We start from the raw sequence: 49,708 nt of genomic DNA on the forward strand, positions 1-49,708 counted from the left end.
ATGGGGAAGTATCTTTCTATCTTCCGCTGGTTTACTACCTCATGAACTCGTCATTCTATAAAAAAGACCTTTAAATAAGGACATCCATAATATAATCTTCAACATAATAAAAATCATCATTACTCATCAGTGCTCCCAAAATTAGATAGACTAAAAGAGATACTGGTAATAATCTGAATTCGATTTATATAACCTATTATTATTCATTTTTTCTTCCTCTCTTGTTTATTTGTCGATCATTTTAGTATTCCACTTATTTATACACTTCTTCACATTCTCTTTAAGCAAAATCACATTTACCTCTGTCATTATACATTTAAGTATTTTTTACAATATTTTACGGTTAATTTCTCCATAATTAACAGAAAATAGTAGTGCTTAGTAATTAATGAAAAAGGGAGATTTACCAATGAAGCTTTGGATAACGTCTATATTCTCTATTATAGTAGTTCTATTTACTTCTTGTTCTTCAGTATTTGCTGAACCTAATCATAGGCTTGCGATCGTGATTGATGATTTTGGTAATAACATGAAAGGAACGGACCAAATGCTTTCATTACCAATCCCATTAACAGTTGCGGTGATGCCTTTTTTACCTTCTACTAAAAAGGATGCAACTGTTGCTCACTCTAAAGGCTATGAAGTAATTGTTCACCTGCCAATGGAACCAAGGAACGGGAAGGCAAGTTGGTTAGGACCTAATGCAATTAAAACGAGCTTAAGTGATGAAGAAATACGAAGAAGGGTCCTAGCTGCTATAGATGATGTCCCATACGCTATAGGGATAAATAATCATATGGGATCAAAAGCAACTTCAGATGAGAGAGTAATGCGTATTGTTTTAACTGTTTGTAAAGAAAGAGGTCTATTTTTTTTCGATAGTAAGACGAATTACCGGAGCATAGTGACTAAAGTTGCAGATGAGATCGGCGTACCGGTCATCGAAAACAAGATGTTCTTCGATGATTTTTATACGTATAAACATATAGAAAAGCAAACACGATTACTTTTAGAAAAAGTAAAAGTTGAACCAACTATGATCGCAATCGGTCATGTTGGTGAACCAGGCGAAATTACTTCAAATGTAATAAAGGAATACATACCTAAAATAAAAGAAGAAGCTAAATTTGTATTTTTATCTGAATTAGTAGAAAATCTGCCAATTCCTTTACATTAAACTACCTGCTGTAAAAATATTAGGAACCGCTATTTTGCGATTCCTATATTTTTTGAAATGTGTTCGTTAAGGTACTCTTCAACCTCATGTATACTTTGAACGATCAATATTTTATCATTGTAATCTTTATACTGTTTAAAAAATGATGGTTTCCCCACTTCTTCAAAATACTTGTTCCATTTAAACATTTTGAAAAATATTTTAAGTGTTGGTTTATAATTTGACTTCTCTAATTTAAGTTTTTGTAAGAAATATCTTTTAGTAATTCGATACGTTCTAACAGAATAGTTAGTATCTAAAAAAATAATCAACTCTGCATTATGAAAACTATTTCTTACCCATTCCTCATTATGTACACCTTCAATAATCCATGTATCCAAACGAATAAGAGTATCTAAATAATATTTTCTTTCTTGTTCGGTGCGCCTGACATCTTTATATCCCTTTTGCCTTTTCCATACAAAATTGTCTAACTCAAAATACGGTATATTTAGCTTTGTAGACATTTGTCTAGCTAATGTCGTCTTACCACTTCCAACTGAACCAATGATTCGTATTTTCTTTGGTAGTTTATTCATCACTTAAATCACCACTTATCTTAAAACATTGATACTAATATCATTCGATTTGGTACTTAAAATGACCTTGTTTTATGAATAGAAAAAATAGGAGCTGATCTAGTCAGTTCCTACTAAGTCGCTATTTATAAAATTTAAAGGTTACCAACAAGTTTATAATAGGTAACATTATTTACGCCAAAAAGTGGTATATTCCGCTTTATCTTGAATATTAAACTCTATCATTTTTTCAAGCAATTCATAATTTACTGGAACTTTCCAAGGAATCCGAAATAAACCTTTAGTGGCACTATAGCCAGCCTTTTCAATTTCATCAGAAAAGTGCACAATACCTTTTTCTTCAGGTGATATACTCATATGTTGTTTAGCAGTCGAAATGCCGATGATGAAAGTACCATGATCTGAAAACATAGGTGTATTCCACTTAATTTGTGGCTCTAAACCAGGAAATTTGTTCGAAATCCAATCCAAAACTTCAGCAGTCCGTTCACGGTGGTCTAGGTGGTCAATTCCTGCTAAATAGTCTGCAAAAACTTCCATATAGTTCCCTCCTCAAGTAATTTTATGTAGTTTTACCGGTCTCTCAAAATGTTTGCTTTATGTATTTATCTTAAACTATATATTTTACAACTTAAATAGTCAAAATTGCTTTAAAAAGTCATATCATTACTCGTTGAAAAAAAAGTTATAATGCCTAAAACTAAAATGATAATTAGAAACACCTGGATACATATTCCAACAATACTGCAAACCCTTCCAGAAATTGCTAAACCTTTCCCTTTTTCATTCGAATGATTTATTTCAGCAATACTTTTTCTTGAAATAAATAAACCGACTATCCCCAGAATGAAACCAAGATATGGAATGATGATCGATAATACGCCTAATGTTAATGAAGAAATAGATTTACTATTAATTGTTCCCATTACAATTTCCCCCATGAGTTTAAAAATATAAATTGTAAAATAGATTACTACCATCCTATTATTTATAATCTTATTTTATATTACACTAACAACTCCTATTTGTAATTTGGGGTAATTTTAGCATTTCTTATAAAAATTAAGCACCATGAAATCATTCTTGTTTCCAAATTCTATCTTTTAATTATGCAAGTTCCAAAGGCAAATAAGCATATTCCCCGTCCCTAATAATTTCACACTTTTTAATGGAAATCGGATAGTTAAAAATCGGTCCATCTATCACGGTAGTATGGAACTCACCACTTTCTCCGCATGGATCAATGCCCCGATCTTCAAGCTCCTTCACATATTCATGAGTTAACGTTCGTCCTAAATCTTCTTCTCGCATTCCTAACGTTAAGTTGACCGTTACTACAATCGTTTGAAACCCACTATTTATAAACTGGTCGACAGCTTCACGGTGATTCATTCCCCATAATGGCATTCCAAGCTTTAATCCAACATTTTTTGTAACCTTGTCATGCCAACAATCTTGGACGGGCATATCGATGTCACCCGTTACTAATACATCTGCACCTTGATATTTTGCATTTTCTAATAGCTGGGAAAATACTTTTTCATATTCCTGCCAACTCGCCACCCCAGTATATACAGGTAACCCTATTGATTCAGCTTGAGCTTGAATTATTTCAGGGGGCATTCCATGGGACCTAGAGCGCTTTCCTTCTTCCTCTAGCATAACGATTAATCCAAGTGCTTCCCCTATTTTCATAGCTTTATATAAAGCTAGAACACTATCTTTTCCTCCACTAAAAGAAGCTATAAATCTACTTCCATTCGCATTATTTTTCCAGTTTACTGTTTCAACCATTCACAAGTTTCCCCTTTATGCTAATGACTTTTTGCTATCTATACGAACAAAATAAATATACTAAAACTTATCTAATGTTCTAGCAATACTACTTACATCCTCAATAGGAGGAAGTTCTCCATTCTCATCTTTAATGATCATATAAGAACCAGTATCATTTTTATGTCGAACAATTAACTCGATCCCTTCACCTTGATCATTAAGAATTTTTTGATAATAGTTAAAGATATCATGTTCAACTTCTTTTGCTTTTTCTTTTTTAAACGTTTCGTTTAAATCAATATAAAGTGTTAGCCATAACTTATTTTTTACATTTTCTATTCTATCTGTCAATTGTTCAATCTCTTTTAGTTGTTCATTACGAAAACCTATATTTAAATCTATTTTTTCAACATTGGTAGGAAATTCATTGGCATAGCCCCATTTTTCTATACCTTTCTTTCTCAAAACTTCTTCTTGATAAAAGTCAACAATTCGATGCGGTTGATTCCATGCATCAAATGTTATCCCATTTTTTGTAGTTAATGTGGCACCATAACCTACATGATTTCGATTGTAAAAACCTTTACTCTCAATAATCTTAATTCCGTATTTTTCTTCCATTTTTTCTTTAAGTATTTGTGCCGTTTTCATAATTTTTGCCTTGTCACCTTTAAATTCTTTTGGAATTAAAACAATCAAACACGCTACAATACCGATAATTACTCCAACTGTTAGTAGTAAGTATAAATTCTTAAATTTACTTCTCAATTACTCATCTCCTATTATCGATTTATTAATCTATTTTAATATTCGACAAAATATTTTAACCTCCCTTGTTCTTTTTTCAACCAATTGAGACAAAAATAAGAAGACCGACAATAGTCGATCTTTTCGTTGAAATGGCATGAATTAAAATAAAATTAAAAAAGCCTGATTATTTGTCCATCATTTCTTCAAATTATTTCTTTACATAATGAAGCATCGCAAGTTGACCTAATTTTTCTACTTTCGTTAAAGTGTATTTTTGAGTAATGTCATCTCCAGTGTAAAGAGAGATTCCTTTTCCTAAAACAATTGGAGCAATCGCTAGTTGAAATTCATCTATTAAATTTTCTTTAAAAAATTCTCGTGCTAGATTTCCCCCACCTATTAACCATATATCTTTACCAGTTTGACTTTTTAATTCTTGTATAAAAGTTTTAATATCTCGATTTATAAAAGTAGCATATTCATCTGATCCGGACAAAGATTTTGAAAACACATAGTTTTTATATGTACGATAAGGATACTCCATATCAAATCCGCGAACGACGTCATATGTCGTTTTTCCCATTACAACAGTGTCAATTCTTTCTAATAGTGTATGATAGCCAGAGTCTCCTTCTACTTCTGTAGTTTCTAGCCATTCTAGGCTACCATCATTGTTTGCTATATATCCATCAATAGAAGTACCAATATATAATATAATTTTACGTTGGTTTACCATAAAAAATCTCCTATCTTTATTTTTGAAGTTTTTTGTTCTTTACATATTCATTCATCTAATATAATTGAAAGTAACAATAATATGCTATTTGAAATAGGGGGAATCTAAATGCCTTTATCATCTATAAATCTATATGATTGGAAACCATTTTCAACATCACCGCCACCACCGTTTACTCCTGGTGTTCAAACAGTACTATATGAGCTTATATTAAAAACAGATTAAGAATCTGCGAAATATAAGCTGTTTCGTAGATTCGAAGGAGTAGACGATGAAATCTAAAATTCAATTCCTACTTTCAATGGTAATCTTTGGTACGATTGGCGTATTCATAAGATACATTGATTTAGCTTCGAGTGAAATAGCTTTATTGCGTGGTTTAATTGGTAGTTTATTTTTAATAACATACATGTTGATCGGTAAGAAGAAATTATCGTGGGCATCAGTCAAAAATAATGTTTATATTTTGTTACTTTCTAGCATTACATTGGGTGGAAATTGGATATTCCTTTTTCAAGCTTATAAATATACAACTGTCTCAAACGCAGCACTAAGTTATTATTTTGCACCAGTCTTTGTCCTGATCTTATCACCATTGGTTCTGAAAGAAAGATTATCAACTAAGAAGTTAATATGTATTCTAATAGCTATCATCGGGATGATATTAGTTGTTTCAAGTGGTGGATTAAGCACAACTAGATTAGAAGATTTTATTGGAATTGGTTATGGATTATTAGCTGCTGTGTTTTATGCATCTCTAATGTTACTTAATAAGTTTATTAAAAATATGGGTGGTTTAGAAATTACACTGATCCAGCTTGGAACAGCATCATTTCTTCTTATACCTTATGTATTCATTACAGAAGGTTTCGGGATATTGGAATTGTCAGTTTCTTCAATGCCATTACTATTCATCTTAGGAATGGTTCACACAGGCATTGGATTCTTGTTATTCTTTTCAAGTATGCAGAAATTAAGCGGACAAAGCATAGCAGCATTAAGTTATGTTGATCCAATCACCTCTTTATTCATTTCAACTGTTTTCTTACATGAGAAAATGACAATTGTTCAACTGATTGGTGGGGCCTTGCTATTAGGTTCCACATTTATCAGTGAGAATCATTCAATGAAATTGTCTAAACCATTTTTGAAAAAAACAGCTAAATAATGAAATAAACAGTGGGAAGATACGGTTTCCCACTGTTTTTCATTTAGATTATGAATTTCTATACTTTGCAAACATTATTTCATCATGGTATTTTTCTAGATCCGGTAATTTTAACTTTTCGGCAATCATCAGTTCTGCTTCCCTATCATATTCTACCCTTACAAATTGGATCGAATTAGTTGAATAAGATCCATCAAGAATCGCATATGATGCTGACGTCAAATCAAGGGAATTTCCAACACTTCCTACATTGCATAAAATTCCGTTTTTGAAAGTTTCCATAAAAGTAGTATGTATGTCCCCATAAAAGATAATATCAGGAGTCTTTTCATTCTCGTTTGAATTTGTAATTTCACTATTTTCAAACATACTTAACCGTTTTTCAATTGGATGAAAAGGTAAAATCCTCTCAAATTCACTTCTAGGTGAAGCGTGAAAGAACCTAATTAATTGTCCATTTAATTCTAGGTCAATATGAAAAGGTAATGAAGATAGAAATTGATAGTCCTTTTCAGTTAATCGGTCTCTAAACCATCGAATAAAATCATTTTCTGCAGGTGACTGAATAAATACATCCCAATTGCCACGAACTACTTTTTCGCAATTTTTTTGAACAAGTTCTATACACTCTGAGCCTTGAGGCCCTTTTCCAATTAGATCACCTAAGCAAAAAATCCTCTCAATTTGCCTAGCGCGAATGTCTTTTAAAACTGCCTCTAATGCAGTCTTATTTCCGTGGATATCTGAAATAATTGCTATTTTTGTCATGATGCTCCCTCCTGTTCTATCCTATTTACATTTTACATCAAAGACTCAATCAAATTATGCCTAATAAACTAGTAAACATTAATACTTGATAAAGTAATTATAAACCAATTCAATTTAAAAGTTTATTAATACTTCCTTATTATGTATAAAGGAAAAAGGAGCTATTTTGTAGCCCCTCGTTTATTCTTATTAAACTGTAGAGCTAATTAAAAAAACGGCTGTCCTTAATCATTTCAAATAGGTCAGCCATTTTTTGAATTTAAATACCTTTTACACTAATATTTGAGTCATTTTCTTTATTTTTTAATTCATGATAAAAATGTGCCTCACTTGCATTCATATACGGAAACAACCACAAAAACCCAATCCCAACCGTTAATATGCATAAAATAATCCAACCTATAAAAGAGATGTCTAAACAAAACAATTTCCACTTATATCCATCCATCATTCTCCTACTTTTCGTAATGGCATCATTAGGAGTCAGATGAGGTTCTTCAATAAATATGTATGGGGCCATTCTATATGAATATGATTTTATAATGCCAGGAACAATCAAAAGTAATGTCCAAAGCGTAGAATATAAATAAGTTAAGAAATTTAGTAAAAATGCATTTAAATATAAGTTCAAATTTCTAAAATAATAAAATATTGTTTGTAATGAATAAGGTTGCACATCTTCCTTTGTCGCAAAGGTATATAACCTTGTACTCCCAATTGTAATAATTGCCGTAATAAATAAACTATAAATAAGTGTTAGGTAATCATTCCAATCAATTACATAGGATATGTATTTCGTCAAATTATTTTCAATGGGATTCGGAAAGTATGTAGAAAGTCGATTTTCAACGAATGTAGTTAGCAGTAGTACGATGATCGTATATCCAACAAATTTTTTCCAATTCCCGCTCAAGGTATCTCTTGCTCTTGAGCGTAATTCTTCAAGGTACATGAAAGCACCTCCTTCCTAGTTATACATATAAAATTCAATATGATTCTACAAATCCCTTTTTTAAAACTATGTCAATATTTTTTTACTCTAGCAAGGTAACATTTTGTTCACATATGATATTAATTTTCTTTTATTTTCCTCCGATTTAATTATTGAGGGTCTTTACCATTCCTAAATTTAAGGAGGATAAAATAAAGTGGATAGGTTAAAAAAAGAAATAATCTTGGGGATACTAACATGAACGGATTTTCAGTAACATTAGATCCTATTGAATTTTCATTTGTATTTTTGATAGGAATAATAGCTTATTTTATAAAAATAAAATGGATTACTAAGACATTTACAAAGCAAAGATTTTATCATTTTACGATATGGTTTTTTTACTATTTATCTTTAGTAAAAGTTGTCTTCTTTCCAATTACGTATTTCTATAAAAAAAATCCTGAAATAACTAGTAAGCTATATTATCAACTTTCACCCTTTCAGACTATTCTTAAGTCGATTGAATATGATTTATGGATACAAGTAATTGGTAACATTCTATTGTTGCTTCCAATTCCAGTTCTCTATGTAGTACTAAAAAGAAAAATTCTTAGGTTTTATAAAATTTTTTCATTTGGTATTTTGTTGTCTCTATCAATTGAAATCATTCAGCTTTGTATCAATTATGTAACAGGATATCCTAATAAAGTGATGGATATCGATGATGTGATCTTAAACGTAAGTGGTATATTATTTGGTTGGATTATTTCGAGAGTTTTGTATTTAAAAGAAAATACCGCTGTTTAGAATGGTCTTCTCCCCCCTGCAGAGTTATTTAGGATCTTCTTATAAATTTTTAGGAAGTAAATTATATTTTTGTGCTTTGAAATACAGATCAATCATATATTTATTATTGTGTAAATTTCTTTTATTTTAACAATACGTTTATCAAACCAAGCAATTTATAACAGTGCGACTACAGAGATTCCTCTTAGTCGTTTTTTATTAACTCTAAGTAATCAATTACATCGATCCAGTGCTTTTTTTTGATTTATCGACTTTTCAAATTTTATCAATTGTACATACGACATCTTTTCAACAGACTTTCCTACATTGCAAGTCAGCACCTTATCATATTCTTTCCTATAAAAAATAAAATGCATTTTTTCTTAAAGTCAACATTAGAATGATTTTAACGATTAATAAGGGAGTGAGAAGATTTGGCTTACTGTACTAAATGTGGTAGTAACTTAGAACAAGGGGCAAAATTTTGTACAAATTGTGGAGAAAGATCTAGTAATCTAGAAGTGACTAATCAGGTCGATACTCGTTCGGAAAGTAGGCAGTTGCAAGAAAGGAATTATAAAAATAAATATAATAGAATAAAAGGAATAATGATTTCAATAGTAGTATTAATCATATTAACTGTAGCAATTTATTTTATTTATCCAAAATTAACAAATAATAATCAACACTCCCAACAAGTCCCGAACAAAGTGGCAACAAATGATAAAATACCAGAGAAAGTAAAAATATCTGATAATCATCCGACTAATTCTCAAACGATCCCTTCTTATATCAATCGATTAGAACAATTAAAAATTTACAATGGTAGTAGAAGTCTATCTGTTGGAAGTTGGGACATAACTCAAATAGATGGTGTAATCAATTTAACAGCTAATCATATTTCTCCAGAAAATCTTCAATTACTATTTAATTTATATGATAGTGGAGATATTTCTCCAATAAGGGATTGGGCTATTAAAGTAGCAAATATTGCAGATGAAGTAGCAATGGCTAATAATACATCCTGGCATATTTATGTAGGTAATGAATGTGTTGCACAGTATCCCCATACATTATCTAACGAAGATTTAATGTATTATTCAGGCTCTTGCGGTTTGTCAATTCCTGTATTAGAAGGAAGTTCAAAAAATGATTTAGCGATTGTGATCCACACAATGGTATATGGTGACGTGTCTACTACAACTACAGATGAGTTTATATTGCCAATGAGTAATATAAGAAAACTGACTCTGGGTGAGATAGAATATTTGAAGAAGGATGAGTTGCGTAGAGCTAGAAACGAAATCTATGCTCGTCATGGTTACATTTTTAAAACGAAAGATATGCGCAACTATTTTTTAACTAAATCATGGTATAGTCCAGATGTGACTTATGATGGTAAACTAAGTGAGATTGAAACTTATAATGTAAACTTAATCAAGGCCAGGGAGGAATCGATCCATTGAAGTTTGTAGTTCATAAAAAGAGCCTTATTTTCTTTACGATCTTTACACTCTGTTTTTTAAGTTTTTTATTTTATCCTAATGATCATTCTGATATTAAACCGATCAAAACATCACTCAGTCAGAAACCTAATATAGATAATGTAAAAGGAAAACCTAATAATGTCATTCAACCAAATGAAAAGAAGAATTCTCCAAAACAACTTGTAATTTGTATTGATCCAGGTCACCAAGAGAAAGCGAATACAGCGCTTGAACCATTGGGACCGGGCTCTAGTGTTATGAAGATAAAGGTAGCCGGTGGTACAACTGGAGTAGTAACAAAAAAGCCCGAGTATATTTTAAGTTTAGAGGCATCGCTTAAATTAGGTGAAATCCTAAAAAAAAGTGGTTACAAAGTAATTTTCACTCGTACAACAAACAATGTCAATTTAAGCAATAAAGAAAGAGCGGAAATAGCGAACAAAAACCATGCTGATTTATTTATAAGAATCCATGCTGACGGGTCAAATGATCAATCTACAAACGGATTTTCTGTATTAACCCCGTCTGTCGATAATCTATATATTCCTTCACTTTATAAGGATAGTTTACTAGCTTCACAAAATATTATTGAAGAAGTAAAAAACGAGCAATCTACAAATGTAAAAGGAATTTCTTATCGTGACGATCTCACAGGATTTAATTGGTCAAAGGTACCTGTTACGTTAATTGAGCTTGGGTTTATGACAAATCCCGAGGAAGATCGAAAACTATCAGATCAAAACTATTTAACAAATTTATTAATGAAGATTGCAGATGGGATCGATCGATATCGTTCCAATGTTATTGATGATAGCTCTACTATAAATATAAGTAAATAAGATAAGCCAATTAACCAGAACTTTCCTATTTTTATAACTAAACGTGTATGGATAGCATTATCTACCTTGCACGTTTTTTTAATGAAAATGATCGATTTTTATAAAGCTTAATTTCCTCTATAAAAAATCCTGAATGCTTGTCCATTTAGTTGCGTAAAAAGATCCCTTCTAAGTAAAAGAGTAACATCCACAAATTAAATGTGTTGTGTTTTCTCTTTCTACTTAAATGGGATCATACGATATTTTTTAAGTATTTATTCGATCCTTATTAATTAAAAATGATTTCCTAATAGTAAATGACTCACTCTTTCAATAGTATTAATAATCATAGATCGTAATAAAATCATTTCTGTTATTGCCATTACAATGTAAACTATCGAAATGATATATAAACTATCGAGTCCTTTAGTGTAAGTATGTTGAAACGAACTTATTACTAATGGTACAACACTAATACTCATAAATATCGATACTAAGACAAGGATTAAACAAAGTGTTATAGAGACATAGCTTAGAATAAATGCAAAGAATACTAAAGCTAAACTAACAGAATATAAAGTTCCATATCTTGCAATTACTTCTTTTAAATGCAGATTTGTTTTTTTACCTTTTAATAAAATGTAGGATGTTATGACAGTTATCAAATTAACAATTAAAATCATAACAGATGGACTAATAACCAAGGCACTAAAGCTTAATTGGCTACTGAAGTTAGTATAATCTCCTATAACACTTTCAGTTGATTTAATCCCAATTTTTAATACATTATAGAAAGTCGCTGGAATTAATAGCGAATATAAAATTAATATGATTATTCCTTTTAAAAAATATTTTTCAGTAACTTCTTGTGTAACACCATATGGGTTTTTAATAGCTAATTTAAAGAAACTCCAAAAGTCTAACATTGAAGATTTAAATTGATTAAGTTGCTCTGAATTAACATGATTCATAACTTGGCTATTTCCACCTTGTTCTGTTACTGTTTGTGTTAAAAGCCTGTTATGTACGATTGCAGAAGAATTTTGGTTTGATCGTTCACTCTTTTGTGTAACTACTTTTGAAACCGTTTCACCTAAGGAAATATCCTCTTTAATCTGATTATGATTTGTTGATATTACCTCTTCGTTTTTCATAGAAATTACTTTTGTTCCACAATTTCCACAAAAACGGTCACTTTCTACTATTGAATTGCCACATATTTTACAAAACATCAATCATCCTCCTAAACCTTTGACAAATTTAAGATACTTTTAATTTATATTTTGATAGTGTAGAAACATTCTGAAAATAATTAAAGAAATTACAAATAAACCGATAATAAAGACTCCTTTCAATGTTAATGCTGCCATCCATAGTATGTTATACTGTTTTGCAGAATCCATTTTAATAGGAGGTAGAATGATGGCTGTAAAAAAACTCGAACATGTCGGGATACAAGTAAGAGATTTAGATGCATCGATTGAATTTTATACTAGAGTTGTGGGATTAGTGTTTTTGGAAAAACAGGACCATATTGATCCAAAAATTAAATTAGCATTCTTAGGATTTGAAGATTCAAAAGAACCGATTATCGAATTAATTTCTGGTTATAATCCGGATTTACCAGCAGAGGGTAAAGTTCATCACCTTGCATTTGCAGTAGATAACATTGAAGCGGAGATCGCACGTGTTAAAGACCATCATGTAACATTTATAGACGAGTCCGTCACAACATTACCAAGTGGATCAAAATATATCTTCTTTTATGGACCAGACGGAGAATGGATTGAATTATTCCAGTCTTTATAATGCAAATTGGTTTTTAGGAGGGTGTCCTCTTTAACAATACCTTAGAGAATGGAAGTTTATGTAGACAACAAAAAAGTAACCCTTTGTACCAACAGGAACGAAGGGTTACTTTTTATTTCAATAAAACGATATTCTAATACTTATAATTAATACACATCACGTTGGTAACGACCTTGCTTTTGCATATCTTTTAGATACGCTTCAGCTGCATCGCGAGCCATTGAACCTTCTTTTTCAAGAATTGTAATAAGTGCTTCGTTTACGTCTTTGGCCATATATTCTTTATCTCCACAAACGTAGAAATAAGCTCCTTTTTCGATCCATTCATACAATTCTTTACCATGTTCAAGCATTTTATGTTGCACATAAACTTTTTGATCCGTATCACGTGAGAATGCAGTATCAATTCGAGTTAATACTCCATCTTCTTTGTATTTTTCTAACTCGCTTTTATATAGGAAATCAGACGCTTCATGCTGGTCTCCAAAAAATAGCCATGAACGGCCAGTAACTTTATTGACTGCACGTTCTTGGATAAACGAACGGAATGGTGCAATCCCCGTACCAGGTCCAACCATAATAATATCTTTGTCTTCTGACTCTGGTAAATAGAAATGTTTATTTGCTTGAACATAAACCGGAAGTGTATCTCCTTCTTTAATACGTTCTGAACATAAAACAGAACATACACCTTTACGTTCGCGTCCGTGTGCAGTGTATCGTACAGCACCGATTGTTAAATGAACTTCATCTGGATTTGCAGCAATACTACTTGCGATTGAATATAGACGTGGAGTCATTTTTCTTAATAATGAAACGATTTCTTGAGCAGAAGCACTCCATGGCCCAAAATCACGTAACATATCTAGTAAATCTCGTCCATAGCAATATTCCTTTAGTTTAGCTGCATTTTCAACCAACACAAGGTTTTTCAGCTCTTCATTTTCTGTGAAAACAGCTGCTTGTTGTAAGATTTTCTTCGTTAATAGTGTAATTTCAAAGTAAGATGTAAGCGCTTCTTTTAAAGATAATGTTTCACCCTGCTTACCAACAGTAACAATTGCTTCTTCATCCCATTTCATTTCATTTATAAGAGCAGCAACTAGCTCTGGATCATTTGAAGGGATTACGCCAAGTGCAGCACCTGGGACATAAGTAAGTCCTGAACCTTTTAATGATAATTCAATATGTCTTGTTTCCTTGTTTGAGCCTGTTCCATTTAAATTAATATTTTTAAGAACCTTCGCTTGAAACGGATTAGTTCTTGAAAATGGGATATTCTCATTTTTAGTCTCTTCAAAAGCTGATTTCATAATCCTTAACCTCCAACAAATGTGTATATAAATAAGATAACATAGAAGTGGCAAATAATGTATTAACATCTACGACTTTTTTACCTTTTTCGTGCTTTTCTTTATCATTTGTCCCAAAATCTTAAGGATTCTCTTCTTTTTCATAGCTTATACAGAAAATTTTTTGTTAATATACTGAAAACTGTAGAGGATAAATAAAATATTAGTAGTATCTAGTCTATAACCTTTTAAAAAGCAGTTACTAATCATTGGGAGGAAAAAACTCATGAAGAGTTTTACGAAGCAAGAAAATAGTTGGATTTTCTACGATTGGGCCAATTCAGCTTATTCTATCATTATTAGCACTGCCGTATTCCCTCTTTTTTATAAAGCTTCTGCTTCTAAAGCCGGAATAAGTGCTTCTGCTTCAACTGCATATTTAGGTTATACGATCGCAATATCTACATTTATTTTAGCTATGTTAGGTCCGATTCTTGGAACAATTGCTGATTATAAAGGATTTAAAAAGAAGCTCTTTTCTTTCTTTTTTACTCTCGGTGTTTCCTTTACTGCATTACTTACTATTATTCCGAATGATAACTGGCTTTTACTCTTAATCTGTTATACGATTACAGCTATTGGCTTTGCGGGCGCGAATGTATTTTATGACGCTTTTTTAGTAGATGTAACGTCAGAAGAACGTATGAATAAAGTATCCGCTCGAGGCTTTAGTTTCGGATATATAGGTAGTACGATCCCATTTATCATTAGTATTGCATTAATCGTATTAGCTCAAAAGGAATTACTTTCAATTTCAACAACTCTCGCAAGTAAAATTGCCTTTCTTATTACTGCAACCTGGTGGGGCATTTTTACGATTCCTTTAATGCGAAACGTTCGTCAAAATTACTTTATTGAACCTGAACAAAATCCTGTTTTAAATAGCTTTAAAAGGCTAGGAAAAACGTTTAAAAATATCCGACAATATCGTGCATTATTTACATTTTTACTTGCATATTTCTTTTATATCGATGGCGTTGGAACGATTATTACGATGTCAACGGCTTATGGAACCGACCTTGGAATCAGTTCAACAAATCTATTAATTATTTTATTTGTCACGCAGGTTGTTGCTTGCCCTTTTGCAATTATTTATGGAAAGCTTGCAGATCAGTTTTCAAGTAAAATTATGCTGTATGTTGGAATCATTATTTATATGATTGTTTGTATATATGCTTACTTTTTAAATTCCACTTTAGACTTTTGGATTTTGGCTATGCTCGTTGCCACATCCCAAGGTGGAATCCAAGCATTAAGTCGTTCGTATTACGCAAAACTCGTACCTAAAGAAAAATCAAACGAGTTTTTTGGCTTCTATAATATATTCGGTAAATTTGCATCGATCATGGGACCATTAATAGTCGGTTTGACAGCTCAAATTACAGGCCGTTCTAATATGGGGGTATTTAGTCTAATTATTTTATTTGTTATTGGTATTTTCTTTTTAACTCGTGTTTCCGAACCTAATAATAAAGAAGTAGCGAAAACGACAAATTACTAAAAAAAGAAAAGAGGCTGTCCCAAGATTATAACTTTAAGGGGCACCCTCTTTATTTTTTGATTCTTAATATTACACATTTGAGTAATATTAAGAATCACACTAACAATGACTTTTTTTTACATCAAGTTAAATCTATACAATAAGCATGTTTTTAAAATTTCTTTTTAAATAAAATTTCATATATACACTTTATGGTAACTTTTAAAAGCTCCATCTTCTCTTTTGAATCTATTATTTCAAATGGAACATAAACTTCATGTTTTTTCAGGACAAAATTTCTCATTTCTTTAATTTCAAAATTTAAAATTTCTTGTACCTCTTTTTGAATAGCCTTTCCTTTTGTAGATTCTGGATTACCTGGATCTACATGAAGAATTAAACAATGGTATTTTTTATCTCCATATAAAGTCGCAAATTTTTTAAACGCTCCACTAAAGGAAATAGGTTTATACCCTAACGATAGGCTCTTTGCAGCCATCGTACATTTCATAGGACCTAAACTGTTTATATATTTATGAAGTTCACCAAATACAATTAATTCATTCATCCTTATTTTTCTCCTTCTAAACTATTAATTTTGCAATTACTTTTTTTAAGTATAGGATTGAATAATATCCATCTCGCTCTTCAACAAATGGACTGTCATAGTTGAATATTCTACAAGTTTATAAACAAATTGCTCGTTAAATACAAAATACGGTGAAGTTACTGTACTCCCATTTTACTATATAGTGGAGAAACAGTTTCTTCCGTTTAGTAGTTTCGTATAAATGAGCTATCAGGTATAACGCCTAATCCTTTATTTCTTTCGTTGGATCATTTTATTGATAGTCAATTTCTTCAAATACTTTTAAATCTAAATTATACGAGTTAATGCTTGTTTTTGACTACTGAACTCCTACATTATGCTTTGATTATTCGATTCTAGATTCAGTACTGCATAATTCTTTTATGCAAATAAACTTGTCTGCCTTGTTTCTCTCAAATATTTTTTTATAAGATACAATTTTCCATATTCAACATAATTACAGGATAGTTTCTTAAGAAAGGAGGTACTTTCTTAGGAATATAGAATTAAAAAAATAGTTATTTTATGTTCAAGAAGAAGTAGGAGATGTATTTTTATGGGAAGAAAAATTGCGGTCATTACAGATGTTCATGGAAATAGTTCAGCATTACGTGCCGTTATTCATGATATTGAAAGTGAACTTGACGTTGAACATATTTATTGTTTAGGAGACATGGATTTAATTCACGCATAATTATTATATGCCAATAACTTGCCCAGCCTTCATTCATAATTTTCGTTTCAAGTTACCACCAAAAACAGACCATTACTCCTCATATCATGAAATTTTTAATAACTAAAAACTTCATATAAATACCTTAAAGAATGAATGTCTTCAAACACTTTAAAATTTACTCTCATCATTTTTTGGTCCTTTTCCCCTTGCTTTTCTCTACTTAAACAAAAAAGAAAAAACCCTCAACGCCAATAGCGTCAAGGGTTGATTTGATTAATATACTGACATGTATTGATCTCTTTCCCAAGGGTGAACTTGAGTACGGAAGATATCCCATTCGATTTCTTTTGCTTCTACAAAGTGTTCGAATAAGTGTGATCCTAGAGCATTAACGATTACTTCGTCTGTTTTTAATAGATCTAGTGCAGCTGCTAAAGTTGCTGGTAAATCGATGATTCCAACTTCTTCGCGCTCTTCTTTAGACATAACGTAGATGTTACGGTCTACTGGAGCTGGAGCTTCTAATTTGTTTTTGATTCCGTCTAAACCTGCTGCTAATAATACTGATAATGCTAAGTATGGGTTTGCAGCTGGGTCTACTGAACGTACTTCTACACGTGTGCTTAGGCCACGAGATGCAGGAATACGAATTAGTGGACTACGGTTTCTTGCTGACCATGCTACGTAACATGGAGCTTCATAGCCAGGTACTAAACGTTTGTATGAGTTTACAGTTGGGTTTGTAACAGCTGTAAAGTTTGGAGCATGTTTTAAGATCCCTGCGATGAAGTGACGTGCATTTTCACTTAAACCTAATTCACCAGTCTCATCGTAGAATGCGTTTTTACCATTTGTAAATAATGATAAGTTACAGTGCATACCTGAACCGTTTACACCAAATAATGGTTTTGGCATGAATGTAGCGTGTAAACCGTGTTTACGAGCGATTGTTTTTACAACTAATTTAAATGTTTGAATGTCATCACAAGCTTTGATTGCACCAGCATATTTGAAATCAATTTCATGTTGTCCTGGAGCTACTTCGTGGTGAGATGCTTCGATTTCAAAGCCCATTTCTTCAAGTTCAAGAACGATATCACGACGGCAGTTTTCACCTAAGTCAGTTGGTGCTAAGTCGAAGTAACCACCTTTATCGTTTAACTCAAGAGTTGGTTCACCTTTTTCATCTAATTTAAATAAGAAGAATTCTGGCTCAGGCCCTAAGTTGAAATCTGTGAAGCCTAAAGCTTCCATTTCTTTTAACATACGTTTTAAGTTATTACGAGGATCTCCTTCAAATGGAGTGCCATCTGCATTGTAAATATCACAGATTAAACGTGCTACTTTTCCTTTTTCAGCAGTCCATGGGAATACTACCCAAGTGTCTAAATCAGGGAATAAATACATATCTGATTCTTCGATACGAACGAATCCTTCGATTGAAGAACCGTCAAACATCATTTTATTGTCTAAAGCTTTTTCAAGCTGACTTACTGGAATTTCAACGTTTTTGATAACCCCTAGTAAATCCGTAAATTGTAGACGTATGTACTTTACGTTTTGTTCTTTTGAAATACGGAAAATATCTTCTTTTGTAAACTTAGCCATTATAAAAGTTCCCCTTTCGTATGCAACAAACAAAATTAGTCTAACACACTTTAAAATAGAAAAGTAGAGCTAAACTACTTCCACTTTTCTATTTTTTTATTTTAAGTTTAGTGATTAGCAGTTTAAATATGTTTCTTTTTCCCATTCTGATACACGTAATCGATAAGCATCCCATTCTTCTTTTTTGTTTTGAAGGAATGAATAAAATACGTGTTTTCCTAATACCTGTTGTAGGAATTCACTGTTTTCAAGTTCTGTCACGGCTTCAAGTAAGCTTCCAGGTAATGTTTCAATACCTTCTGCTTTTCTAGTTACGTCATCCATCAAATACAGGTTTTCACTACGTTCGACTGGAGGCGTTAATTTTCTTTCAATACCATCCAAGCCTGCAGATAATAAAACAGCTAAAGCTAAATAAGGATTTGCAGATGGGTCTGGATTTCGTACTTCGATTCTTGTACCTGCACCTCTTGCAGCCGGTATTCGGATTGTACAAGTACGATTACTTTGTGACCAAGCTACGTAAACTGGTGCTTCATAGCCTGGAACTAAACGCTTATATGAGTTAACTGTTGGATTTGTAACTGAAGCATTTGCACGGGCATGTGTTAAAACACCTGCAATAAATTGTCGTGCTGTTTCAGATAATCCAATTGAATCATGCTGATCATAAAAGGCATTACCATTATCATTTCCTAGACTCATATGACAATGCATCCCTGAGCCATTTTCTCCAAAAATTGGTTTTGGCATGAATGTAGCAACTAAACCATTTTTTTCAGCAATTGTTTTAACTGTATATTTAAATAGTTGAATATTATCAGCTGTTTGTAATCCTGGTGCGTATTTCCAATCAATCTCATGTTGACCGATTGCAACTTCGTGATGTAAAGCTTCAACTTCTAACCCTAAAGCTTGAAGTGCTTTCGTAATTTCACGTCGTATTGTAACTGTTTTATCTAGGGGGGCTACATCAAAATATCCACCATTGTCATTTGGAACTAATTGATTTCCCTCCTTATTAAATAGGAAGAATTCAGGTTCAGGTCCAACATTAAACGAAGTAAATCCCTTGTCAGTCGCTTTTTCAATTGCTCGTTTAAGCACATTTCTAGGATCACCTTCAAAAGGTGTGCCATTTGGATAATGAACATCACAAATGAAGAGTCCAACTTTTTCGATTGTGTCGACTTTCCAAGTATTCAAATCTGGGTAAAGCATCATATCACTTGCTTCAATTTTTGTGAATCCGTTAATACTAGAGCCATCAAACATAGTTTCATTATTAAGTATTTTTTCAATTTGTGTGATTGGTAGTTCTAAATGTTTGAATACCCCTTCTACATCTGTAAAAAATAACTGTACAAATTCAAGACTATGTTCTTCAACACTATTTAAAATCGTTTCCTTTTTCATTTATATTTCCCCCCATATAAATATAAAAGCTAGAATAATCCGGACTTAATCAATAACTTAATGAAAGAATCGAGACATATCTCCTTGTCGTAAAGAAGTTCTACCTAACTTACCATTTTGATATAACTCTTGACGAAGCATTTTTCGAAGCTGTTCATCTGATATTGATTTTTCAACAATGACTTGTTGAACGACTGTTTCTTTGGATTTTTCTGACGATTTTAAATTGAGTACTTCTTTAATTCCTGCTAAATTTAAGCCTTGTTCTATAAAAGTTTTTATCTCTAACAATCGATCGACATCATTGAAAGAAAATAATCTACGATTTCCTTCAGTACGAGCAGGACGAATTAAATCATGCTCTTCATAATATCGAATTTGTCTTGCAGATAATTCAGTTAACGAAATGACTATTCCGATTGGGAAAAGTGGCGTTGAGCGTCTTACTTGATCATTCATAGCAATGCTCCTTTCGTTCATCTATTTGTATTTTAATTCATGTTAGATAATCTGTCAATACGATGTTAGAAAATCTAACATGAAAATATTTGTTTTTTATACTATGCAACATTAGAAAAAATTCTACTATTTTATTAAAAAAAATAATCTCCATTAGTTTGGAGATTATAACGATTTGTATTCTCTTCAATTATGATTAAACACGTACTTGTTCTTCGGTCAAACTTCTTTATTAAGTTCTTCAGTACATCTTAAGTAATTAGCACATTTTTCTTTGAAACACTTCGTTACTGTCCCTGGTTTAAGTTGATCTTTAAATTTCTCATAGCAATAACATACTTCATCAATCTGTTTTGCTCCATTCTTACGACCAAAAACTATTGGTCCGATATCAGAAGGTTTTATATTTTCTATTCTGTTATCTTCTTTGAACTGATCTAAACAAGACTTACAAATACAAGATTTTCTTACCTCTTCTTTTGGTAATTGATCAAAGATTTCTCTTGGAAAATACTCATCATTACACCAACAAGTCTTTCCACTTGAGCACTTATTCCCATTACCACACATGGGACAGAGCTTAATTGCCATTAGATCCCACCTCAATCATGTGCTCTTTTATAGCCTACTAACTCTGCGGATCGTGCCGAACTAATTAATTTTTTAGCTTCACACTATAAAGACTTTTATGTAGTTTTTTAGCTTAATAGATTATAAATCTATAAAATAGGCTTCATCTACACTCTTTATCTCTTTGTTTTCCCATAACCATAGAACCCCTTGTGTAGATGATAACGCTAGCCATTCTTCCTCCATTTTTTGGATACGATTTCCCCTGTGCGTACCGGGTAATGATCAGTTTCTTCGATTATATTTATTAGCTAATAGAATTTGAATTAAAAATGATTTCACTCCATCTTCAGTAGAATTTTTAAGGATTCTCTAGTTCATATTACCACAAAATGCCAGTATGCTTAATTCAGCTAAAGTACTAATTCGTTTAATTAGAACATCTTTTTCATGATTAAAAGAAGGTGTGCTGAAAAAAGCCAATCCATACTGTAAAGGATTGGCCTATTTTATCTTATGTTATTCAAAGTTTTACCTATTGTTTCTTATATTAATAGAAAATTCTAGTTCACATAATCTAATAGTTCGAAACTATATAACTATTTCCTAGGGAAGAAGTGTAATCCAATCATTCTTCAACCGATTAAAATTTCCTCAATCATGCGAGGGACTTTTTCGTTGAATCAAATTAAGATTGCTCCCAACTTTTAAACGTTTCCTTATAATCGCTAGAAATAATTCCTTTTTCCGTAATAATAGCCGTTATTAATTCATTCGGTGTCACGTCAAACGCTGGGTTTAGTACATCGATGCCTTCCGGTGCAATTTGTACATTTCCGATATGTGTTACTTCAGTACGATCGCGTTGTTCGATGACAATTTCATTCCCTGATTCGATTGATAAGTCAATTGTTGATAAAGGTGCGGCTACATAAAATGGGATTTGGTAAAAGTTAGCTAAAATCGCTAATTGTAATGTACCAATTTTATTTGCAGTGTCTCCATTTGCGGTAATGCGATCTGCTCCAACAATAACGGCATCTACTTTTTTATTTTGTAATAAATAGCCGACCATATTATCAGTTAGTAATGTAACAGGGATACCACTTTGGTTCAATTCCCAAGATGTTAGTCTTGCTCCTTGAAATACTGGTCTTGTTTCTGTTGCATAAGCTGATATTTCCCAGCCTTTTTCTTTTGCTAAATGAAGTGGGGCTAAGGCTGTTCCGTATCGACTTGTTGCAATACTCCCTGCGTTGCAATGAGTTAATACTGCTGCCCCGTCATGTAGTAATGTTAAAGCATTTTCACCTATTCTCTTGCAAGTTGCCTCGTCTGCTATATGTAATTTAATCGCTTCTTCCATGATGATTAATTTAGCTTCGGCTACAGTCACTGCTTCTTTACTAGTTTTAATTAGTTTTTCAACAGCCCATGCTAAATTTACTGCCGTTGGTCTAGCACTAATTAATTCATCCGCTAATAATCGTGCTTGTTGATGAAATTCATCAATTTGTTCAGTTTCAAGTTCTCGAACACCTAAATAAAGTCCATATGCAGCTGCCAAACCAATCGCTGGTGCTCCTCTTACTTGTAATTTTACGATTGCTTCACGTACATCAATTAATGTCGTTGCATCAAAGTAGTGAATTTCAGTAGGTAATTTTGTTTGGTCTAAAATTTTTAAACTTTCACCGTTCCATTGTAATGATTCAGGTATTTGCTGTAATGTAGTCATCAATAATTACTCCAATCCGTTAAGTAAATTCCTAATATTCCTAATAGTAAATCTATTTTTTATGCAATGAACTCCGAATATTAAGACTTTTTTCTTTGCATAAATTTTTTGATGGTGTTCAAGGGAATCAAAGTCTTCAACATGAGCTAGACCGATGCTTCTTCGGATTAATTCACATCCAATAACCCCAATTGCATCTATCCAATATCCTTCCAGTTTTTCTTTAATTAGAGCTTTTTGGTTAAATGGTCTAACACTATGCTCTTCCCATAGTTGAGTAAATGTTTCATTAAACACTTTTTCGATGGTTAAAATATGATCGAAAATTTCGTCTTTTAATTCAGTACGGCTGAACAGTTGAAACAGTAAATTTGCTTGAATTTGCCCTAAATCAAATCCGATTGGTCCGACAAATGCAAATTCAGGGTCAATGACTTTTGTTTCTGTTGCAGATGCGAAAATGCTTCCCGTATGTAAATCACCATGTAATAACGCTTCTTTTTTCGATAAGAAATCTAATTTTAGTTTTGCCACCTCAAGTTGTAGATCTGCATCATTCCATAGCACTTGAATTTCGTCTGTTAATTCTTCTTCAAAACTATTTGTTTCACTATTAAAAAATGGATCTGTGAAAACAAGATTTTCTGTTATATCACATAATTCAGGATTATTAAAAAGATACTCTAACTCTTTTTTCTTAGCAGGTGAAGCTCCGAAATCTGAAGTGTAAAATAATGATTTTGCTAGAAATTCTCCGATATGTTCAGCTAAAAACGGATAGCTTTTCTTCTCAATAAGTCCTTTTCGTAAAATTTGCAAGTGTGAAAGATCTTCCATTACAGTTACAGCTTGCTCTTCATCATGCGCTAAAATTTTTGGTGCATGCAATGGGATTAACTCATTGTATATTTTTGTCGCATTACTTTCGATCGTAGCTCGCTTTAAAGTAAGTGGCCAGCTTTCACCGACAACTTTTGCATATGGTAGAGCCTGCTTTATAATTAACCCTTTCTCGCTTCCTAATGGTTTAACTCTAAACACTAAATTTAAATTTCCATCCCCGATTTCTATACTTTCACAACGTTCATTTTTAAAATAGCCAAGTTTTTGTAAATAAGTAATCGCAGTTTGTTCTGTTAAAGGTCTATATTCTTTTCGTTCAATAACAGTCACTAAATTCATCCCCTTTGAATTTTGCAAAATAAAAAGCCTCTTTTCCGAGACGAAAAGAGGCAATACTAATTGGCTTTCGTCTCTTATCTACCAGAAAATTTCTTTTCTGTTGGAATTAGCACCGTGCCTTACTGAGCATTTAAGCTCAAGGCGTAAATAATACGCCCCATTTCACAATGGTATTACGGTCGGTTGCTGGGCATCGTCGGGCCAAATCCCTCCGCCTACTCGAAATAAGAGTTCGCATATTTGATTTTATAATCGTATTTTAGTTTATACATTTTTAATTTGTCAATTACTTTTTTGAAACTTTTTGTAAATTTCTTCTTTTCTGTCTTCAAAAATAGGGATTGTACCTCGTATTTCGTCTACTTTTTTCGGATCAATTTCACCAAAAACAATTTCTTCATTCACGCTACCTTTGGAAATTACTTCACCCCAAGGGTCAATAATCATAGATCCTCCACCAAATGTGTTCGCTAAATCTTTCCCTACCCGATTACACGCAACAACATAACACTGATTTTCGATTGCTCTTGCTTTTAATAAAATTTCCCAATGATTCATTCTTTGAATTGGCCATTCGGCAACGAAAAATAAAACTTTTGCACCTTTTTGCGAATGAGCGCCAATCCATTCTGGAAAACGCAAATCATAGCAAACAAAACCTGCAGCCGTTAATCCATCGATTTCAAACAGACCATCTGTTTTTCCTGATTGAAGATAGTGATGCTCGTTCATTAACTGGAATAAATGAACTTTGTCATACGATTTTACAACCTCGCCAGTATTGTTAATCACAATTAACGTATTCGTAACACCATTTTCTCTAGCAATAGGGAACGAACCAGCAATCAATAGTACATTATTCGATTTTGCAATGGACTGAAGTTCAGAAATAATTGCTTCTTGTTCACCTGTGTGCAAGTCAATTTCTTTTAGACAATAGCCCGTTGTCCATAGCTCAGGTAATACGATTACACGAATATTTTCTTTCAGTGCCTCGTTTATTTGCGTTCTTATTTTCTCTAAATTAGCCTTTGATTCTCCTAAAATAACGTCACATTGAATACACGCAATTTTAATCACAATTTATTCACCCTATTCTAAATTTTATAGACATTTTTACATCGAGCATATATGATGGTGAAAGTTATTGCAACAGTCGTTCATGAAAATCATTCGATTAAGAAACGATTTATTAAATTAATTTTATTATATTTTTGGAGTGATACACTTGAATCATAGTAAACTATTAAACAATTTACCAAAACAATTTTTTGCATCACTAGTTCAAAAAGTGAATCAGTCAATCGGTAATGGTCATGATGTCATTAATCTTGGTCAAGGAAATCCAGATCAACCTACACCTGACCATATTATTAAAGCACTACAAAAATCTGTTGAAAACCCTTTAACTCATCGTTATTCTCCGTTTAGAGGATTGAGCTCTTTAAAAAAAGCTGTTGTCGAATTTTACAAACGAGAGTATGATGTTGATTTAGACCCAGAGGAAGAAGTAGCCATATTATTCGGTGGTAAAGCTGGATTAGTTGAGCTACCACTTTGTTTATGTGACCCAGGAGATACAATTTTAGTACCTGACCCAGGCTACCCAGACTATTTATCTGGTATATCCCTTTCCAAAACAGTACCATACATGCTCCCATTACTTGAGCAAAATCAATTTTTACCAGATTATCAATTAATTCCTCATGATGTTTTGGATGCTAGTAAAATATTATTTATCAATTATCCAAATAATCCAACAGGTGCTATAGCAACAGAAGAATTTTTTAAAGAAACAGTTGAGCTTGCAAAAAATAATAATATTACAGTTTGTCATGATTTTGCATATGGTGCATTTGGTTTTGACGGCAAAAAACCTTTAAGTTATCTTCAAACACCAGGAGCAAAGGAATGCGGGATTGAAATCTATACCCTTTCTAAAACTTATAATATGGCGGGTTGGAGAATCGGTTTTGCAGTTGGAAATAAAGAGGTCATTTCAGCAATTAATCTATTACAGGATCATCTTTATGTTAGCATCTTCCCTGCTGTTCAAGAAGCTGCAGTAGCCGCTCTAACTCAATCGCAAGATAGTGTAAAACAACTTTTAGCTCTTTATGAAGAGCGTAGAAATGTATTTATTAGTGGCTGCCATGAAATCGGCTGGGAAGTAACAGCACCAGCAGGTTCGTTTTTTGCCTGGTTAAGGATTCCATCAGGTTTTACATCACAGGAATTTGCTGATCTATTACTTGAAAAAGCACATATCGCAGTTGCTCCAGGAAATGGATTTGGAGAGTATGGTGAAGGTTATGTAAGAGTCGGTCTCCTTTCAGATACTGATCGATTGAAAGAAGCAGTTGCTAGATTAAAAGAGATTGAAATATTTTCTAAATTTAATGTTTGACAATTATGATTGTTCATGAAATAATGCGATTAGATTAAGTATTCAAAATTAAATATTAACTTTATTCAGAGTAGGTGGAGGGACCGAGCCCGATGAAACCCGGCAACCGGCTAGTTAACTAGTACGGTGCTAATTCTCGCAGCATTTGCTGGCAGATAAGGTGTAGGTAAACCTCTCCTTAGTGGAGAGGTTTTTTGTTTGATTAAAACTTTTTGGAGGTTTTGAAATGAGTGGAGTAATAGCAACTTACCAAGTTTATGATAAAAATCATCATTTGGAAAAAAAGGCAGAGGCAATTGCGTTAGGTTTAACGGTTGGTTCTTGGACGAATTTACCTCAAAATGATCAAATTCAATTACAAAAACATAAAGGCAAAGTACTTTCAGTTCGTGAATTAGATTGCGAAGAAAATATCGTTAACTTTTTAGGGTATAAACCGACAAAAGGAATGATTGAAATCTACTATCCTAGCTTAAATTTCACCTCTGATCTACCAGCTATTTTAACGACTGTTTTCGGTAAGCTATCCCTTGATGGAGAAGTCAAACTAATTGATTTAAATTTTACTGATGATATTCTATCTCTTTTTCCAGGTCCAAAATTTGGTATTAAAGGCATTCGAGAGAAATTGGACGTCTATGATCGACCTTTATTAATGAGCATTTTCAAATCAATTATCGGCAGAGATATTCAATACATTTCAGACGAATTAAAAAAGCAAGCTTTAGGTGGTGTTGATTTAATTAAAGATGACGAGATTCTTTTTGACACAAATACATCAATAACGGATCGTGTTACGTACGGTAAAAATATATTGAACCAAGTTTATGAGAAAACAGGACATAAAACATTATATGCCGTGAATTTAACTGGCCGTACATATGAACTAAAAGAAAAAGCATTACGTGCAGTTGAAGCTGGGGTCGATGTATTTTTATTAAATGTATTCTCGTATGGAATTGATGTACTGCAAGGTTTGGCAGAAGATCCATCAATTAATATTCCAATTATGGCTCATCCTGCAGTATCAGGTGCATATACAGCATCACCAATTTATGGAATCGACGCTGGATTATTACTAGGGAAACTTTTACGAATTGCTGGTGCAGATTTTAGTCTTTTCCCTTCTCCATATGGATCCGTTGCATTACAAAAAGAGACAGCTTTAAAAATTGCTGAAAATTTAACGATATCAAATGGATTAAAAGAAACTTTTCCAGTACCATCTGCTGGAATTCACCCAGGTCTTGTGCCTCAATTAATTCAAGATTTTGGAATTGAGCAAGTCATCAATGCTGGTGGCGGTGTTCATGGTCATCCGGACGGTCCAATTGGTGGAGGGAATGCATTTAGAGAAGCAATTTCAGCAACACTTTCTGGAGTTGAGCTAGAAGACTACGCACTTCCAAATACATCATTACAAAAAGCATTACAACTTTGGGGGTAAACAACAATGGCAATAAAGATTTTTTGTGATTTTGATGGAACAATTACTGAAGGGGACAATATCGTTAATTTAATTAAAGAATTTGCTCCTCCCTCTGTAAGTGAACAAATAAATGACGTATTAAATGGCAATCTATCGATTCGAGAAGGCGTAGAGAAAATGTTTGCTACAATTCCTTCATTGAAAAAACAAGAAATGACCGATTTTGTAATTGATCGAACTGTCATTCGAGATGGTTTTAGCGATTTTATTCAATTTGTAAGAGCTCAACAATATGAGTTAAAAGTTGTAAGTGGTGGACTAGACTTTTTCGTTCATCCAATATTAGCCGATTACCTTCCACTTTCGGATGTTTTATGTAATCGTACTGACTTTACAGGTCAAACGGTAAAAATTCATTGGGATCACTCTTGTGATGAAAACTGTACGAATGATTGTGGAATGTGTAAGCCATCTGTTAAAAGAAAGTTTAGTGAATCAAATGATTTTATCATCGTCATTGGTGATTCAATTACTGACTTACAAATTGCCAAGGAAGCCAATTTAATTTTTGCTCGAGATTTCTTAAAAGATAAATGCAAAGAATTATCTTTACCTTTTATTTCTTTTGAAAATTTCTATGATATTCGAGCTTCATTAGAAAAGGAGGTGCTAGTATGAAGAACTTTTTCAAACATTATGATGAAATCCGCGAGGTAAAAAAAGTACTTGCAAAACGAGATTGGTTTTTAGGAACTAGCGGAAACTTATCAATTAAAGTAAATGATGAACCTTTAAACTTTTTAGTTACAACTAGTAGTAAAGATAAAACGAAACATACTTATGACGATTTTTTACTCGTTAATGAATTTGACCAATCTGTTTGGGATGAATCAAAAAAACCATCAGCTGAAGCCATTTTACATCGTCTAATTTATCAACACACGAATGCAAATTGTGTTCTTCATGTACACACTTTAGCAAATAATTTTATAACAAAGGATTTTCCAGATCAGAATGAGTTATCTTTTTCTGGGATCGAAATCATTAAAGCATTAGGACTATGGGAAGAAGATGCAGAAATTACCATTCCAATTATAAAAAATCATGCTCATATCCCTACTCTTGCAAATGAATTTCTACCTCATATTAAAAATGATCATGGTGCTGTACTAATTCATAATCATGGTATAACAGTATGGGCCGAATCAGCATTTGAAGCTAAAAAACAGTTAGAAGCTTATGAGTTTCTATTTCAATACGCATTACAAAGTATACAAAAAAATTTATTTATAAAGAATTAATTTGGAGGAATGAAGAATGGCAACTATTTGGGTAGAAAAAAAAGATTATCATATTACAAGTAATGTTGAAGTAAAAGCATATTTAGAAGAACAAGGTGTAATTTACGAAAATTGGAATATTGAACAATTACATAGTTCGTTACAAGAAAAATTTATTTTATCAGATGAAGAAAAAGCAGCAATTCTTGAAACGTTTAAAGCTGAAATCGACAGTATTTCATCAAGACGTGGCTATTTAGCGAGCGATATTATTACTCTTTCAGAAGCAACGCCAAATCTTGATGAATTACTTAAAAACTTCAATCGTGAACATCATCATACAGATGACGAAGTACGCTTCATTGTAAGTGGTCACGGTACGTTTATTATCGAAGGAAATGAAGGCTTTTTCCATGTTAATTTGAATCCTGGAGATTTAATTTCAGTACCACCAAATGTACGCCACTACTTCACTTTAGCAGAGGATCGTAAAGTAGTAGCTGTTCGATTATTTGTTACGACTGAAGGTTGGGTACCGATTTACGAATAATTTGATAAAAAAAATTGACTCATATCCACTTTAGGATATGAGTCAATTAATTTTCTTCTTCATTAAAATGATCATCTCGATAATCGATATATAACGACCCATCGGTTTGTACTTCTACAAAAAACACTTCTGAAATTGATTTTATGCCTACCCTCTCAAGTTGAGCCATTAACCATTTTTTATCCAAGTTTAATTTTGATAATGCGTCTTCATTTACTTCTCCGTCTGATACGACAGCTGTAGAAGTTGGGAATAATAACGTTTTTTTCCATGTTTTATTTTTTTTCGTTTTAACATCTTTTGTTTTCATAATAGATAGACTGCCATCAGTTTCAAATATTGCGTACTCTACATCTTTCAACGAATAAATATTTTCATTACGAAGCATTCCTTGAAATTGCTCTGTATTTAATCTAGCTCTTTTTAATGCATTTTCCATTATTTTTCCTTGTCTAATTAAAATAATTGGTTCCCCAACAATCAACCGACGTACAGATTTTGATTTTAAACTTAAAAAACCCATGATGATTGTCAAAACTGACCAGCCAACTAATCCGATGATTCCATCCTCTATATCTAATGTTTTTGATGTTGAAATCGATGCGGCTATATTCCCGATTGTAATGGCTGTAATAAATGTAAAAACATCTAATTGACTAATCTCCTTCTTCCCCATAAATCTCGTTAAAATTAATAAAACAAAAAATGAGCATATGACTCTTAGTACTACTTCATTAAAGCTCATTTCGTTCATCCTTTCTCTTTCAAAAAACATTTCACCTATTTATTAATCAACTTAGCGTTTGAAAAATAGAACGAAACTATTCAAAATTAGATAAAACCTGACCGTTTACTTTCCTCATAAATTACCGATTATTGAAGAAAATATGACTAATCAATGATAATCGACTAATATCCTGGGGTGAGATCTTGAGTAAAAAACTTACACTAATCGGCTTAATATTAATGGTATTTACGACCGTTTATGGTTTTGGGAATATACCTACAGCTTTTTATTTAATGGGATATAGCGCAATCCCATGGTATTTACTCTCAGCTATTACTTTTTTTATACCTTTTGCCTTTATGATGGCTGAGTTCGGAGCTGCATATAAGCATTCAGAAGGTGGAATTTATACATGGATGGCAGATTCAGTTGGGCCAAGATTCGCATTTATCGGAACCTTTATGTGGTTCTCTTCCTATGTAATTTATATGGTCAGTGTCTCTTCAAAGGTTTGGATTCCCTTATCAACATTTATTTTCGGTAGTGACAAAACGCAAACCCTTTCATTATTCGGACTTTCTTCTACTCAATCAATTGGCTTATTAGCACTACTCTGGATGATAGTTGTAACTTACTTTGCTTCAAAAGGGATTGAAAGTATAAGTAAAGTAACAACGATCGGTGGGGTTACAGTTTTCTCATTAAATATATTATTGCTAATCACGAGTATCATTATTTTTCTATTCAATGGAGGAAAATTTGCTCAACCGATTAAAAGCTTTTCATCTGCATTTGCTCACTCCCCTAATCCAAATTATCTATCTACCCTAGCAATCTTATCATTCGTGGTTTTTTCAATCTTTGCATATGGCGGTTTAGAAGCAATTGGGGGGTTAGTTGATCAAACGGAAAACGCAGAACGCAATTTCCCAAAAGGGATTACAATATCAGCAGTTATTATCTCTGTAGGCTATTCATTAGGTATTTTTTTAGTAGGTATTTTTATTGACTGGTCAAATGATTTAAGTGCTAGTACAACGAATTTAGGGAACATAACATTTGTTTTAATGTACAATTTAGGATTAGAACTTGGAAAAGCACTTACTTTATCAACACATACTGCCGATCAAATTGGGATATGGTTTGCAAGAATTACTGGTTTATCAATGTTTCTTGCATATACCGGGGCATTTTTCACATTAATTTATTCACCAATAAAAACAATCATTAAAGGTACACCAAAATTCTTATGGCCAACAAAATTCACAGAAACAAATGAAAAAGATATGCCTGTTAATGCGATGTGGGTACAATTCGTAATTGTATCACTCATTATTGTCCTCACATCGTTTGGCGGTGAAGGAGCATCATCATTTTTTAATAAAATAACTTTAATGACGAATGTTTCCATGACATTACCTTATATATTTTTAGGAATCGCCTATCCAATGTTTAAAAGAAATGAGCAAATCGATAAACCATTTCAAATTTTAAAATCGTATCCATCAGCTTTATTCGTCAGCATTCTCATTATTTTAGTAGTTGGATTTGCAAACTTTTTTACAATCATCCAACCGGCAATGGTAGGTGATTACAACTCAACAATATGGATGATCGCAGGTCCAATATTCTTTTCAATATTAGCTTTACTAATTCTTAACCGGTCAAGAAAACATACCAAAAAAGAGAAGAAAATTGCTTAGAAAACTTCCCACTAATTGTTAATCACAATTTTCGAAAGTAAGTTGGACAGATAGCACATACTATAAATGGAGGTGATATTCATGGGTCACAATCAAAATCCACATGTAAAAAAGAAAAACAAAAATAAAGGGCAACCTATTCCAGCTGCGGTTAATTCAGAAGGCTATTTTGCGCCAAGTAAATCAAATACCGAAGCTCTTAATGAAGTTAAAAATTCATAAAGTAAACTTGTCGTTTTGTAACGAATGAAATTTTCTTCTATGTTATATAATTCTAAATGCGTAAAAAAATGACCGTCAATCTCTTGGCGGTCTATTTACTCATCGAATCTGCAGATCTTACTAAATCTCGTATAGTGTATTGTTTACCAGTTTCCTCTGAAAAAAGAATTGAAATCGAATGATAAAGCCCGTCCTTCTTCCAACGAATTGTTTTTGTATTATCATCATCAGCAACAATGAAAACTTTAGTTCCATCTTTCAATTTCGTTGTTTTTAATTGTTGTTGTTCATTTGGGAATAAAGGTTTTTTATTATGATAAGTGATGACAAATAGTATGACTTCTCTTTCTTCATTCGAGTATTTAAACAAAGTAGCATTTATCGCTCCATTTTCATTTTTTTGCACATCCATTGAGACATCCTTTGCGATAAACGGTATCTTTTTTGGGACAACTAGTTCTTCTTGTACATCTTTAGGTAATTGATTTACTACTTGTCTAATCGTTTTAGGATATTCTTTTTTTAATGATTCAACCGCTCCGTTACCATGAGAACAAGCAGTTAATACTAGAATTGTGAATAAAATTATAATTTTTTTCAATAACATGCCCCTTTTTCTAAAATAAAAACTGTCTGTATATACAAGACAGTCTTAAAACATATTTTTTTTAAGGTTCAACAATTACGATTTTTCCTTTTTGTACATATAGCATAATTTCTGTGTTATCTGTTTCATTTCGGTATGTATAGCATGTAAGATCATCAAACCCACCGTGAGAAACATCATGAACTGTATCAACTAATTTATATTTATTACCTCTAAATTCTATTTTTCTTTCAATGGATGGTTGCTCCGTTAAAATTTGTTCCTTTGATCGAAAATTCATCAAATCACTCCTTTGTTCAACATTAGTATAGCCATATTCTTAGTTTTCAATTTTATGTAGTCTACTTAAATTAGCTTTGCAGAAAACTCCTACCCTGATTAGAAAAGCTCATCATACTACCCGTTTATTTTCACTTGAATTCTTAATAGTTGCCATTTTCAGCATGATAAAAATTTAGTTTTCATAGTAATTATAAATAGAATTAAAACTTCATCTTACTAAAAATCTTAAAGGCTTTTATAAGGAGGTTAATTCATGCCAAGTTGGAAAAATAAATTTATCCCAATAAATCAATATACAAGGTCAGGTCAAAAATTAAATGGAGTTAAAAAAATTGTTATTCATTGGACGGCAAACCCTGGTGCTACTGCAAACGGACATTATCAATATTTTAGTGAAGTTTTGCCCAAACAAAATGCTGAGGCAATTAGTCAAGGGAGAAATCCATCTTATGCATCCGCACATATTTTTGTAGATCCAAAAGAGGCAATTTGTATCGTCCCTTTAAATGAAGTGACATTCCATGCAAATGAAAAATATACTTATGTGAATGGTGTACCCTTTCGAGGTGTTGAATCATTAAAACCAAATGCCAATTTATTATCAATTTCTGTTGAGATGTGTGTAGAAAAGAATAATCGTATTTCAAATACAACAATCAATCGAACAGTAATGGTTGTGAATGATTTATGTTCAATGTTTAATTTAACTCAAAAAGATATTGTACGTCATTTTGATGTGACTAGAAAACCATGTCCATATCCGTTTGTAAAGTATAGTGATATTTTTAAAAATTTCAAAACAAATGTAGGGCATTTATTGAATCACTCATTAAAATACCCTGGTCATGTTATGAAAATAGGAGATTCAAATATTTATGTCATTACCATTCAACAGCTTTTAGGCATAACCCCAGACGGTCATTTCGGTACCCAGACCGCAAATGCTGTAAAACTATTTCAACAACGGATCGGTTTAACACCAGACGGAATTGTTGGAGAAAAAACTTGGAGCATGTTAAATAAATGATCCAAGATGTTATCATAAATATTTATCGTACTTCGAGAGCAAATTTTAAAAATTGCACGAACAAAATCGATTGTTCTTTCATCATTATTTCCTCCGCTGAGAGTATTGCATAATCTAGCGCAAGTCCATCAATAAATGAAACAATCATTCTTCCTAAAATTTCACTATCATACTTCTTACTAAATTCTCTGTTTATCTGTCCTTCTTTTATAATATCAGAAAAGATTTTAACCCCTAAAAAATATCGTTCTTTCCCATACTCTTTTCTTCTTTTATCATTTCTACCCGTTATGAAAAACTCTAAATGAACTGGTGCCAAAGGATCCATTCGATCATTTGGCACTCTTTTTTCACCGAACATTCTTAATAAAAGTAATTCCCAATATGAATCAACATTTTGCTTCAATAATTCACTAGTTTCTTCAGACACTCTTAATAATGACTCAGATAATAGTGATTCAAACACTTCTTCTTTATTAGCAAAGTATTGATATAAGCCACCTCTACTTACATTTGCTGCGTCCATCACATGTTTCATCGTCGTTCTTTCATACCCATTTTCGATAAACACTTGTTTTGCTGCTTCTAAAATTTTAGTTCGACGTTGCTGTTGGTGCTCCTTGCTGACTTTCGGAGACATCTTTCTTCCCCCGCTCTACTCTATTTTTCGTTAAGAATCCTATTAGTGAAACAAATACTAATAGTGAACTAGTTAATATAAATGTTGGAATGACACCAAATACTGTCGATAGCCATCCCCCCAATAAAGGTCCGATAATTGTAGCTGTTGTCGTAACACTGCCTATAACGCCAAATACTCTGCCAGTTAACTCAACTGGGGTATCGACTTGAACGGAGGCCTGAAAGGGAACAAATACTATACCAGCTGCAAATCCTGCAAACAACCCTAATAATGGTGCCCAAACAATTGAAAAATTAAGATTAAAATGCGTGAATAAAGCCATCATACCAAAACCAAGTCCGATTCCACAAACCCCAATTAACATTAAATGATAAGCACGATAATTTGTCTTTTTCGCTAAAATTAAACTCGAAAGAAACATTCCAACACCAGATCCAGTTACTAAATAGCCAAATAAACCTGGTGACGCACCTTTAAGTTCCCTAATTAAAACGATAATTTGCGAATCTGATAACTGCAAGATTAAAAGACTAAAACCTAAAAATAACATACCGACTAAAATTTGAGTATTAGATTTAATAAATGTAACACCTTCCATAAATTCAGTTTTATAGGAAGATTTAGCTTTATCTTTCATTTTTTCCTCTTTAATTTGCTCTATTACTTTTGGAAGCATGAAAATTAAGATCGCAGAGAAAATAAATGATACTGAATTAATATAAAATACAGGCGTTGTACCAGCTGCCGAAACAAGGATCCCACTCAAAATCGGTCCGAAAATTTTTGTTGCCGAATCAATCATCGTTGTAATCGACATCGCGCTTTTGATTTCATCATTCGGAACTAGCTCTTTTAACATACCATTTTTCGCGGGATTAAAAACAGCAGAAAACAATCCAATTGTAAACAAACAAATATAGACCATCCATAAAGTATTTGCTAATGCAAGTAAAACAAATAAACCAGCACGAACAATATCCGATAAAACCATTAATTGCTTTCGACTAAAACGATCTGCTATCGTTCCCGCAACAGGTCCTAATAAAGCCATCGGTACTGCGAGACATAAAATAATAAATGAAACTTCCATTGGAGAAGCATTCCATTTTAATCCTACAAGCGTAATAATCGCAACAATACTTAACCAATCACCAATATTTGAAATCGCTTGAGCAAACATTAATGTTAAGAAACCTTTATTTCTCCTTAGACCCCTCATCCCACTTAGCTCCCTTTAAAAAACGACATTGATGTCGTTTTTATTTAATTATAACGACACTAGTGTCATTTTTCAATTGTTTTTTCTGAAAATTAGCTATATTCCTCGTTTAACTTTATTCAAAATTGGCATTAAAAGTATTAAAATTTTTTGATTGTATTACTTTGGATCAATTTTTTTCATTGAAATGGCAAGGGGATTGTATATTCTTTTACTGAGGTATCAACCTCATGAGGAACTATACAACCGTTTTGGGGGATTTTACTTCCCCATAACACCTTCATCAGGAACTATACAGTTGTTTTATTGCACTTTACTCCCATCTCTTATGCATAATCTCAACACAAAAACCCCACAAGGTCATTAATTTGCCTTGTGGAGTTATCATTGCATGTATTAATCCCCTACTGACTTATTCGGTGGTATGATTTTCCCTTTTCTAGAAGGATTAGAATGACGTTTGTCATCTACTGTATTTATTTCTTCAGGTAAACGGGTTGGCGCTATAGGGACATTTCTTACTTCATAATTGATTACATCGGAAGAATGAAGCGTGACAATCATACTTCCTCCATATTGTTTTGCTCGAATTAAAATTGGTTGATTATATTTATTTTGAAAACGGAAGTCAGGTCCGTACCAGCTAACAGTTGCATCACGTCCTGCTGGTACATATGGGACTCGTCTACTATGGGAATATCTTTCAATAATTTTTAGGCCTGCGCGATCGACTGCATTAAATAGAGTAGAGGACACTTGACATATTCCTCCTCCTACTCCTTCAGACAATTCTCCTCTGACAATGATTGGTGCTCGTTTATATCCCTTTGCTCCACTTCTCTCTCCTACTACTTTATTAAAAGAAAAAATTTCATTTGGGAAAACTACATAATTATCAATTGCTTTTGCTGCAAGTGAAATATTATGAACTCGACTTTTATTATTCGAATTAAAGTAGGTTACATATTGACCAATTTGTTGGATTCTAATATGAGCTAATAATTCACTATCAACTTTAGGATAAATATCCAACTCTGGCACTTCAATTTTAGATGGTCCTTTTCCATAAAAATATGTAGTAAATTTATCCGTAAACTCTTTTTTATATAGCCTGTATCCTACTTGGCCTGGTACAATCCTACCTTGTTCATTAATAGTAGCATTTATTGGATTACGGTAAATTTGTTGATCAAGCTTTTCAATAAATTGATTAAACTTTTTATCGTTTATCATCGGTGTCCCTGGAAGTGACATTGTAAAATCTTCGCGATTCACTACTGCAATTGGATGGCCATGTTGAATAACAGTTAAGCTGTTAGGAAGCTCAACTGATTGTGTCAGTAATAATAAACTAGCTAGTATTTTTTGTATCATAGTCGAATTTCACCCCAACATTAGTATGAACAAGATTCAATCCTTTCATGTTTTTTCTTTATCGTTCATTTACGTATATATCTTCCCACTACCTTTTTCCATAAAAATAGAGAAGCACATTAAGTCTTCTCGCGGATTTTTACATCTTATTGATTAATTCTGAAGTCATTTTTATTTCTATTATTTTTTGTTGTTTTAGTTCTATTTATTCTTGATTGATAGCTTTTTAGCATGTATTAACACTTCACTGAAGTATCAAAATAAAAAAAGAGTGGCTATTTAAGCAACTCGTAAATTTTATATTCAATTAAGATTTGAATTCGTTCATGATTGCATTTATTGTATTAAACGATGCTTCTTTTATCGGAGTAGTATTTTCTTTATTCTCATTAAATGTAATTAAGGCCTTCCAAAGAGCCCACCCTCTTGTTCTATTCCAAGTATTTTCATCAACGTTTAAAACGTTTTTAAAAACGTTTCTACTAATCGAATCAAAAAATGTCCATGCCATTGCTGCATCACATGATGGATCACCTACTCCAAGTATTCCAAAATCAATGACCGCACATAGCTTGCCATTTTTTACAAGTAAGTTCCCTGGGGCAATGTCACCATGTACCCATACTTGTTCTCCTTCCCATTTGGAACTTAAAGCTGTTTCCCATATTTCTGTTAGTAAATCTTTGTTAAAAATCTCTTTCGTTTGTTCTATTGAATTTCTAGTTTCTTTGTCGTATACAGCTAAGTTTCCACCTCTAAAAAAATTATGCTTTCCTGCAATCGGCCCATGTTTTGCATCAATTGACTGGAACTCTTTTAAAAATTGCCCTACATCTTTTGCAAATTGACTTAGGTCACTTATGTTTTCTTTGCTAGACGCCTCGCCTTCAATCCATTCGTTAATTGTCCATGGCCAAGGATAGTTTTTACTCGGACGTCCTTTTGCTAACGGTTTTGAAATTGGTAAACTTAGTTTGTTCGCTAAAAAGGGTAACCATTTATGTTCTTTTTCAACTTGAGGAACATAACATTCTGCACTAGGTAATCTAACGCTCATTTGATCACCTAAATGGAATGTTCTGTTATCATTGCCACTTACTTCAACAGGTTTTATTTCTAAGTGAGACCAAATTGGAAATTGTTCTTTAATTAATTGTTTCACTAATTCAACATTTATTTTATCCATTTAATCTCCCCCCTTTTTGCAATCAAACTATAAAATTATATGTATTTTACTTTATAGTTATTAATATGAATGTAACGCCGAACTGATCTGTAACTGTTCCGAATGCGGGACTAAATGGTACTGATTCTAACGGGGCAATGACATGTCCACCTTGTTGTAATGATTTAAAAATGCGCTTTGTTTTTTCCACACTATCGATTGAAAGGTTAATCGTGACTTCTACTTTTTTATTTTCAGAAATAGATGTATTTGCCTGAGAATCTTTATCTATCACTGGTTTTGATTGAATAGGGGCATCGAATAACATAAGCTCACTTTCACCGATTTTTAAAATTGCATTTGCAACACTATTTTTTAGTGCTTCTGGACAAGGTATTGGCATTTCACCGTATGTTTGTATAGTTAGAACCTCTGCTTCTAGTTCTTTTTCATAAAAATGAACTGCTTCCTTAGCATTCCCAGACATAACAATACATGGTGTTATTTTTAACGTCATATTGCCCTCTCCTTATCTATTTCTTTCTAGCATTTACAGCTTTTTCTAATCGTGACATGGCTTCTTCTAATGTTTTACGTGTACATGCGTAATTCAATCTCATAAAACCATCTCCATTTATTCCAAAACCACGACCTTCATTTAATCCTAATTTTGCATCATTAATTATAAATTCGTTTAATTGGTCACCTTTTAGACCTAAACCTCTAAAATCAAGCCATCCTAGGTATGTCGCTTCTGTAACTCTCATTTTTACTTCTGGAATATTTGTTTTTAAGTAATGATCTATAAACTCTGCATTTTCTTTTAAATAAATCAATAATTCATCAAGCCATTTTTCACCTTCGTTATATGCTGCTATAACTGCCTCAATGCCAAAAATATTTAAGTTTTCTAAACTTGAACGAGCAATTGCATGAGAAAACTCTGTAAATAAATCTTGATTTGGAATAACAGCAAATGACGAAAAAAAGCCTGCAATATTGAATGTTTTGCTTGGAGACATAAATGTAATACTCATATTTGCTGCATCTTCACTTAATGAATAAAAAGGTGTGTGACTACCTTTTTTGTAGACTAAATCTGCATGTATTTCATCTGCAATTACTACAATTTTATTCCTTTTGCATATTTCAAACAAACCTGATAACTCTTCTTTCGACCAGACTCTTCCAACTGGATTTGCAGGACTACAAAGAATCATCATTTTAGTTTTAGAAGTGATCTTATTTTCTAAATCTTCTAAATCCATATAGTAATAACCATCTTCTTCAATTAAAGCATTCTCAACGATGTTTCTTCCATTATTTCTAATTGTACTGAAAAATGGAAAATAAACTGGTGGCTGAATGATAATTTCATCACCTGGTTTTGTAAAAGCATCTATTGCTAAATTTAAAGCAGGAACGACACCTGGAACGTTTGTTAACCATTCTCTTTTAATTGATGTACGATAACGTTTACTTGCCCAATTTATTGCTGATTCAAAAAATTCTTCAGGTATATGTCCATAACCATAAATAGGATGTTGAGCGCGTTTCGTTATAGCCTCTACAATCCCCGGTGCACATGCAAAATCCATATCGGCAACCCATAAAGGTAGAACATCCGTACATCCAAATACTCGATCAATTGAGTCCCACTTTGTACTTTTAGTATTTTTTCTATTATGTTCTTCATTAAAGTTAAAGTTCATTATTAATCCCCCACCATTTTTCAATCATCAATAGTATTTTCGTATCGATAATTTATATCCAAATTATACTATTTAACTAGAAAATTCAAATCTTATTTTTTATTTTAAAAAGTATGAAACGCCTTGCCGAGAATCACACTTTCTTAAAAAGGTGGGGTATATAAAATTCTCTTCTCGGTTTTTAATCTTACATGTTTATTTCAAAATCGATTTATTTTTTTCATCAAGCTAGCAAATAATAATGCACATCTACATGTGAATGGAGGATCTGTAATGAAAAAAGAAGATGAATACACTGATGATATGAATCAAATTTTAGAAGTGATCAATGCAAAAGGTGATACTGGTGAATTACTTGAAATTGTAGACAAATATAAACAAGCTGAAAATCCAGAATGTAATCATGACCTTTTTTATCAAGAACTAAGAGTAATTGCTGAGGATAGTGTAAAAGAAGATTAACAGTGCGTTAAATAAGTAGTGGAATCATATTAGTTCCACTACTTACTTTTTACGATTATATAAAACAAAATGATTGGTCGATTCGTTATATGTATTTCCAATAAAATTATAAACTATATTCTTCAGTTGGAATTTTACCTTTTAAAATGTCATATTCAGCTTTCATTTCACCAAACTTTTGTGGATTCCCATGGTCTAATGCATAATCAGGGTGCCAAAGCTTCGTGTATTCCCTCATTTGTTTCTTCCAAATTTCTTCACTATCATTCGGGTTGAAATACTTAAAATTATGTTTTTTATTTTTCTTAATTGAAGTAGAGTAATTTCTTAAATAATCTTCCCAGACTCTAGCCCAATCAACTATTTTCTTTTTATATTCTTTTGCTTTCTCAGCATTTTTCCTTTTTTCTTCTTTCTTCCAATCTTCCATTCTTTGACTGAAATCTTTAATACCTTGTTTTGAATTTTGCCATCTAAGCTCTGCATCTCTTATTTCTTGATCTGTTATATCCTCAATAACATTTTCATCGTTTAGCATTTCATTAAGATTTACTTCATTTTCTTTTGAATTTATATGTAGGTCATACATTTCTTCAATCATTTGTTCGATTAATTCAGCACTAGTTTTCCCTGTAAGTTGGGATAGCTTTTCCAGTTTTTCAGTGGATTCTATTTTAACTTTATGTGTTAAGTAGATGTATTTCGTTTTGTTTCTCAAGCACCTCAACTCCTTAATTAAATGTTACTATACTCCGATATCTCTATATATTAAATAATGAAGTCAATCTTGTTACATTCTTAAGGCTCATCTATTAATTGAAATGGAACTGGTCTAAAAATAAGCTAATATAAAATATTAATAAGAAAGTAAAACTTATTGGTATTTATGTCTTCATAACTTTTTTTGAAAGCAACTTGATTTTCACAACAAACATAGATCTTTTTTTTATTATCAATTTATTTTATTCGATATTAATCTATTGCAACCTTTCTTAATTCAATAATTATTTTTTATCAAGCTTGATAATTTTTTCGAAATTCTCAACTAGTACAAATTATTTATATAATTTCATTAAATAAATGATTTATTAGGGAGTGATTTCTATTATTAATCAATTTAAAAATATACCAACAACTTGTATTTCAGATGTAATGGATGGACTAAATAATATGGATCCATCAATAAAACCTATAAAGGAAGAATTTAAATTTACTGGAAGAGCATTGACTGTTAAAATCCCTGTTGGTGATAACTTAGCTGTATTGAAGGCTATTCGCGAAGCAAATCAAGGAGACGTCATCGTGATCGATGCAAAGGGGGATCAATACCGCGCAATTGCAGGTGACTTTGTTGTGGGAATGGCACAAACAATGGGTGTTAGTGCCATAGTTGTTGATGGGGTAATCCGGGATGTATGCGGTATTAAAAAATTAAATTTCCCAGTATTTTGTAAAGGAACAACTGTAGCTGCGAGTGGAAAAATTGGAATAGGTGAAATTAATATACCAATATCATGTGGAGGTGTATCAGTTAACCCAGGTGATATTATAGTTGGTGATGCAGATGGAGTAGTTGTAATCCCTCAATCCAAAGCAAAAACGATTTTAGAAAAATCACTAGATAAAATAAAAAAAGATGAACAAAGAGAAGAACAAGTATCTGGTAATATTGAAGCTATAAAATCGTATATTGATCGTATGCTTTTAAAGTAAATCGTATTATACTAAAAAAAGTTCTAATCGTTTCTTAGAAGAAACGATTAGAACCTTTTGTACGGATTAATAGACTACCAAAATAACCTCCTATGAATTGATAAAATAGGATTTCTCATTCAACCTAGACCTTGAATTAATTTATTAGCTTCACCCATTATTCCATATATTAAGGTTTCTACCGATTCCTCTTTAGCTAATCTAGGACTTTGTCCCGACCAGAGTGACATAAACTCTTTATTATTTTGTACCGAGGATGCTTTTCTCATCGATTGGGTAATCGTATTTTGTACGGGAAACTGTGGTAAATCTGCTTCGTATTTTTTCATTTCGGTAATAAATTTATTTTCGATTCCTCTTGCCCATTTTCCTGAAAATGCACGGGTCAAAACTAATTTGTCTTCAGTAGAATTTAAAATAGCATTCTTATGTACTTCATGAGCCCCACTTTCAAAACAAGTTAGAAAAGCGGTACCCATTTGAACAGCTTGAGCCCCTAAACAAATAGACGCCATTAAACCTCTTCCGTCCATTATTCCTCCTGCTGCAATAACAGGAATAGTAACATGATCAACTACTTGTGGAATTAGCGACATTAATCCAATTAAACTTTCCTCATGATTGTTTAAGAAATGACCACGATGTCCACCTGCTTCACTACCTTGAACGACAATTAAATCCATTCCTGATTTCTCAATTTCAATTGCTTCATTTACAGTAGTGGCTGTTCCAATCAAAATAATATTATGAAGCTTTAACTCATTAATTATTTCCTTTGAAGGTATACCGAATGTAAATGAACAGATCGGAACAGCTTCTTCAATGATCACATTTATTTGTTCGTGAAATGTATCATTAAAACGATTAAAATTTTGAATTTGAATGCGATCATTTTGCTTTATCTTTAATTCTTCATTAAAAGGTTGTAATAAATCATTGGAATTTGAAATCTCATTTTCATTTACTATAAAATCATTTGGAACAAATAAATTAATTCCGAAGCTTTTATTCGTTAACGTTTTTATTTCTCTAATTTGTTCACGTATTTGTGATGGAGTCATATAGCCTGCTCCAATTGTACCTAAAGCTCCACAATTTGATACTTCAGCTACAAAATTTGAGGTTGTGATTCCACCAGCCATCGGAGATTGAATAATTGGATAGTTTATATTTAAAAGTTCAGTTAGTTGATTTTTAAACATGATTTCACCTCTATTAAATTTAACTTTTTCTACTCACCAAAAAAAGTCCCGAATAGTATAGCAACACTACACGGGACTTTACTTATTATTTTAGTACATTCGGTGATTTTGAGGGTACATTTACGCCTAGATTTAAAAGTCCATGTCCTTCCTCAAACCTACTGTATCCGATTGGTACTGTATGACTTATTAACAGTTCAAACAAATCTGGTTCAGTGATCTTCTCATTATTCTCAGACTCAAACTGCTGAATTAATAATGCAATTGCTCCTGATACATGTGGTGTTGCCATTGATGTACCAGAAAGAGAAGCATATTGATTTGTCGGATAAGTAGATAAAATCTTTTCTCCTGGTGCGACTAAATCAATTTCATCGTTTGTATTACTAAAGTTGGATAAACGTTTTTGAAGACTTACCGATCCAACTTCTATTACTTCATCATAAGCACCCGGATAGCTATATTCATTGGTTGAGCCATCCCCATCACCTTCGTTACCAGCTGCGCATACAACGGCTATATTTTGTTTTACCGCTCTTTGAATCACTTCATGTAACGAAGAATCATCCACTGGACCACCTAATGACATTGAAATAACTCGAACAGTTTCACCATTTGAGCCTCTCCAATTCGTCGCATAATCAATCGCTTGTACAATTGATTCAATACTTCCTTCCCCAGCACCAGTTAGCACTTTTAAAACGAGGAGTTTTGCTTTTGGGGCTACTCCTACAACACCTTCTCCATTTTCAGAAGCTGCAATCGTTCCACAGACATGTGTACCATGACCGTTATTATCTAAGAATACGTTAGGATCTCCACCGTAATCTTCGGTAAAATTATAACCACCAATAATTCGCTCTTGTAAATCAGGATGGTCCGTCTGACAGCCAGTATCAATAACTGCTACGACCACGTCTTCCCCTTGATACCCTTTGTCCCAAATGGATTTAGATTCAATTAAACGAACTCCAGGTGGTACTTCATTTATACTACCTTTAACTTCTTCCAGCTTGTAAGGTATTAATCTAAAATTAGACATGCATACCAACTCCTTTTTGGGATTTATTCATAAAGGATAAATCTTTGAGGTATAGTTTAATATTCTATATCCATCCATAATTTCCCTCTAAATAAATTTAATTTAATAAAAAATTAATTCTACTATGGTTCGAATTTAATAGACTCACCTAATTGAGCGATATCATAAATCTTCATTTAATACATAAAAACTTTATTAACTTTTACATCAGATCAATATTGGCTTAAAAAAATGGATATATAATCTAATCGTGTTAAGGCATTATTCAAAATAGGGGGAATAAAATGCTTACTAATTTATTAACTGAGATCAAATTTTGGTGGTTTGGAGAGTTACGAGAAGAAATAGAAGAAATAGAGCGAAATGAATCCAAGCATAATAGAGTTCGGTATGACTCTGATATTTATGAACTAATCCGTATCCAATAGAAGAAGATAAGGAACGATCTTTAGATTTACAATAGTTTTTAGTTTTATTCTACAATTCCAAAAGTGCTCTAAGGACCAAACATATAAGAGCACTTTTTTACTTTATCAATCTATTTTTTTATTAAATAATGTATGGGATCACATTATAAGAAATAATGTTTCGATCACGATACGTTTGAGTTATGACATCACTTTTTGTGCTTAATAGTCCATTTTGCAATAAGACTGGTTTAAATCCTCTTTCACTAGCTCCATTATACGTAAATAGAACACAATGTTCGGCCGCAAAACCAGCTATTATAACTAATTCAACATCATTTTCTTTCAAAATCTGCTCTAATTCAGTATTCCAAAATGCATTTGAATGTTCTTTTGAAACACAAATATCTTGTTCTTCAACTTTAATTTCTGGGATGAAAGAAATTAATTCAGAATTTATTTCATCTGCCCCTTCAATATCTTTAACATGTATGACTAAATGATTTTTTGATCGGATTAAATCAGCAACATAATTTATATATTCACAAGCACCTTCAACATTCAATGTCTCTTTTTTACCATCTAAAAAATTTTTTTGCATATCAATAATAAGAAAACCAATTTTCATTATTTATCCTCCATGACATTCTCTATTCCTTCTAAGTATTTATTCTATTTGTTTTATAATAGTCCTACCTAAAAAATAGGAAAACGATGAGTAATCTGTTTAATACCTGAAAAAAAACGATATTAATTGAAAAAATACAAAAATAGCATTGATCTTTTTATCAATGCTATTACTATTAAGTCTATTAATTAGCGTGTCAATTAAGTGATTGATTGTTTAATTTCTTTACTTCTATTTGACTGCCATTGATTGGTAATTTTTTTACACTATATTTTCTTAAATCCGTATTTGGCAAAGGTAGCTTCAATATATTAATAGTTTGATCGGCTGTTACTCCATTTTTGGTTTCAATCTGATTATGTTTCTTTAGTAATATATTAGACCTGTTTATTCCAATTGAATCAAAAGCTAAAAAACTAACATATAAACAAATAAGAAATATAGTAACAAGATATATTTTTTTCATAATGACCTCCTAACTTAATGCTTGTCCAAATTACAGTTAAGAGTATTTTATGAATTTTATTACGTTTTTAGAACTATAAAGGGGCCAATCCTTTCTAGAAGGTTTATCGATTTCCTTAATCTATATTAAGTTAATATTGTACTTTTCTACTAAATCTTTAAAAGCTGGCCGTTCATTTCCATCTCTTCCAATTATATGCGTTGCTGTTACCAATGAGTTTAAAACTGCTTCTTCTGTTGCTTCTCCTACAGCTCTGAATGCTAGATCAATATCTTCTTCATGTATAGTGGGAAGTGTAATGCAATGCGATGTTTTTTCATGAGGTATTTTTGTTGCAGTCGAAAAGCCAATGACGACTTCACCGCTTCCAGTTGTAATAATTGAGCCTGTTCTTGACAATCCCGTAACTGTTCTTTTAATGATTCGATTAAGTTGCCTTTCAGATACGGGAAGGTCCGTTGCAACAATCATGATGATTGAACCCTTATCTTGTTCTTCTCGTTCCTTTAAGATCAAATCTCTCAATTCTGCTCCAACTAGTTTTCCATTTACTTTTAAATCACTTAAAATCCCAAAGTTAGATAAGACTAAAACACCCATTGTGTATGTACCATGTTCCATCTTCATAACGCGCGAAGCTGTTCCAATCCCACCTTTTAATGAATAACAAAGCATACCCGTTCCTGCACCAACAGTTCCTTCTTTCACATCTGAAGAAGCGTTTCGTAATGCTTGGAAAACATGGTCTTTCGTAATAAATCTAGCACGTATATCATTTAAAAGCATATCATTACACTCACATATTACTGGGTTAACAGTTCCTGTCGTACGACCTATCTCTGGATTATGATCTAACATATATTCAATTAAAGCGTCTGCAGCAGTTCCAATACTTAGAGTGTTTGTTAAAATAATTGGTGTTTCGATCGTCCCCAACTCATTAATCTGAATCGTTCCCATCGACTTACCAAACCCATTAATTACATGAGAGGACGCGATTAACTTTTCCTTAAATAAATTTCCTTGATGAGGAAATATTGCTGTAACACCAGTTTGGATGTCTTGTTCACTAATCGTTACATGACCCACTGTAACTCCCTCAACATCCGTAATAGAATTAAGTCTTCCTGTTTCCAGGTACCCGATATTAACACCATAATCTCTGATTCTTTTTTGACTCATTAAAAATTCTCCTCCAACTTCGTATTATACAAGTGTCCTAGCATTTAATTAATTGATTTTAATTTCAGAAGTACAAAAAGCCCTTATTCAGAGCTTTTTAGTTAAAAGTAATCTTTTAAAATGTATCAGTGACTTTCTGTTAATTTCATTTTCTCTTTAAGCTATTAAAGGAATAAGTTAAAGAAAGTAATGCTCCAAATATTATTAGTAAAATCATCAATGAAGTGATTAATAGTATGATCCTTTTTGGAAAATACTTCCTACATAAATTGATTTCTCCTTTTATGATTAATCTTATGAATCATTTTAACAGATAACTTAGAAAATTTGATACTATCTCGATAAAAATAAAAAATTCAATTACTTTCCACGTCGCCCTCAATTTGAAATCCGTATATTATCAAAAATGGAAATTATTACCACATAGGGAAATAGAACTATTTTTATTTTCTAACATAATCTATATTAACCTTGTTTACTTGGTGGCATTGGCAAACAGATGCAAATCACTTTTATCTTCATGGTAAGAGTGATTTTTCTTTTAATTTTATTAATAACACAACGTAAAATTTTTCATCTGCTTCTGTGGATTCCATATTAAATTACCCTATTAAAATGCGCTAAAGAAGAGTTACTCCTGCAACTCTTTTTTAGCGCATTTATTTATTATAAAAATTACTGATTAAATTTATCTAACGTGTAATCATAATTAATTTCAATAAGTCCATCATTTAACGCAGTAAGAAATCTATTTACAGACTCAACTAATACCTCTGTATTAATATATTCTGTCGGTTCAAACAGTTGCCACACCGAATAAATCCCCCACTTGTCATCACCTTTATACAGGAAATTCATAAGATCTTCATTTCGATTAATTGATTCATAATTCATGTTATCTCTTGATCCATTTTCTACCTTTTGAACCCATTCACTTAATTGACTCGCAAACTCCGTAAGATTTAAATTAGGATCATGAAAAAATAACGTTTCATTTAAATAAATATTTAATGAGCCATCTATGTATTTACCAGTATTGGCAACATAAGCCGGTTCTGTAGGGATATAGTCATTTAATATAAACAAGAATTTTATATTCATAAAATTCTCCTTTCGTATGTAGTTCAATCTTAATTTGTGTATCTTCGTGCTTAGTTTGTATTGTTTCCTATTTTTGGTATTTCCCTCGATTTTATTTTACTTTTTCATCTTTTTATTTTTAGTTCGTAAAGGTATTTAATAAAACGAAAACTACTGTTTTACAATTGGGTCTTATCAAATTTTTACCAACTTATAGTTTATTAGTTAGAAATAAGAGGAAACCTTATATTAAAAAAGTTTCCTCTTATTTCCTTTATATTTTAATTAAAAATTAGAAAGGAACAATTTGAAATGCAAGAACAAATCGATGAATTAACTTTATTGTTATTATATTTAACAGCATTTGAAGAACACACTGTATCAGGTGTTTAATATAGCTAAAATTGTTTCTTCCTTAAATTTCACATTGGTGGATTCAAGTGACTCTCTAACGACTTTAAGATCCCGTTTATTCTGCGATTCGGTTGTTCCAGGTACAAGTCTAACGAAATTATTATTTTCACCACTTTTTGTCATTAAAATCCCAACAATATTCACTGAATCGTTAGCAATACCTTTTAATACACAATTTAAAGTTTCATCATTTACTATAAAAGTAAATTGGGTTCTATATTCAATATCAAACCTTATCTGATCAACTTTACGGCCATTAGAGCGATTCAAATTCTCCACATCCTAAATTTTTTTGTTTTTATTAAAGTATGTGAAAAAAATAAAAATGTTTTTGTTGAAGATTAAGCTTCCTCTTCACCCTTCGTTTCTTAAACACTACTAAAAAAACCCCTAATCATAAACAGCAGAACGTTTTAAACTGTCTATGATTAGGTGACAGAGAAATATTAATTTATTATTTTACTTCTAACTTAAGGTGTAAATGTGATTATATTCATATCTCTATTTATGGCCGATGCAGAAGTAACACTTACGCTTGTAGTAAATATTACTCTAAGACTATAAGTTGAAGTAGCATTTGCAGGTGCTATAGCAACTTGAGTACTTGCAAATTGAAACCTATGCGTTCCAGCTGTAGTTTGGTTTGTATTAAATACTCTAGTGTCTATTAATGTAGCATCTCTATATAGTCGTAGTTGAAAAGTAACTGTCCAGTTTGCAGTTACCACTAACTCAATCGCTGTTGCATAATCAATTTTAAGCTGCTGGTTTGCAAGCACAGCCTGAGTAATACTTACAATTGTTACTTCTGTATTAATTGGTGGGAATACAGCAATCGTTCCTGCGTTTTCTGCAAATGTTAAAGTCGGTCTTTGACCTGTTGGACCCGTTACTCCTGTTACTCCTGT

At 32.2% G+C, this 49,708-nt stretch carries 54 protein-coding genes, 3 pseudogenes and 2 riboswitches; of the genes and pseudogenes, 19 read left to right on the plus strand and 38 right to left on the minus strand.

The features are described 5' to 3' along the window. Positions 1 to 409: 409 nt before the first annotated feature. A complete protein-coding gene (locus CN925_RS20775) occupies positions 410 to 1,177 on the plus strand; it encodes a divergent polysaccharide deacetylase family protein (RefSeq protein ID WP_098848696.1) in 768 nt (255 codons plus the stop codon). A 29-nt stretch (positions 1,178 to 1,206) separates the two neighbouring features. Here CN925_RS20775 and CN925_RS20780 read toward each other — a convergent pair whose 3' ends face one another. The 6 genes from CN925_RS20780 to CN925_RS20805 all read right to left on the minus strand — a co-directional run bounded on the left by CN925_RS20780 (position 1,207) and on the right by CN925_RS20805 (position 5,017). Further along, positions 1,207 to 1,758, minus strand: a complete 552-nt coding sequence (locus CN925_RS20780) for an AAA family ATPase (protein ID WP_180233034.1) — start codon at positions 1,756 to 1,758, stop codon at positions 1,207 to 1,209. Between the two features lie 165 nt (positions 1,759 to 1,923). After that, complete coding sequence (locus CN925_RS20785) at positions 1,924 to 2,295, minus strand: iron chaperone (protein WP_098848698.1); 372 nt, start codon at positions 2,293 to 2,295, stop codon at positions 1,924 to 1,926. 110 nt (positions 2,296 to 2,405) lie between these two features. Further along, positions 2,406 to 2,681, minus strand: coding sequence for a DUF4190 domain-containing protein (locus tag CN925_RS20790; RefSeq protein WP_286138575.1), 276 nt, complete (start codon positions 2,679 to 2,681; stop codon positions 2,406 to 2,408). Between the two features lie 181 nt (positions 2,682 to 2,862). Next, positions 2,863 to 3,549 (minus strand): Dph6-related ATP pyrophosphatase, encoded by a 687-nt coding sequence (locus CN925_RS20795; RefSeq protein ID WP_098848700.1) that lies wholly within the window; start codon positions 3,547 to 3,549, stop codon positions 2,863 to 2,865. A gap of 60 nt (positions 3,550 to 3,609) precedes the next feature. Next, positions 3,610 to 4,299 (minus strand): hypothetical protein, encoded by a 690-nt coding sequence (locus tag CN925_RS20800; RefSeq protein WP_098848701.1) that lies wholly within the window; start codon positions 4,297 to 4,299, stop codon positions 3,610 to 3,612. A gap of 190 nt (positions 4,300 to 4,489) precedes the next feature. Beyond that, positions 4,490 to 5,017, minus strand: a complete 528-nt coding sequence (locus CN925_RS20805) for a dihydrofolate reductase family protein (protein ID WP_098848702.1) — start codon at positions 5,015 to 5,017, stop codon at positions 4,490 to 4,492. A 271-nt stretch (positions 5,018 to 5,288) separates the two neighbouring features. On the opposite strand from CN925_RS20805, the gene CN925_RS20810 reads away from it, so the two are divergent. Next, positions 5,289 to 6,185: a DMT family transporter gene (locus CN925_RS20810; RefSeq protein ID WP_098848703.1), complete on the plus strand. Its 897-nt coding sequence runs from the start codon at positions 5,289 to 5,291 to the stop codon at positions 6,183 to 6,185. Between the two features lie 48 nt (positions 6,186 to 6,233). Here the strand turns inward: CN925_RS20810 and CN925_RS20815 are convergent, their stop codons facing one another. Then, positions 6,234 to 6,953, minus strand: a complete 720-nt coding sequence (locus tag CN925_RS20815) for a metallophosphoesterase family protein (RefSeq protein WP_098848704.1) — start codon at positions 6,951 to 6,953, stop codon at positions 6,234 to 6,236. Positions 6,954 to 7,212: 259 nt separating this feature from the next. Further along, entirely contained in the window at positions 7,213 to 7,905 is a 693-nt protein-coding gene (locus CN925_RS20820) for a DUF975 family protein (RefSeq protein ID WP_098848705.1), read from the minus strand. A 237-nt stretch (positions 7,906 to 8,142) separates the two neighbouring features. Here CN925_RS20820 and CN925_RS20825 point away from each other — a divergent pair, with 237 nt between their 5' ends. The 3 genes from CN925_RS20825 to CN925_RS20835 all read left to right on the plus strand — a co-directional run bounded on the left by CN925_RS20825 (position 8,143) and on the right by CN925_RS20835 (position 10,999). Then, positions 8,143 to 8,694, plus strand: a complete 552-nt coding sequence (locus tag CN925_RS20825) for a VanZ family protein (RefSeq protein ID WP_098848706.1) — start codon at positions 8,143 to 8,145, stop codon at positions 8,692 to 8,694. A 413-nt stretch (positions 8,695 to 9,107) separates the two neighbouring features. Beyond that, positions 9,108 to 10,139: a YARHG domain-containing protein gene (locus CN925_RS20830; RefSeq protein ID WP_098848707.1), complete on the plus strand. Its 1,032-nt coding sequence runs from the start codon at positions 9,108 to 9,110 to the stop codon at positions 10,137 to 10,139. Further along, positions 10,136 to 10,999 (plus strand): N-acetylmuramoyl-L-alanine amidase family protein, encoded by an 864-nt coding sequence (locus tag CN925_RS20835; RefSeq protein ID WP_286138576.1) that lies wholly within the window; start codon positions 10,136 to 10,138, stop codon positions 10,997 to 10,999. Before CN925_RS20830 ends, CN925_RS20835 begins: the two co-directional genes overlap by 4 nt. 272 nt (positions 11,000 to 11,271) lie before the next feature. Here the strand turns inward: CN925_RS20835 and CN925_RS20840 are convergent, their stop codons facing one another. Then, entirely contained in the window at positions 11,272 to 12,210 is a 939-nt protein-coding gene (locus tag CN925_RS20840; protein ID WP_098848709.1) for a zinc ribbon domain-containing protein, read from the minus strand. 190 nt (positions 12,211 to 12,400) lie between these two features. Here CN925_RS20840 and CN925_RS20845 point away from each other — a divergent pair, with 190 nt between their 5' ends. After that, on the plus strand, positions 12,401 to 12,787 hold the full coding sequence (locus CN925_RS20845; RefSeq protein WP_098848710.1) for a VOC family protein: 387 nt from the start codon (positions 12,401 to 12,403) through the stop codon (positions 12,785 to 12,787). A 146-nt stretch (positions 12,788 to 12,933) separates the two neighbouring features. Here the strand turns inward: CN925_RS20845 and CN925_RS20850 are convergent, their stop codons facing one another. Next, positions 12,934 to 14,100: a sulfite reductase subunit alpha gene (locus tag CN925_RS20850; protein WP_098848711.1), complete on the minus strand. Its 1,167-nt coding sequence runs from the start codon at positions 14,098 to 14,100 to the stop codon at positions 12,934 to 12,936. 265 nt (positions 14,101 to 14,365) lie between these two features. Between CN925_RS20850 and CN925_RS20855 the strand changes: the two genes are divergently transcribed. Beyond that, entirely contained in the window at positions 14,366 to 15,640 is a 1,275-nt protein-coding gene (locus CN925_RS20855) for an MFS transporter (RefSeq protein ID WP_098848712.1), read from the plus strand. 151 nt (positions 15,641 to 15,791) lie between these two features. Here CN925_RS20855 and CN925_RS20860 read toward each other — a convergent pair whose 3' ends face one another. Further along, positions 15,792 to 16,187 carry a hypothetical protein gene (locus CN925_RS20860; protein ID WP_098848713.1) on the minus strand — a complete coding sequence of 132 codons (396 nt, stop codon included), beginning with the start codon at positions 16,185 to 16,187 and terminating at the stop codon, positions 15,792 to 15,794. A gap of 577 nt (positions 16,188 to 16,764) precedes the next feature. Between CN925_RS20860 and CN925_RS21675 the strand changes: the two are divergent. Then, a pseudogene (locus tag CN925_RS21675) lies at positions 16,765 to 16,881 on the plus strand (metallophosphoesterase); the annotation flags it as partial. A gap of 4 nt (positions 16,882 to 16,885) precedes the next feature. Here the strand turns inward: CN925_RS21675 and CN925_RS21820 are convergent. From CN925_RS21820 to CN925_RS20895, 9 genes and pseudogenes are all read right to left on the minus strand, one after another. Further along, positions 16,886 to 16,954 (minus strand): annotated as a pseudogene (locus tag CN925_RS21820) (SpoVR family protein); the annotation flags it as partial. Positions 16,955 to 17,157: 203 nt separating this feature from the next. Beyond that, the gene (gene glnA / locus CN925_RS20865) at positions 17,158 to 18,492 is read right to left on the minus strand and encodes a type I glutamate--ammonia ligase (RefSeq protein ID WP_098848714.1); all 1,335 of its coding nucleotides are present in this window, start codon (positions 18,490 to 18,492) and stop codon (positions 17,158 to 17,160) included. 114 nt (positions 18,493 to 18,606) lie between these two features. Further along, entirely contained in the window at positions 18,607 to 19,908 is a 1,302-nt protein-coding gene (locus CN925_RS20870) for a glutamine synthetase family protein (protein ID WP_180233035.1), read from the minus strand. A 57-nt stretch (positions 19,909 to 19,965) separates the two neighbouring features. Further along, complete coding sequence (locus CN925_RS20875) at positions 19,966 to 20,367, minus strand: MerR family transcriptional regulator (RefSeq protein WP_056470089.1); 402 nt, start codon at positions 20,365 to 20,367, stop codon at positions 19,966 to 19,968. Positions 20,368 to 20,586: 219 nt separating this feature from the next. Beyond that, positions 20,587 to 20,958, minus strand: coding sequence for a cysteine-rich CWC family protein (locus CN925_RS20880; RefSeq protein ID WP_098848715.1), 372 nt, complete (start codon positions 20,956 to 20,958; stop codon positions 20,587 to 20,589). A 120-nt stretch (positions 20,959 to 21,078) separates the two neighbouring features. Then, positions 21,079 to 21,192 carry a hypothetical protein gene (locus CN925_RS21745; protein ID WP_353616078.1) on the minus strand — a complete coding sequence of 38 codons (114 nt, stop codon included), beginning with the start codon at positions 21,190 to 21,192 and terminating at the stop codon, positions 21,079 to 21,081. Positions 21,193 to 21,625: 433 nt separating this feature from the next. Continuing rightward, entirely contained in the window at positions 21,626 to 22,675 is a 1,050-nt protein-coding gene (mtnA, locus tag CN925_RS20885) for an S-methyl-5-thioribose-1-phosphate isomerase (protein WP_098848716.1), read from the minus strand. Between the two features lie 6 nt (positions 22,676 to 22,681). Further along, the gene (mtnK, locus tag CN925_RS20890) at positions 22,682 to 23,848 is read right to left on the minus strand and encodes an S-methyl-5-thioribose kinase (protein ID WP_483295221.1); all 1,167 of its coding nucleotides are present in this window, start codon (positions 23,846 to 23,848) and stop codon (positions 22,682 to 22,684) included. Positions 23,849 to 23,928: 80 nt separating this feature from the next. Beyond that, a riboswitch (SAM riboswitch) is annotated at positions 23,929 to 24,088 on the minus strand. Positions 24,089 to 24,139: 51 nt separating this feature from the next. Continuing rightward, positions 24,140 to 24,934: a carbon-nitrogen family hydrolase gene (locus tag CN925_RS20895; protein WP_142339264.1), complete on the minus strand. Its 795-nt coding sequence runs from the start codon at positions 24,932 to 24,934 to the stop codon at positions 24,140 to 24,142. A 145-nt stretch (positions 24,935 to 25,079) separates the two neighbouring features. On the opposite strand from CN925_RS20895, the gene CN925_RS20900 reads away from it, so the two are divergent. From CN925_RS20900 to CN925_RS20920, 5 genes are all read left to right on the plus strand, one after another. After that, positions 25,080 to 26,264, plus strand: a complete 1,185-nt coding sequence (locus tag CN925_RS20900) for a pyridoxal phosphate-dependent aminotransferase (RefSeq protein WP_483295222.1) — start codon at positions 25,080 to 25,082, stop codon at positions 26,262 to 26,264. A 58-nt stretch (positions 26,265 to 26,322) separates the two neighbouring features. After that, positions 26,323 to 26,426: riboswitch (SAM riboswitch) on the plus strand. 64 nt (positions 26,427 to 26,490) lie between these two features. Then, complete coding sequence (locus CN925_RS20905) at positions 26,491 to 27,711, plus strand: 2,3-diketo-5-methylthiopentyl-1-phosphate enolase (RefSeq protein WP_098848718.1); 1,221 nt, start codon at positions 26,491 to 26,493, stop codon at positions 27,709 to 27,711. Positions 27,712 to 27,717: 6 nt separating this feature from the next. Beyond that, positions 27,718 to 28,371 (plus strand): 2-hydroxy-3-keto-5-methylthiopentenyl-1-phosphate phosphatase, encoded by a 654-nt coding sequence (locus CN925_RS20910; protein WP_098848719.1) that lies wholly within the window; start codon positions 27,718 to 27,720, stop codon positions 28,369 to 28,371. Further along, entirely contained in the window at positions 28,368 to 28,994 is a 627-nt protein-coding gene (locus CN925_RS20915; protein WP_098848720.1) for a methylthioribulose 1-phosphate dehydratase, read from the plus strand. Before CN925_RS20910 ends, CN925_RS20915 begins: the two co-directional genes overlap by 4 nt. 16 nt (positions 28,995 to 29,010) lie before the next feature. Further along, positions 29,011 to 29,523: a cupin domain-containing protein gene (locus tag CN925_RS20920; RefSeq protein ID WP_098848721.1), complete on the plus strand. Its 513-nt coding sequence runs from the start codon at positions 29,011 to 29,013 to the stop codon at positions 29,521 to 29,523. 46 nt (positions 29,524 to 29,569) lie between these two features. Here the strand turns inward: CN925_RS20920 and CN925_RS20925 are convergent, their stop codons facing one another. Beyond that, positions 29,570 to 30,268 (minus strand): DUF421 domain-containing protein, encoded by a 699-nt coding sequence (locus CN925_RS20925; protein ID WP_098848722.1) that lies wholly within the window; start codon positions 30,266 to 30,268, stop codon positions 29,570 to 29,572. Between the two features lie 185 nt (positions 30,269 to 30,453). Between CN925_RS20925 and yjeM the strand changes: the two genes are divergently transcribed. Continuing rightward, a complete protein-coding gene (gene yjeM, locus CN925_RS20930; protein WP_286138581.1) occupies positions 30,454 to 31,953 on the plus strand; it encodes a glutamate/gamma-aminobutyrate family transporter YjeM in 1,500 nt (499 codons plus the stop codon). A gap of 81 nt (positions 31,954 to 32,034) precedes the next feature. Then, positions 32,035 to 32,175, plus strand: coding sequence for a hypothetical protein (locus CN925_RS21450; protein ID WP_180233036.1), 141 nt, complete (start codon positions 32,035 to 32,037; stop codon positions 32,173 to 32,175). Between the two features lie 91 nt (positions 32,176 to 32,266). Here CN925_RS21450 and CN925_RS20935 read toward each other — a convergent pair whose 3' ends face one another. Together CN925_RS20935 and CN925_RS20940 are read right to left on the minus strand one after the other, a co-directional pair. Continuing rightward, on the minus strand, positions 32,267 to 32,776 hold the full coding sequence (locus CN925_RS20935) for a hypothetical protein (RefSeq protein ID WP_098848723.1): 510 nt from the start codon (positions 32,774 to 32,776) through the stop codon (positions 32,267 to 32,269). A gap of 67 nt (positions 32,777 to 32,843) precedes the next feature. Beyond that, a complete protein-coding gene (locus tag CN925_RS20940; protein WP_098848724.1) occupies positions 32,844 to 33,062 on the minus strand; it encodes a hypothetical protein in 219 nt (72 codons plus the stop codon). Positions 33,063 to 33,317: 255 nt separating this feature from the next. Between CN925_RS20940 and CN925_RS21680 the strand changes: the two genes are divergently transcribed. After that, positions 33,318 to 34,091: a peptidoglycan recognition protein family protein gene (locus CN925_RS21680; RefSeq protein ID WP_098848725.1), complete on the plus strand. Its 774-nt coding sequence runs from the start codon at positions 33,318 to 33,320 to the stop codon at positions 34,089 to 34,091. 22 nt (positions 34,092 to 34,113) lie between these two features. On the opposite strand, the gene CN925_RS20950 is transcribed toward CN925_RS21680, so the two are convergent. The 6 genes from CN925_RS20950 to CN925_RS20975 all read right to left on the minus strand — a co-directional run bounded on the left by CN925_RS20950 (position 34,114) and on the right by CN925_RS20975 (position 40,204). Then, the gene (locus CN925_RS20950; protein ID WP_098848726.1) at positions 34,114 to 34,731 is read right to left on the minus strand and encodes a TetR/AcrR family transcriptional regulator; all 618 of its coding nucleotides are present in this window, start codon (positions 34,729 to 34,731) and stop codon (positions 34,114 to 34,116) included. Beyond that, the gene (locus CN925_RS20955; protein WP_098848727.1) at positions 34,685 to 35,953 is read right to left on the minus strand and encodes an MFS transporter; all 1,269 of its coding nucleotides are present in this window, start codon (positions 35,951 to 35,953) and stop codon (positions 34,685 to 34,687) included. The genes CN925_RS20950 and CN925_RS20955 overlap by 47 nt, the downstream gene beginning before the upstream one ends. 396 nt (positions 35,954 to 36,349) lie before the next feature. Further along, positions 36,350 to 37,327 carry a VanW family protein gene (locus CN925_RS20960; protein ID WP_098848728.1) on the minus strand — a complete coding sequence of 326 codons (978 nt, stop codon included), beginning with the start codon at positions 37,325 to 37,327 and terminating at the stop codon, positions 36,350 to 36,352. A 307-nt stretch (positions 37,328 to 37,634) separates the two neighbouring features. Further along, positions 37,635 to 38,513: an aminoglycoside phosphotransferase family protein gene (locus tag CN925_RS20965; RefSeq protein WP_098848729.1), complete on the minus strand. Its 879-nt coding sequence runs from the start codon at positions 38,511 to 38,513 to the stop codon at positions 37,635 to 37,637. A gap of 46 nt (positions 38,514 to 38,559) precedes the next feature. Further along, positions 38,560 to 39,009: a VOC family protein gene (locus CN925_RS20970; RefSeq protein ID WP_098848730.1), complete on the minus strand. Its 450-nt coding sequence runs from the start codon at positions 39,007 to 39,009 to the stop codon at positions 38,560 to 38,562. A gap of 16 nt (positions 39,010 to 39,025) precedes the next feature. Further along, positions 39,026 to 40,204: a MalY/PatB family protein gene (locus tag CN925_RS20975; protein ID WP_098848731.1), complete on the minus strand. Its 1,179-nt coding sequence runs from the start codon at positions 40,202 to 40,204 to the stop codon at positions 39,026 to 39,028. Positions 40,205 to 40,477: 273 nt separating this feature from the next. Between CN925_RS20975 and CN925_RS20980 the strand changes: the two genes are divergently transcribed. Next, positions 40,478 to 40,666, plus strand: a complete 189-nt coding sequence (locus CN925_RS20980) for a hypothetical protein (protein WP_098848732.1) — start codon at positions 40,478 to 40,480, stop codon at positions 40,664 to 40,666. A gap of 106 nt (positions 40,667 to 40,772) precedes the next feature. On the opposite strand, the gene CN925_RS20985 is transcribed toward CN925_RS20980, so the two are convergent. Further along, on the minus strand, positions 40,773 to 41,384 hold the full coding sequence (locus CN925_RS20985) for a hypothetical protein (RefSeq protein WP_098848733.1): 612 nt from the start codon (positions 41,382 to 41,384) through the stop codon (positions 40,773 to 40,775). A gap of 377 nt (positions 41,385 to 41,761) precedes the next feature. Here CN925_RS20985 and CN925_RS20990 point away from each other — a divergent pair, with 377 nt between their 5' ends. Further along, complete coding sequence (locus CN925_RS20990; protein WP_286138584.1) at positions 41,762 to 42,379, plus strand: RraA family protein; 618 nt, start codon at positions 41,762 to 41,764, stop codon at positions 42,377 to 42,379. 119 nt (positions 42,380 to 42,498) lie between these two features. Here the strand turns inward: CN925_RS20990 and CN925_RS20995 are convergent, their stop codons facing one another. Next, a complete protein-coding gene (locus CN925_RS20995; RefSeq protein WP_098848734.1) occupies positions 42,499 to 43,581 on the minus strand; it encodes an NAD(P)H-dependent flavin oxidoreductase in 1,083 nt (360 codons plus the stop codon). An 85-nt stretch (positions 43,582 to 43,666) separates the two neighbouring features. Continuing rightward, a complete protein-coding gene (locus CN925_RS21000; protein WP_098848735.1) occupies positions 43,667 to 44,623 on the minus strand; it encodes a S8 family peptidase in 957 nt (318 codons plus the stop codon). Positions 44,624 to 44,907: 284 nt separating this feature from the next. Here CN925_RS21000 and CN925_RS21460 point away from each other — a divergent pair, with 284 nt between their 5' ends. After that, the gene (locus CN925_RS21460; protein WP_180233037.1) at positions 44,908 to 45,051 is read left to right on the plus strand and encodes a hypothetical protein; all 144 of its coding nucleotides are present in this window, start codon (positions 44,908 to 44,910) and stop codon (positions 45,049 to 45,051) included. Between the two features lie 121 nt (positions 45,052 to 45,172). Here CN925_RS21460 and CN925_RS21005 read toward each other — a convergent pair whose 3' ends face one another. From CN925_RS21005 to CN925_RS21465, 6 genes and pseudogenes are all read right to left on the minus strand, one after another. Next, complete coding sequence (locus CN925_RS21005; protein WP_098848736.1) at positions 45,173 to 45,658, minus strand: cysteine hydrolase family protein; 486 nt, start codon at positions 45,656 to 45,658, stop codon at positions 45,173 to 45,175. A 196-nt stretch (positions 45,659 to 45,854) separates the two neighbouring features. Then, positions 45,855 to 46,124: a hypothetical protein gene (locus tag CN925_RS21010; protein ID WP_098848737.1), complete on the minus strand. Its 270-nt coding sequence runs from the start codon at positions 46,122 to 46,124 to the stop codon at positions 45,855 to 45,857. A gap of 120 nt (positions 46,125 to 46,244) precedes the next feature. Further along, complete coding sequence (locus CN925_RS21015) at positions 46,245 to 47,306, minus strand: DmpA family aminopeptidase (RefSeq protein WP_098848738.1); 1,062 nt, start codon at positions 47,304 to 47,306, stop codon at positions 46,245 to 46,247. A 675-nt stretch (positions 47,307 to 47,981) separates the two neighbouring features. Then, positions 47,982 to 48,407 carry a DUF7878 domain-containing protein gene (locus tag CN925_RS21020; protein WP_098848739.1) on the minus strand — a complete coding sequence of 142 codons (426 nt, stop codon included), beginning with the start codon at positions 48,405 to 48,407 and terminating at the stop codon, positions 47,982 to 47,984. 360 nt (positions 48,408 to 48,767) lie between these two features. Further along, positions 48,768 to 49,070, minus strand: a complete 303-nt coding sequence (locus CN925_RS21025) for a hypothetical protein (protein ID WP_098848740.1) — start codon at positions 49,068 to 49,070, stop codon at positions 48,768 to 48,770. A 200-nt stretch (positions 49,071 to 49,270) separates the two neighbouring features. Continuing rightward, a pseudogene (locus tag CN925_RS21465) lies at positions 49,271 to 49,708 on the minus strand (hypothetical protein); the annotation flags it as partial.

This window comes from Bacillus sp. AFS055030, from assembly GCF_002574545.1.
Classification (GTDB): Bacteria; Bacillota; Bacilli; order Bacillales; family Bacillaceae_G; genus Gottfriedia.

Bases quoted from the DNA above. Each gene is read 5' to 3' on its own strand.
- CN925_RS20980 (WP_098848732.1), top strand. From the start codon at position 40,478: ATGAAAAAAGAAGATGAATACACTGATGATATGAATCAAATTTTAGAA.
- CN925_RS20845 (WP_098848710.1), top strand. From the start codon at position 12,401: ATGGCTGTAAAAAAACTCGAACATGTCGGGATACAAGTAAGAGATTTA.
- CN925_RS20920 (WP_098848721.1), top strand. From the start codon at position 29,011: ATGGCAACTATTTGGGTAGAAAAAAAAGATTATCATATTACAAGTAAT.
- CN925_RS20790 (WP_286138575.1), bottom strand. From the start codon at position 2,681: ATGGGAACAATTAATAGTAAATCTATTTCTTCATTAACATTAGGCGTA.
- CN925_RS20915 (WP_098848720.1), top strand. From the start codon at position 28,368: ATGAAGAACTTTTTCAAACATTATGATGAAATCCGCGAGGTAAAAAAA.
- CN925_RS20810 (WP_098848703.1), top strand. From the start codon at position 5,289: ATGAAATCTAAAATTCAATTCCTACTTTCAATGGTAATCTTTGGTACG.
- CN925_RS20825 (WP_098848706.1), top strand. From the start codon at position 8,143: ATGAACGGATTTTCAGTAACATTAGATCCTATTGAATTTTCATTTGTA.
- CN925_RS20840 (WP_098848709.1), bottom strand. From the start codon at position 12,210: ATGTTTTGTAAAATATGTGGCAATTCAATAGTAGAAAGTGACCGTTTT.
- CN925_RS20880 (WP_098848715.1), bottom strand. From the start codon at position 20,958: ATGGCAATTAAGCTCTGTCCCATGTGTGGTAATGGGAATAAGTGCTCA.
- CN925_RS20995 (WP_098848734.1), bottom strand. From the start codon at position 43,581: ATGTTTAAAAATCAACTAACTGAACTTTTAAATATAAACTATCCAATT.
- CN925_RS20970 (WP_098848730.1), bottom strand. From the start codon at position 39,009: ATGACGTTAAAAATAACACCATGTATTGTTATGTCTGGGAATGCTAAG.
- CN925_RS21010 (WP_098848737.1), bottom strand. From the start codon at position 46,124: ATGAAAAAAATATATCTTGTTACTATATTTCTTATTTGTTTATATGTT.
- CN925_RS20850 (WP_098848711.1), bottom strand. From the start codon at position 14,100: ATGAAATCAGCTTTTGAAGAGACTAAAAATGAGAATATCCCATTTTCA.
- CN925_RS20870 (WP_180233035.1), bottom strand. From the start codon at position 19,908: ATGAAAAAGGAAACGATTTTAAATAGTGTTGAAGAACATAGTCTTGAA.
- CN925_RS20815 (WP_098848704.1), bottom strand. From the start codon at position 6,953: ATGACAAAAATAGCAATTATTTCAGATATCCACGGAAATAAGACTGCA.
- CN925_RS20860 (WP_098848713.1), bottom strand. From the start codon at position 16,187: ATGAATGAATTAATTGTATTTGGTGAACTTCATAAATATATAAACAGT.
- mtnA (WP_098848716.1), bottom strand. From the start codon at position 22,675: ATGACTACATTACAGCAAATACCTGAATCATTACAATGGAACGGTGAA.
- CN925_RS20975 (WP_098848731.1), bottom strand. From the start codon at position 40,204: ATGAACTTTAACTTTAATGAAGAACATAATAGAAAAAATACTAAAAGT.
- CN925_RS20805 (WP_098848702.1), bottom strand. From the start codon at position 5,017: ATGGTAAACCAACGTAAAATTATATTATATATTGGTACTTCTATTGAT.
- CN925_RS20965 (WP_098848729.1), bottom strand. From the start codon at position 38,513: ATGGATAAAATAAATGTTGAATTAGTGAAACAATTAATTAAAGAACAA.
- CN925_RS21680 (WP_098848725.1), top strand. From the start codon at position 33,318: ATGCCAAGTTGGAAAAATAAATTTATCCCAATAAATCAATATACAAGG.
- CN925_RS20910 (WP_098848719.1), top strand. From the start codon at position 27,718: ATGGCAATAAAGATTTTTTGTGATTTTGATGGAACAATTACTGAAGGG.
- CN925_RS20960 (WP_098848728.1), bottom strand. From the start codon at position 37,327: ATGATACAAAAAATACTAGCTAGTTTATTATTACTGACACAATCAGTT.
- glnA (WP_098848714.1), bottom strand. From the start codon at position 18,492: ATGGCTAAGTTTACAAAAGAAGATATTTTCCGTATTTCAAAAGAACAA.
- CN925_RS20905 (WP_098848718.1), top strand. From the start codon at position 26,491: ATGAGTGGAGTAATAGCAACTTACCAAGTTTATGATAAAAATCATCAT.
- CN925_RS20925 (WP_098848722.1), bottom strand. From the start codon at position 30,268: ATGAGCTTTAATGAAGTAGTACTAAGAGTCATATGCTCATTTTTTGTT.
- CN925_RS20855 (WP_098848712.1), top strand. From the start codon at position 14,366: ATGAAGAGTTTTACGAAGCAAGAAAATAGTTGGATTTTCTACGATTGG.
- CN925_RS20950 (WP_098848726.1), bottom strand. From the start codon at position 34,731: ATGTCTCCGAAAGTCAGCAAGGAGCACCAACAGCAACGTCGAACTAAA.
- CN925_RS21000 (WP_098848735.1), bottom strand. From the start codon at position 44,623: ATGTCTAATTTTAGATTAATACCTTACAAGCTGGAAGAAGTTAAAGGT.
- CN925_RS20955 (WP_098848727.1), bottom strand. From the start codon at position 35,953: ATGAGGGGTCTAAGGAGAAATAAAGGTTTCTTAACATTAATGTTTGCT.
- CN925_RS20940 (WP_098848724.1), bottom strand. From the start codon at position 33,062: ATGAATTTTCGATCAAAGGAACAAATTTTAACGGAGCAACCATCCATT.
- CN925_RS21460 (WP_180233037.1), top strand. From the start codon at position 44,908: ATGCTTACTAATTTATTAACTGAGATCAAATTTTGGTGGTTTGGAGAG.
- CN925_RS20785 (WP_098848698.1), bottom strand. From the start codon at position 2,295: ATGGAAGTTTTTGCAGACTATTTAGCAGGAATTGACCACCTAGACCAC.
- CN925_RS21015 (WP_098848738.1), bottom strand. From the start codon at position 47,306: ATGAGTCAAAAAAGAATCAGAGATTATGGTGTTAATATCGGGTACCTG.
- CN925_RS21020 (WP_098848739.1), bottom strand. From the start codon at position 48,407: ATGAATATAAAATTCTTGTTTATATTAAATGACTATATCCCTACAGAA.
- CN925_RS20795 (WP_098848700.1), bottom strand. From the start codon at position 3,549: ATGGTTGAAACAGTAAACTGGAAAAATAATGCGAATGGAAGTAGATTT.
- CN925_RS21450 (WP_180233036.1), top strand. From the start codon at position 32,035: ATGGGTCACAATCAAAATCCACATGTAAAAAAGAAAAACAAAAATAAA.
- CN925_RS20820 (WP_098848705.1), bottom strand. From the start codon at position 7,905: ATGTACCTTGAAGAATTACGCTCAAGAGCAAGAGATACCTTGAGCGGG.
- CN925_RS20875 (WP_056470089.1), bottom strand. From the start codon at position 20,367: ATGAATGATCAAGTAAGACGCTCAACGCCACTTTTCCCAATCGGAATA.
- CN925_RS21005 (WP_098848736.1), bottom strand. From the start codon at position 45,658: ATGAAAATTGGTTTTCTTATTATTGATATGCAAAAAAATTTTTTAGAT.
- CN925_RS20775 (WP_098848696.1), top strand. From the start codon at position 410: ATGAAGCTTTGGATAACGTCTATATTCTCTATTATAGTAGTTCTATTT.